Consider the following 41,081-nt stretch of genomic DNA (forward strand, 5'->3'; position numbering starts at 1 on the left):
ATTCGCCAAGATAATAACATAGAGAATCCTCTATTCACATAGGCTCTATCATTTCTTCATATTGATTTTATTTTATTATTTATAACAGGTTAATTTACTATTAAATTTTTTTATTAACAATAATTACCAATAAAATTACTTTAGTGTTACGCAAGGTACTGCTAAACTAATTGGCATTTTTTAATATATTTTTAAATAAATTATTTTCTAGGATAAATTTATGCGAACCAGTAAATATCTTCTTTCTACGTTAAAAGAGACCCCTGCTGATGCAGAAGTCATTAGCCATCAATTAATGTTACGTGCAGGTATGATCCGTAAAGTTGCCGCAGGGTTATATACTTGGCTTCCCACTGGTTACCGTGTACTTAAAAAAGTAGAAAATATTGTCCGTGAAGAGATGAATAAAGCTGGCGCAATAGAAGTATTAATGCCAGTTGTACAGCCTGCTGATATTTGGCAAGAAAGCGGTCGTTGGGAACAATATGGACCTGAGCTATTACGAATCAAAGATCGTGGCGACCGTGACTTTGTATTAGGTCCAACTCATGAAGAAGTGATTACTGATTTACTGCGTAATGAAGTTAGCTCATATAAACAATTACCTCTTAATGTGTATCAAATTCAAACTAAATTCCGTGACGAAGTGCGTCCTCGCTTTGGGGTGATGCGTTCGCGTGAATTTATTATGAAAGATGCTTATTCTTTCCATACTTCACAAGAATCATTACAAGAAACTTATGATGATATGTATAAAGCCTATAGCGCTATTTTTACACGCGCAGGCTTAAACTTTAGAGCAGTACGTGCTGACACTGGCTCAATTGGTGGTAATTGGTCTCATGAATTCCAAGTGCTAGCTGATAGTGGGGAAGATGATATTGTTTTCTCAACGGAATCAGATTATGCCGCTAATATTGAAATGGCGCAAGCTTTATCACCAACACAACAACGAGCAGAGCCAACTAAAGCGATGGAACTGGTTGATACTCCCAATGTAAAAACGATTGATGAATTAGTTCAGCAGTTTAATTTGCCAATTGAAAAAACGGTAAAAACCCTAATGGTAAAAGCAACTAAAGAAAGCGGTCATCAGTTAGTGGCATTATTAGTTCGAGGCGATCATACTTTAAACGAAATCAAAGCGGAAAAAATTGATATCGTTGCTTCACCCCTTGAATTTGCAACCGAAGAAGAAATTCGTGCTTTAGTTAACGCCGGTCCTGGTTCATTAGGTCCAATTAATTTAAACATGCCAATTATTATCGATCGTGATGTTGCTGTTATGAGCGATTTTGGCGCAGGAGCTAATATTGATCACAAACACTATTTTAACATTAATTGGGAGCGTGATGTTTCCCTACCACGTATTGAAGATATCCGTAATGTGGTTGAAGGCGATATGAGTCCTGATGGCAAAGGTACATTACAAATCAAACGTGGCATTGAAGTTGGGCATATATTCCAACTTGGCACAAAATATTCACAAGCCATGAAAGCGACAGTGCAAGGCGAAGATGGGCAAAACCATGTGATGATTATGGGATGCTATGGTATTGGGGTTAGTCGTATTGTAGCGGCAGCTATTGAACAATGCCATGATGATCGAGGTATTATTTGGCCAGAAGCTATTGCGCCATTTAGTGTTGTGATCATTCCAATGAATATGCACAAATCAGAAAAAGTGCAAGCGACAGCCGAAAAACTTTACGCAGATCTGCAAGCAGCTGGCATTGAAGTGCTTTTTGATGATCGTAAAGAACGTCCTGGTGTCATGTTTGCTGATGCTGAATTGATCGGTATACCTCATACCATTGTCATTGGTGAGCGTAATCTTGATAATGGCGAAGTAGAATATAAACACCGTGCTGGTGGCGATAAAGAAATGGTAAAAGTTGATAATATTATTGAATTTATCAAAACTCGTTGCAAGCTAGCTTAACATTAAGATAACTTGCTAACTAGTTATAAAACATAATAAAATTGGGGATCATTACCCTCAATACAACGGTAATTAGCTTATTACTGTTGTATTGTTATTATTTAGCTGCCATAAAGCCAATACTAATTAACGACTAGCGTAACGTGATTTTTTTGCAAAACTACTTTTAATTTTCAAAAATAAACATCCACAAATACTTAACAAAGAAAATGTTGAGTATAAATTCAAAGTGATATTGTTCTTTTTTTCGGCTAAAATAAATCAATAAAAATCTTACATCAATGGGTTGAAATAATGTTAAAAAAAGCCATCGCATTTGCACTATCTACCTCGTTATTATTACAAAGCTCGTCCATTGTTTATGCTGATAATATTAACCTACCCGATATAGGTACCGCTGCTGCTACAACATTAAGTATTGGCCAAGAAATGGAAATGGGCGATTATTATATACGAATGTTGCGAGCCGATGCTCCAATTATAAACGACCCTGTTTTAAGCCAATATATTAATGATTTAGGTAAAAAATTAGTTGCTAAATCAGAATCAGTAAAAACCCCTTTTCATTTCTATATTATGAAAAGTGATATACTTAATGCATTCGCTTTTTTTGGTGGAAATGTTGTCATTCATTCTAAGCTCATATTAGATACCGATAATGAAAGCCAATTGGCCTCTGTTATGGCTCACGAAATTGGTCATGTCACCCAACGGCATTTAGCCAGAGCGATGGAAAATCAAAGTCGAAATAGTCCTTATGTTTGGGGGGCAACGTTAGGCTCTTTATTGCTAACATTAGCGAATCCGGAAGCTGGCATGGCCGCGATGACAAGCACCATGGCAGGTTCAACTCAAAATATGATTAGTTTTACACAAAGCAATGAGCAAGAAGCTGATCGTGTCGGTTTAAGAACGCTTGCCAAAGCAGGGTTTGATCCCTATGCTTCATCGGAGTTTTTACAAAAGCTGGCTGATCAAAGCCGTTTTAGTAGTAAAGCGCCTGAAATATTACTTACTCACCCATTACCCAATAGTCGGTTAACGGATATTCGCAATCGCTCAATGCAATACAGTAAAAAAAGTGTATCGCCATCATTAAATTATTATTTAGCAAAAGCACGATTAGCAATCTTAATAACTAAAAATAAAAATGCTGCTAAACGATTACTTGAAGATTACAAAAAGATCAATAACGAACAAACTAAAACAGCTGTTATTTATGGTAACACATTAGCTGACAACTTGAGTGGTAATAACCAAAAAGCAAAACAGCAGTTACAACCCTTATTAGACCGCGATCCAAATAATATTTGGTATATTGATTTAATGACTGATATTGATTTGGCGCTCAACAATAACGATGCAGCCATTACTCGCTTACAAGCCGCATTAAAAAAAGCCCCAGACAGCTCAGCTTTGCAATTGAATCTTGCTAATGCATATATAAAAAATAGAAATTACCAACAAGCCGTCACGTTATTGCATCGTTACACTTTTGACCATAATGATGATACTAATGGTTGGGATTTACTTGTTACAGCTTATGGTGGATCACGTTCAAGGGCTCAAGAAATGAGTGCTAAAGCAGAGTTACTTGCATTAGAAGGTCAATTCCAACAATCAATACAATTACTACAAAATGCGAAAAATCAAACCAAAGGCAATCAAACAATGATTTCTAAAATCGATGCAAGAATTAATCAATTAAAACAGTTGCAAAAACGTTATGCTGTTTATAAACGATAATAAGCTTTAATGATCATATCTCGACTAATTTTTGTAATAATATTAGTCGAGAAAATGATAAATCAGGTTGTTTTTTAAGACAAATGATCTACATTATTGAAGAATTTTACCGTAAATGCTCCTTCAGCATGCTCATGGCTTTGTTTATAATTAACCAAGCTAATGCTAGTATTTAGCATTCGAGGAAAATAATTTTCATCACGATGTAAACGCCAATCGCCACCATTTAACACACAAAGTAAAATTCGTAATACTGTCCCATGTGACACAACCAAAATATTACCCGTATCTTGAGTCGCGTTTTGAACAATGGTGTTTAATCCTTGCTTCATACGCGTTAGTATATCAAGATAATTTTCACCTTGATTAACTGAAGCGTCGAAATTAGCTGGATCAGTTAAATAGGTCGTAAATTCAGGAAACGTCTTTTTCAACTGAGGGACATGTTTACCTTCCCAAATGCCAAAATCCATTTCACGCAGATCGGCAAGCTCAAAAGTGGGAATAGTAAGATTATTTTCTTTAACAATATAATCGCGTGTTTCCATCGCACGTTGTTGTGTGCTTGAGTACGCTTGCATAAAAGGAATATCTTTTAAATATTGTCCTGTTATTTTAGCACCCAAAATGCCTTGTTCGGTTAACGGTGAATTTTGAGATCCTTGCATCTGATCTTTAATGTTCCATTCCGTTTGGCCATGTCTAATTAAGTATAGATTAATATCTTTCATTCGCACTTACTACCTTGTTTATTTTAAGAATCGGTTCGCTTATATTTATCTTTTCTAAGATAGGCTAAACAAGCCTGTAAAGTATCATCCATCGGTGCATTTAATAGCATTTCTTGTAAGCTTTTAGGATGAATAAATTTAACACTTGCTGCATGTAAAAATAATCGATTAAGCTTTGTTCCTGCTAACAATGCATCAAATTGTCTATCGCCATAGCGGTCATCAAAAGCAATTGGATGGTTAGCATATTGTGTATGAATGCGGATTTGATGTGTTCGCCCAGTAACGGGGCTTGCTTTTATTAAAGTTGCAAAATCAAACCGCTCTTCAACTTTAAAACGTGTTTCTGATGGCTTACCGTCTTTATCGACTTTCACGACTCGCTCACCGCTTTTTAACACATTTTTGAGCAATGGCGCTTGTATGACTTTGCAGTCAGAAGACCAATTACCTTTAACCAAAGCTAAATAGTTTTTCTGCATTTGTTTAAGGCGTAATTGTTCGTGTAAGGATTTTAATGCGGAGCGTTTTTTAGCAATTAATAGCACCCCTGAAGTTTCGCGATCAATGCGATGCACTAGTTCTAAAAACTTTGCTTCAGGTCTTAAAGCTCGTAATGCTTCAATTAACCCAAAACTTAAACCACTGCCACCATGTACGGCAATACCGGATGGTTTGTTAATCGCCAATAAGACATCATCTTCATAGATAATCGCTTTTTCTAAATCGGCGACTTTATTTAGCTTGGTTGAAATTTCTGGCATGGCTTTTTCTGTCATTCGAACCGGTGGGATACGAATTTCATCGCCAATATTTAATTTATATTCAGGTTTGATCCGTTTTTTATTAACACGCACTTCACCTTTTCTTAAAATGCGATAAATCATACTTTTGGGCACACCTTTTAAATAGGTGATTAAAAAGTTATCAATTCGCTGCGTCGCATTTTCCTCTGAAATAGTAACAAATGAGACTTGTAATTTTGGTTGTGGAACAATTGAGTCCATAAGAAATGATTAACCCGCCATCTATAGATAAAGTCATTTACATTATTCAAAAATAAACTACACTATCGTAATTAAAAAATAAGATAGATTATATTCAGTATAATTAAAGAAGAAAGATTATAACGGAATATGGAGGAATAAAATAGTATGTTATCACTGCTTAATCAATACTCAAAAGGTAGATTTGCTTGGTTCTTATTGTTCTTTTCCACGCTTGCTTTTGAAATAACCGCACTTTATTTTCAACATAGCTTAGGGCTTGCACCTTGTACACTCTGTATTTACCAACGTTGTGCTATTTTGGGCATTATGCTAGCTAGCATTGTTGGGCTCATTGCTCCTCGTAACATTATTGTTCGATTAATCGGTATTTTAATTTGGATGGTTAGCGCCTATAAAGGCTTTTTGCTAGCAACATTTCATGCCCATTTACAATTTGAACCTAATTTAAGTGATACTTGTTCGATTAACGCTCAATTCCCTTCGTGGTTCCCCTTAGACTCGTTGCTTCCTAGCATGTTTAAAGCTTATGGCTCTTGTGCCGATAAAATTTGGACATTTTTAACTATTGAAATGTCACAATGGATGATTATTATTTTTGCTTGTTACCTGATTTTTGGTTTAGCTGTATTAATTTCACAGATATTTCCATCGCCAAAAGGTTCAATTTGGAATAAGTAACTTTATTTATAAAACTGGCACTTTTTGTTGAGTTTGTTAGAATGTGTGGCAATTTTATTTTACGAATTGTCACATATAAATGCTTTTAGAATATCACCCGCCTATCGAACCTTGGCTGTCCATTTTATATCAAGATGACCATATCGTGGTTGTCAATAAACAACCCGGTATTTTGTCAGTTTCAGGCAATAAACCACAATTTATTGATAGCATTATTCATCGTTTGCAACAAAAATATAGCTATGTCGAATCCGTTCACCGGCTTGATATGGCAACCAGTGGTATTATGGTTGCCGCACTGTCAAAATTAGCTGATCGCGAAATAAAAAAACAGTTTCGAGAACGTATCCCTAAAAAAATTTATATCGCGGTCGTACATGGGCATCTTGAGCAAGATATTGGCCGTGTTGAGTTACCATTAATTTGTGATTGGCCTAATCGCCCAAGGCAAATGGTTGATTTAGAAAATGGCAAACCTGCGCTAACTGAATATCAAGTGATATCCAGAAATCCAGACAACACAACTCGCATAAAATTATTCCCATTTACAGGCAGGTCGCACCAATTACGTGTTCACATGCAAGCCATCGGCCATCCCATTTTAGGTGATAAATTCTATGCTCATCCTGATGCTTTTGCGATGTCAAAAAGGCTGCTATTACACGCTCAATTGTTGACGATTAATCACCCTAAAACAGGTGAAAGTATGACATTTAGTTGCGAACCTGATTTTTAAAAATTCAACATAAAATTAGCAAGTGTGGGCTATAACCAGCTCAAGCCAATAATGAATAAACAAGTAATATAAAGGAAGTCAAAATGCAAAAAATTGTGTTAGCAACCAATAATCAAGGCAAGGTCAATGAATTGCAACGGTTACTCACTGATGCCGGTTTTGATATTGTTGCACAAAGCCAATTTAATGTACCTGATGCTAACGAAACAGGTTTAACATTTATTGAAAACGCTATTTTAAAAGCACGGCATACCGCTAAATTAACAGGACTGCCGTCCATTGCTGATGACTCTGGTTTATCGGTAGATGCTCTTGGCGGTCAACCAGGAATTTATTCTGCGCGTTATGCTGGTGAACACGGTAATGATCAAAGCAATAATCAAAAATTATTAGATGCATTAAACAATGTTCCCAAAGAAAAACGTACAGCCTACTTTTATTGTGCACTGGTGTTTATGCGCCACGAAAATGATCCAACACCAATTATCTGCTTAGGAAAATGGCATGGTTTAATCTTAACTGAAGCACTAGGCGACGGTGGATTTGGTTACGACCCGCTTTTTTATATGCCTGAATTGGGTTGTACAGCGGCGCAACTAACCAAAGAACAGAAAAGCCAAATATCGCACCGAGGTCAAGCACTAAAACAATTGATTAGTAAAATTAAAACTGAATATTAATTATTCACTATATTATGTATACTCGAAATTGCATATTAATAAGTAAACAGTATATACTTAATGCATCAATGGTATCGGAGTTAATATTGTGATTTTACTGATAGTAAGTGGTCGCTCTGGTTCTGGCAAATCCGTTGCCTTGCGAGCGCTAGAAGATATGGGATTTTATTGTGTTGATAATATCCCCGTTGTTTTATTACCTCAATTAGCCAATTCACTAAAAGACAATAATACCCCTGTTGCTATTAGCATTGATATCCGAAATTTACCTGAACAATTTGATTTTAATAGTGATATCTTTCAACGCTTACCCGCATCAGTTACACCCGAAATTATTTTTTTTGATTGTAGCCCAAATACCTTAATTCGACGCTATAGCGAAACTCGACGTACGCACCCATTAACTAATCAACAATATTCTCTTGAAGAAGCCATCGATTTAGAAGAAAAATATCTAGAGCCGTTAAAATCGCATGCAAGCCTAGTTATTAATACCGATAATCTTTCGGTTCATGAACTATCTGATATATTAAGATCGCGTATTTTAGGTAAAAAAGAACGAGAATTAACGATCATTTTTGAATCATTTGGCTTCAAACATGGTTTACCTGTTGATGCGGATTTTGTGTTTGATGTCAGGTTTTTACCTAACCCCCATTGGGAAGTTAGTTTGCGTCCACTAACAGGATTAGACAAACCTGTTAAAGACTATTTATTAAGGTCTGAAGAAGTCTCAAATTTCATCTATCAAACTGCTAATTACTTAAATCAATGGCTACCGCTGTTAGAAAAAAATAACCGCAGTTATCTAACCATTGCTATTGGCTGTACAGGAGGGCAACACCGTTCGGTCTTTATTGTTGAACAATTAGCTGAATTTTTTAAGGCACAAAATAAACAAGTACAAATTCGCCATCGAACGTTAGAAAAGAAACCGTGATTATTCATTCTCAGTAGCAAGGTTTGATAATTCTTCAAATCGTTCTTTGCATTTATCAACAATATCCTGGCATTTATCCGCAATATTCTTCAGTATTCTTTTGTATTTGGCGGAATAATGCGTTGCATTAGGCGATGATATAACTAATTTACCAACTTTAACTAATTCAATATCCGCAGGTAACTTAGCAAGTTTTGCTTTTAATACATTAATCGTTTGTGGATGTGGATGTCCAATAACAATAGCAACGCCTTTTTTACGCGCTAATTTGACGGCTAAATCAAATTGCCGGCTAATTGCTCGCTCAGTTTGCTCATCATCTAAAAATACATCACGCGCTAGCACTGGAACATCATAATAACTGGCAGCCTTTTTTATTTGTGTTCGGCCAATTGTTTTGCTATCTAAAAAAAACATTGAATGCGGGCTTAATGCCTTCATCACATTAGTCATTCCGTTAAGATCTGCTGTCATCAAACTGCCCATATGGTTATTAAAACCAATAGCATGTGGCACACGCTCAATTGCATTATTTACAATCCGACTTATTTGCGCTTCGTCCATTGATGGAAATAAAGTGTCTTTTTCTAGTCGCTGTTTGCTAAGTGGTGCCATAGGTAAATGAATTATTACATCATTACCATGTTGGTGAGCAATATTAGCCATACGCGCAGCATTTGGTGAGTTAGGTAACACAGCTACAGTGATATTAGGTGAAAGCCTAATAACTTGCTCTTCATTATGCTGACGGTAACCAAAATCATCAATAACAAGTGCAAGCTTAGCCGCCCAAACACAATGTGTATTTAGCGCAAATACAATTATAATTAAAATTGTTATAAAACAACGCACTATTTTAACCATCCACTTGGATCAAGCGCCTTACCATCACGGCGAATTTCAAAATATAACGCTGGGGTGCGTTGACCGCCACTGGATCCTACCAGCGCTATAGCTTGCCCATGGAGGATCCTATCGCCCACCTCAACTAACATGCGTTGATTATAACCATATAAACTCATATCACCTTTACCATGCTCAAGTGCTACAACAAAACCATAACCTTGTAGCCAACTGGCTAAAATAACTCGACCATCAGCAATGGCTTTAACTTGAGTACCATCTTTAGCATTAATCACCATTCCTTTCCAATACAATTCCCCTTGTAGTCGCTCACCAAACCTATGCGCAACACTACCGCTAACTGGCCAATTAAATTGGTGTTGAGGTTTTCCTATACCACTCACACGCGCCATTAAAGCTTGCTCGTCAGGATTCGGGATGTAACTTTTATTTTTTTGTTTTTCTTCAATATTTTTTGCTTGTTTTATTTCTTCTTCTGCTATGCGTTTGCTTTCTTGCTTCGCTTGGGCAATTTTAGCTTGTAACTTAGCTTCATTATTACGCAAATCCATTAATTTTTGTTGATTAACTTGCATTGCTGAATCAAGATCGGTTATCGTGCTTTGTCGATTTTCGCGATTTTTTTCAAGTTCTGCTTGTTGCTCTTTCTGCTTGCTTTGTAATGTTTTATGCGAAGATTGTTTTTTTTCTAATTGCGCACGCTTTTCAGTCAATTGAGCTTGCGTATCTTCAAGAGCTTGGATTTGCTGTTGCCTTGCTTCATTAATATAAGCATAGTAAGTCATTATACGATTATTACGCTCACTTTTCTCGCCGGAAAAAATCAGTTCTAACCCTGTCATATTACCCAGTTTAAAAGCACTCTCAAGTTGTTTGGCTAATACGCTCCGTTGCTGTTTTTGTTTTATCGTTAATTGCTCAATTTGCTTAACTAAACTATTAATCTCTTGATTGAGCTTTCTCAGTGATAAATCATTTTTTTCAACAGAAGTTAATAGTTTAGCTATTTCGGTTTCTTGCTCTTTAAGTGCATTAACAAGCTTTGACCGTTCTTTTTTTTGCTGGGCTAAACGCTTTTCTTGCTCCTCAATAGAGTGGCGTAAAGATTGCAGTTGCTTATTATCGTCCGCATACAAATAATGAATCTGTAACATTCCAACAATAACAATAATAACAAATTTTTGATAAATAGACATGAAATTGTCTTTATGATTTATAACCAAGCAATAAAAATGGTGTCACTATACCGATAAATAGGCAAAGATGCAAAACGAAAACAACCTATCAAATTATTATCTTTTTATATGAAGTGTTTATCGGTGATTAACCGTATCGCAACCTTAGTTATTTTAAAAATAAGCATACCCGCTTAAAAATAGTTCAGAAAAGCCATTGATTTTATTAAAGTTTTTATTTTGTTTTTTATGGTAATTAACTGATTTTACGTTATTTTTTAACTATTTTTTTTGCTTTTTTGGCATGTTTTTTTGCAATAGCTTTATTTTAAGGGTTTTACCGTTTGCAAATAAAATTAACGGTTGATGATAACGTTCGAGCAGGAGAGGGCGAAAACCAGCACGGTGCGTATGGTTGTAGAATATAGCTTATGGCTATCCGGCTCTGTTGCTGAGTTTTAAGACAACGGCACTGAATTGTTTCTGAAAAAACTGCATCTTGTTCAGTCGATAGCACATTCTAACGCCGAATAAGGCGCAGCGTTAGCCTTTGGGGTAAAAATATTGATTTTTATAAAAATAAAAACTTCAATAAAATCAATGCGTTTTCTGAAGTGTTTTTAAGATCTAAAATACCTTGTTTTGGGGGCGTTTGGTATTTTTAGCATTAAGCCCCCCTCTTTATTGTTTACGTATAAATTGCTCACGTGTAAAGAGGGAATGCTATTGTGTTTATTTGTTTTCTAAAATCCTGCTGACCTTGATCAGATAATTACGTGATTCTTGAGAAACATGAGAGGTGACTAATTTTTGATAAACTTGTTGTGGTGTCATTGAGTTTATAATACGGATAGCTTTGTTGCGATCTTTATCAAAAGTAGACAATACACTACCAGCCCCACCGTTATAGGATGTAATCATGGCATATCGCAATGATGTTGGGTTATTAATTCCTGCTAGATATTTGGTTTTTAGCAAGGATAAATAGGCCGTTCCCATGTCAACGTTATTACGAGGATCAAGTAAGAATTTTCGACTTGGCTCTCCTGATTTGCCACGTAATTTAAAAATATCACGACCAGCGGTATGTTGTTGTACTTGCATGAGTCCTAGTGCATCAGTGCGGCTAACAGCATATGGGTTAAATGCTGATTCAACTTCCATAATTGCTAGAATCAAACGTTCATCAATCAAATGGCGATTAGACGCTTCAGAGACAAGTGGTAAAAATTTTCGTGCTCGTTGATTGATATGGTTAGGAACCAGTTTAATTTCAACATAAGTAATTTGATGTGAGCCTGATTTGCGCTGTTTCAAATTATTCGCTAATACATAATCAGCAAAGCTGTTGGCTCTACCACTCCAACGGATAGGTTGGTGCTCTTGATCTAATACCTGATTGTATAAAAATGGATCTTGGGATAAATCTCGGCTAATTTTATCACGACGAATAATATCGACGGGCTCTGACATCAGTAATGTTGAAACTATCGCTTCTTTCAAATTACTTATTGGTGAATCAGACAGCGTTTCGATTGTGATCACCCCCGAAACAAAGTTAATATGAACACGTGTTTGCAGATTATCTTCATATTGAACATAGTCTTTAGGACCCGCAATAAGGACTTCTTTTGGCCCCCAGATTTGTTCAATGTTATTGGCATACTGGCTAATTAAAATATTGAAAGCATTAGTATCTTTAGCGTAATAATCGTTATTATTCGATTTTTTGCTCGGACAACCAGTTAAAAGGCTTGTGATAATAAATAACGCAATGATTTTTTTGTTTTTTTTCATTTTGCATCTCAATTTTGGGGTTTATATCCATCAATCAGAATCTCTCCGCCTTCAAATAGAAACTTGACCATTTCTGCTTCAATTTTTTTGCGGTGTTCAGAATTCATCATATTGAGTTTATGTTCGTTAATTAGCATAGTTTGTTTTTTAAGCCATTCTTGCCATGCTTGTTTGGATATTTCATTAAAAATACGTTTGCCAAGCTCTCCTGGGTATAGTTGAAAATCTAAACCTTCTGCTTCCTTTTTTAAATAATGGCAATAAATAACACGACTCATTTTTATCTCTTTTAAGTACAATTAGCAAACGATGGCTGATTATACCTGAAAATAATTGTAGATAAGAAGAAAATAATTGTAGAAGTTTTAAATTAAAATCGTCATTAAATGAATATTAATATAAAATAAATGAATAATTATTTACTTTACACCGCGATTAATTCACTTAAAATGACATAAACTACTTTAATAACAATAAATGAGGATTCAATCATGCAGCCAAAAATGACCCGTGAACTATTCGATAAAGTTATTTTACCTGTTTATGCACCAGCAAATTTTATCCCTGTAAAAGGTTTCGGTAGTCGCGTTTGGGATCAGCATGGTGAAGAATATATTGATTTTGCGGGGGGGATAGCTGTAAATGCGCTGGGGCATTGTCATCCAAGACTAGTCAAAGCGCTACAAGCGCAAAGTGAAAAACTATGGCATGTGAGTAATGTTTTTACTAATGAGCCCTCGTTAAAGTTGGCGCAAAAACTGATTGATAATACATTTGCTGATCGTGTTTTTTTTGCAAATTCAGGCGCAGAAGCTAATGAAGCAGCGTTTAAATTAGCGCGTTATTACGCAATACAAAAATACAATCCTTATAAAACTAAGATTATTGCCTTTTATCAATCATTTCATGGACGTACATTTTTTACTGTGTCGGTTGGCGGGCAAGCTAAATATTCTGATGGCTTTGGTCCAAAACCTGCTGATATTATTCATGTGCCTTTTAATGATTTGGATGCTGTTAAGGCTGTAATGGATGACCATACTTGTGCTGTTGTTTTAGAGCCCGTACAAGGTGAAGGAGGTTTAGCCTCAGCAACACCTGAATTTTTACAAGGGGTACGCAAGCTGTGTGATGAATATCAAGCGCTACTTGTATTTGATGAAGTCCAATGTGGTATGGGGAGAACAGGGCGTTTATATACTTACCAGCAATATGATGTAAAACCTGATATTTTAACCTCTGCTAAGGCATTAGGTGGTGGGTTTCCAATTAGTGCTATGTTAACAACGAATGAAATTGCTTCTGTTATGCATCCTGGCGTACATGGTACAACTTATGGCGGTAACCCTTTGGCCTGCGCTGTGGCCTGTGAAGCATTTGATATTATCAATTCTCCTGAAGTGCTTGAAGGCGTGCAAATTCGACGAGCTTTATTTATTAAAGAACTTGAGCAAATCAATGATAAATTCAAATTGTTCCGAGAATATCGAGGCAAAGGCTTATTATTAGGTGCTGAATTACAACCTGAATTTCATAATAAAGCCCGTGATTTGTTAAATGTTGCGGCCGAGTTTAAAGTGATGATTTTAAATGCAGGCTCAAATGTGTTACGTTTTACCCCATCGCTGATTATATCCGAAGATGAGATAAAAGAAGGGATGGCACGTTTGACAAAAGCAGTCGAAAAAGTTGTCAATGCTTGAGTTTTTCTATACAGTAACGGCATTTTAATCAATTAAGTGCCGTTATGCGCTTAAAGGTATTTTTTTATGACAACAATTCGACCATTAAATTACGCAAAAACTCATTTTATTTTAAGCGCGCCTGATATTTCTCATTTACCAAGTGATAGTGGTGTTGAGGTGGCATTTGCTGGCAGATCTAATGCGGGTAAATCCAGTGCACTTAACACATTAACCAATCAAAAAACGCTAGCCAGAACAAGTAAAACACCGGGAAGAACTCAGTTAATTAATCTTTTTGAGGTTGAAGAAAATTGCCGTTTAGTTGATTTGCCAGGTTATGGTTATGCACAAGTTCCCGAAGCCATAAAACGTAAATGGCAAAAATCTTTAGGGGAATATCTACAAAAACGTGAAAGCCTGAAAGGGTTAGTTGTTCTAATGGATATAAGGCATCCGTTAAAAGATTTAGACCAACAGATGATTCAATGGGCGGTTTCAGTTAATATTTCTGTCATGTTATTACTTACTAAGGCCGATAAACTTGCTTCTGGAGCACAAAAAAAACAAGTTAACATGGTTAAAGAAGCCATTTTGCCTTTTCAAGGGGATATTATCGTTGCGCCATTTTCCTCGCCTAAGCGCATGGGATTAGAGCCTTTAAAACAAAAATTAGATGAATGGTTTAGCCAACAGTAAAGGTAACAGTTTAATGGATAATACCCCTTTTTCATATAACTCGTTATCGCCTGATTTGATTGTTGATAGTTTGGGGTCCATCGGGATTCGTCTTGATTCAGGACTTACCGCCTTAAATAGTTATGAAAACCGAGTCTACCAATTTCATGATGAAGATCACACCCGTTATGTTGTTAAATTTTATCGTCCTCATCGCTGGAATCGAGCTCAGATTCTTGAAGAACATCAGTTTACCCAGCAGTTATTCGATGCGGAAATTCCTGTTATTACGCCATTAACATTTAATAATACGACGCTACATGAATACCACGGTTACCTGTTTTCCCTATTTCCAAGCATGGGCGGGCGGCAATATGAAATAGATAATATTGAACAGATGGAGTCTGTTGCTATGTTGCTCGGGCGTATTCATCAAATAGGTGCAAAACAATCTTTTTCATACCGCCCAACTATCGGGTTAGAGGAATATCTTTATCATCCACAAGAGGTTTTGTTATCTTGTCGCTTTATTCCCAATAAAGTTCAATCCGATCTTAAAATAATTTTAGCGCAATTAATTAAAGCTGTTGAACAATATTGGCACAATGATTGGCAACCTATTCGTTTACATGCTGATTGCCATGCTGGCAATATTTTATGGCGTGATAATGCGATGTTTGTTGATTTTGATGATTCACGCAATGGACCTGCAATCCAAGATCTATGGATGTTACTACATGGCGATCATAAACAGCAACGTCTGCAATTAGATATGCTAATTGAGATGTATCAAGAGTTTTATCATTTTGATAACCATCAGTTAAAACTTATTGAACCTTTGAGAGCAATGAGAATGATTCACCATTTAGCATGGGTTATAGCGCGTTGGCAAGATCCTGCTTTTCCAATCGCCTTTCCATGGTTCACTGATGATGATTTTTGGAACCAGCAATTAACTGAATTTAAACAGCAAATTACTGCTATCAAATCACCACCACTACAATTAGCGCCAATGATATAAGGCTAAAAATTAAATAAAAAGCTTGGTTGATATTATGAAAACTTAATTTATTACACTCTATTACGTTATAGTGAAAGGGATTGCAATAACTGTTCAAAATTAGGTTGCTGCAAAATTAACCACTCTTTTTTTTGTTTAGAAAGCTGTTTTATTCGATACTCAATTTTTAGCGCTGTGGATTTATCACCTACGCTAATTTGATAAACAATGCTAAGATCTTGATGCGCTTTTAAATATTTAGAACCTTTGCCATTTTTATGTTGCTCAAAACGCCTTGTAATATCTGTCGTAATGCCAGTATAAAGTGATTGTTTTGCTGTTCTAATAATGTATAAAAACCATTGGGAAGCGTTATTAGCCATAGATAGCCAGCAATATAAATAAACAATTTCACCATAATATCATTTTTTATTAAGTAACAAATATGTATTATTCTAAATCGTTGTTATTAATCTATGTTGCTGAATCCCCATTACTGTTCCATTTACTTTAACGCGGATAATGTTTAAGATAAGCTAAATTTTTTGATGTATTTTGGGATAATAAATTTGAATAACTTTGCAAAAATTATTGAGGTTCAACGCGGCAATTTAAAATTCGCTTACGTGCAAAATGATGAAATCAATTATTTAGAGCTTTTTGACCAATTTTTGGCAGAAGAAGGGCATCATGAGTTACTGGATCCAAGCGATAAAATTGAACGATATACTTATCTAATCAATCATAAGCAAGACAAATTTATTTTTAAAATTGACGGTGGCGTTGAGCATCGTTTAGAGCGTCGTTTGATAGCCAAAATTACAGGTGATTTTTATTTCAATTTAATTCGTAAACTCGCCAAAATATCGCTTGATAAATGTGATATTGCTTATGAACTTTATTTGGTTGCTTTTGACCAAAAAACCAACCGCCATTATATGATTTTTAACTTCATTGAAGGTCGCTCTTTAAAATGGGAAGAAATGAAAGAGTATGGCGATCAAGTAAAAGAGTGCATAGAAAAGCTGCACAGTTATAATCTAGTTTCTAATGATGTGCATGGTGGAAATTTTATTTTAACGCCTGAAGGAAAAATCAAAGCCATTGATTTAACTAATTCAGGATTTATTTGGTTAACTAAGGCCAATGATGCAATTGAATTAAAAGAACGGTTTAATATCATAATTAAGGTGCCTTTTTGGGCTATGACGATTAAAAAGTTTACTCATGGTTTTAAACGATTATCCCGTAAAATCCGTGGTAAAGAAGATTAATCATCTAATCATTGTGAGGAATGGATTACTCACAATGATAATTAATGCGGATATCAAACGTTAGTTATTAATACATAATCTTTCGATTAATCTATAGCAATCATTGTAGGAAAACACCCGATTATTATACTTCATGATTCAAATAACCCGCTAAAAACGTATAAGGCATTTTTACCTGCAATCGCTTTATGCGGTTTAACCCTAAAAGTAAATAAATCATTTTCTATCTTTTGAATCGCTAACTATTTGTTGGTGGGTAGATTTTATGGATTTTTGATTGATAAGATGGTTATCAAATGTTTTAATCAATAGATACTGCAAATTCTCAAATAACCACGAAACGGTATAGAATCCTGAATATTTTTTACAAAAATATAACCTAAAAAAGAAATATCACATCTTCATTAAAGTTCCTATCGTTTTCGACTTTCTCATTCCTTTGTTGTTGGATAGTTTTTGTGAATTTTTGATTGGCACGATAGTTATCATATGTTTTAATCAATAGATACCACCAATTCTCAAATAACCACGAAACGGTATAGAATCCTGAATATTTTTTACAAAAATATAACCTAAAACGTGAACATCTAGCTTGCCATCTTAATTTATCTTCAATGGATTTTTCAACTTCAGACGGTTATTTTATCTTTATGATATGAGCACCTATTTCTTATCTGGAATAAGGCGTTAGTTTTGTTTTATGTTTATTCATTACTGTAGTTTTTAAAATTACTGTAGACAAGGCAAATAGTGTCTGCATATTAATTAAATTTGTATTCACTATTTTCCAACACTAGCAAATCAATCAATAAACAGCTAGAATTAATTAGCTTATTCAAAAAAGGATGGGGTATGAAAAAGTTAATTGGTTATGTTGCCGTTTTAGCTATGCTAACTAGTTGCGCATCTCAAAAAATGATGTCCATTTATCAGACTAGTGGTGTTGAAATAGCTCAAAATTCGTCAGGTGTGGATATTTTAAATAAATATAACACGTCACGACCTATTACAGTCTTTCACTCATCATTATCACTATGCATCGCTCAAGAACTGGATAACAGCCCCGTTGTATTAACCAGTGAAAATTATTTTGGTTCGCCTTGGTGGTCTTATTATAATATACCTAATCAACAATCAATTACGGTTAGTGGTGGCGACACAATCAAGTTAGTTGAAGGTAATCATGTTGTCGCCGAAGCTGTAACTGACTATCTACATCGCACTAAATATTTTGTCAACTATACCTTAACAACTACTCGCCATCAAAATAACATCGATTATCTGTTCAGCAACATTAAGCAAGCTCAACAATATACCGGTTCAGTAGTAAATGATGGATTTGAGAATGTTAAAACGCTTGAAAGCGCTCATCCTAACCTCGTGATTGAAGCGCTCAATAAAGAGGTTGATAAAATTCAAGAATGCTTATTACGTCAATAGCGAGTTAGTTCAATAAATTTTTTAATTCTGTTATTTATTTTGATATGTAACAACTAATCGTGTTGTTTGACAATAATTTGAGAAACTACTGTAATTGTAATTCCCGCCTTAATTTAATTTTATTATGTCATTCAATATTTTCATTGTTCAATAAGGTATATGTGTTTCATTAATTGGAACAAAATCACTTAATCCTATTTTCCATCGTTGCTCAGCATATTCTAATAACTCATCGAAATTGGAAAAAACATATTGTTCAAATGAAGTTATTGATTGATTGAATGCACTATCATTATCCGTTAATGCGGGATCTGCATAATATGTACGGAGCTTATATAAAAAAAATACTTCTTCTTCATCTATTATTGGTCTTATAAGTTGATCTATATAAAGTGAATACAAGGAAAATTCCCATTCTTCATCTTCTTCCTCAGGTTTCTTATAGTCAATAGAATAAATCTCAATAAAACGAGTTTTATTTTCTTCGAATCTTTCAAAGAATTGCCCTCTCATTTCGTAGGGAAATGGATGGTAAGGATTATTGTATTTGCTCTTATTCATAATTAATAAAAGTTTTCCTGTCTAAATATTGTCCCTGATATCTGAAGTTTTACTCTATTGATTCGTGTTCAATTTCCTAAATATGCTTACCTCAAACCTGATAGTTTCATTCCCAGAGTATTTCGCCGTTCGCACCAGTAAGCTCTCCCAAACAGCCGTTCAGGTCGGTGCGGTAGTAGCAATGTGAATGGCAAAATTAAGAGGTAACCCGGTAATATTTCATTTTTTACTTTATAACTTTTCAACTAATAATTGTATTCTTGGTTTCCAGCTATTAATCCATTTACTTTCAATTTCAGAGGAATAATTTTTTATAGTGTAATAATCATCTTTATCATGATGAGAAATAAAACATTGGTCGACACATTGACAAATCCAAATTAAAAGGTTTTTTATATCAATATCATTTTTAACTAGTGATGTATATTCTTCTACATTTTTTATTATAATCTCAATTAGATTGGCATGAAAAAAAACTTCTTCAAATAATGAATAGCAAAAAGTATCTTTTATTAAATCATCTCTATTCTGCAAAATTTTATTTTTTAACTAATTTTTCATGTATAAGTTCATTTCAAAACCTCCGTCTCTCTTTTCGTTATCGCGGATTTCTTTTCATTAAATGTATCATCTGAATTAAATACGCCTTTAGATTTATTTCAAGATGAAAATGCTTGGTAATGATCTCTGTTCAGATTGTGTAGATAGAAATAATCGTTTTTCCTAAAAGTAACTCCATTAATTTTTAGTGTACTTGTAAATCTGAATATTTCTGCAACTTGGTATTTTCTGCCTATTGTTGTAATTGCATGTTTAACTGTATCGACAAAACTGCCATCGTCGGATCGCTCCAAGCCAACCCATTAGGCGCATACGGATACAGAGTCGACCCATCCAGCAGCCCAATCGGTTCAGGCTGGCTAACGCATTATAATATCAGAAAGGATTGTAATATAAACCAGTTTCTCGGTTTAAATTTTGTCCGTGATAACTGAAGTTTTGCTCTATTTAAATGCCTAGTTGAAAAACTCTCTGAAGATAAATTAAGATGACAAGCTAAATGGTATAACAAAACCAGTCTAGGCAAAATGCTATATGTCGACACCAAGCTATCACTTCTAAAATATAGGTAAACACCAAGATATTTACACTTCATGATATAAAATATGATAAAGACAAAATAGGCAACAATTAGCTAGATAAATCATTGTTACATAGTTATTTCATCTAATGACAAGCTAAAGCTTGGAATAAAAACATCTAAAAAGTAATTCATTTCAGGGCTACTGCGTTCAGATAAAGTCTTTTTTAAACGTTGTTCAGCCAATTTAAATTCATTATTACCCGCAGCGAGTTCTTCAATCGTTTTAAGGTAAGCACATAATGTATCGGCTTGTTTTACGATGTTTTTTTCTGCTTCATCATAAAAATCATCATCGATTAATGTTCTAAAATCATCTTGTAATTCTTTAGGAAGCATATTAATAAGTTTTTGTTGTGCTATTTTTTCAATCTTTTTATATTCAACTGTGATTTGTGGATTATAATACTTTGTAGGTGTTGGTAAATCACCAGTTATGACTTCTGAAACATCATGATACATTGCTAATAATGCGATGCGTTCAGAGTTTACATCGCCATTAAATTTCTTATTTTTAATTACAGCTAAAGCATGTGCAACAAAAGCAACTTGTAAGCTATGCTCTGATACATTTTCTGTTCTTACATTACGCATTAAAGGCCAACGATTAATTAGTTTCAATCGTGATAAATGAGCAAAAAAATGGCTATTTTTCATATTAGTATCTCTTTAAATATAAAATAAAAACGCTCCTATTAAAAATAGGAGCGTTCATAAAATATAACTATTTATGTTTTTACGCTAAAACAAGCTGTTGAGTGCCTAGCACAAGTGGCACCGTTTGCTCTTCTGTAAACGTTACATATTCCCAAGCGTCTTGTTTCGCCAATAATGCTTGTAATAATTGATTATTCAATGCATGACCTGATTTATAACAAACTACTTCACCAATCATATTATGACCACTCATATATAAATCGCCAATAGTATCAAGCATTTTGTGACGAACAAATTCATCATCAAAACGTAAACCATCGTCATTGAGTACTTTGTAATCATCTACCACAATTGCACAGTCTAAGCTACCACCTAAGCATAAACCTTTAGATTGTAATGCTTCAATATCACGCATAAACCCAAAAGTTCTAGCTCGGCTGATTTGGCGAATAAAAGACTCAGATGAAAAATCCAGCTGATAACGTTGTGAACTGTTATCAATAGCAGGATGATGAAAATCAATGGTAAAATCTAATCTAAACCCATTATAAGGTCTTATTTCGGCCCATTTATCACCATTTTCAACTCGAATAGTTTCCTTTACACACAAAAACTTTTTCAAGGCATTTTGTTCAGCAATACCTGCATCAAGCAATAAATAAACAAAAGGGCTTGCACTACCGTCCATAATTGGAATTTCGGGAGCATTAACTTCAATAATGAGATTATCAATACCCAGCCCAGCTAAAGCAGCATTGATATGCTCAACTGTTGAAATGCGAACATTATCTTCGTTTACTAAACAGGTACAAAGCATGGTATCTCGCACTGATTTTGCATCCACTGGAAAATCAACATATGGATTCAAATCAGTACGACGATAAATGATACCTGTATTTTCAGGCGCAGGACGTAATGTCAAAGTAACTTTCTTACCAGTATGTAAACCAACACCAGTTGCTTGAATAGTCTTTTTTAATGTTCTTTGTTTCACTTTGCACCTACTTTGTTATGTGTTCCTATCGATTTTGACAATAAAAAATCAAATAAGTTCATTTTAATTCGCTTGCTTACGGATAAAAGCAGGAATATCTAAAATCTCACGATTATCAAGTGGAGAAGCTGTTGGTTCATTAGCAACCTTAGCTAATTTCTCTTCTTGTTGTCCTAATGTATTGCTGTGGCCAAACAAATCGTTGTGTGACACGGGTGGTTTAACTATTTTAGCTTCTGGTCGTTTATCCATACCAATACCCGTTGCAACTACTGTTACTCGAATCTCATCAGACATATCTGGATCAAACGTTGTACCAACAACGACTGTTGCATTGTCAGAAGCGAACGCTTTAACTGTGCTACCTACTGTTTCAAACTCTTCTAAACCAATATCTAACCCTGCAGTTACATTTACTAATACACCACGAGCACCCGATAAATCAATATCTTCAAGTAATGGACTAGAAATTGCCATTTCTGCAGCCTCTTCGGCTCGGTTATCGCCACTTGCTCTACCAGAGCCCATCATGGCATATCCCATTTCAGACATCACTGTTCTTACATCAGCAAAGTCAACATTGATAAGACCCGGTTTAGTGATAAGTTCAGCAATACCTTGTACTGCACCTTTTAAAACGCCATTAGCTGCCGCAAAAGCATCAAGCAATTTAACTCCACGACCTAATACTTTTAATAATTTGTCATTTGGAATGGTGATCAGTGAATCGACATGTTTTGCTAATTCAGAAATACCCTGTTCAGCAAAAGCCATACGTTTTTTACCTTCAAAGCTAAAAGGTTTAGTAACAACTGCAACCGTTAAAATACCTAATTCTTTTGCTATCTCTGCAACGACTGGAGCAGCCCCTGTTCCTGTGCCTCCGCCCATTCCTGCTGCGATAAAAACCATGTCAGCACCTTCAATTGCACTGCGGATGACCTCGCGATCTTCCTCAGCAGAATTTCTACCAACTTCTGGGTTAGCGCCAGCACCAAGCCCTTTAGTAACATTAGTCCCAATCTGGATAGTTTGACCTACCTTAATTCTTTTTAATGCTTGCGCATCTGTATTTGCCGCAAAAAACTCAACACCTTCAATATGCTCTGCAATCATGTGCTCGACAGCATTACCACCGCCACCACCGACACCAATAACTTTAATGACTGCTGCTGGCTCAGCATCTGCAACCATAGGCTCAAACATAACTTATCTCCAAATTTACGATCTGCGGACATTGTACAGATAATCGTCTACAATGTCCACGAAGTTCTTGAAATATACTAGCTAAAATTCTTTTTTAAACCATCCGGTCAATCGTTTAGCTATCCCTTTTAATGATGATTTATTGCTATCTTTAGCATCATCATTTAATAAATCTTGTTTTCCATAATGTAATAACCCTATAGTTGTTGAACAATAAGGTTTTTGAACATAATCGGTTAATCCTGATATGTTTAATGGCTGACCAATACGTACTTGGTTTTTAAATACTTTTTCAGCGCATTCTACCATTCCTTTTATTTGAGATGCGCCACCAGTTAAAACAATACCTGCTGCTAATTGATATTTAATATTTTGTTTCTTAAGTTCTTCTTGTAATACAAGTAACTCTTTTTGTACCAATGCAAGAAGTTCTGAATAGCGTGGTTCAATTACATCGGTAAGCGTCTGTCGTTGCAATGAACGAGACGGCCTTCCTCCTACACTTGGCACATCAATAACCTCATCTTTACCCACTAACGAACCTACAGCACACCCATAACGAATCTTAATGTTTTCTGCATCCATAGGTGGTGCACCAAACGCATATGCAATATCGCTGGTAACAACATTGCCGGCATAAGGGATTACAACAGAATGACGTAATGCACCGTCAGTATAGACTGTCACATCCATTGTACCGCCACCGATGTCTATTACGCAAACACCTAATTCTTTTTCATCATCAGTTAAAACTGCATAGCTGGAAGCTAATCCAGAAAAAATAAGCTGATCTACTTTTAATCCGCAACGTTCAACTGCTTTCACAATATTTCTAGCCATATCATTATGACAAGTAATTAAGTGAACTTTGGCTTTCATCCTTACTCCAGATAAACCAACGGGATTTTTAATACCTTCTTGTAAATCAATAGAATATTCTTGTGCAATGACGTGTAAAATACGGTGTTCATCTAAAATTCTGACTGATTTTGCTGTATGAACAACATTATCTACGTCCTCTGCTGTGACTTCTTCGTCGGCTATTGGCACCATTCCTATTTCATTTTGGCACCGGATATGTTTACCAGAAAGGCTTAAATATACTGAGGATATTTGGCAATCTGCCATTAGTTCAGCTTGATCAACCGCTCGCTGGATTGATTTCACTACAGACTCAAGATCGTTTACACCACCTTTATCAACACCTTTTGATGGGCAGTGCCCCACGCCAATGATATTGACAATACCATCAGGAAGAACTTCACCAACAAGAGCAAGCACTTTGGATGTGCCAACCTCTAATCCAACGACCAATTTTTTTTCTGTTGCTTTCATACTTCAGCCTTAATTTATTCCTTACAGCATTATTTTTTCTCTTTGTACTGAAATACCATTTTCGTAACGTAAATCAGCTACCGTTATTCTTTCATTTTCAGGCACTCTTGATTGAATTTCTGGAAATAATTTAATAAATTGTTGATATCGCTGTTCAATCTTTTCGCTACCTAACAATAATTTTATTTCTTGATTTTCAAGGCAAAAACCAGATATACATTGTTTTATCATTAATTGCCATGCATTACGTTCATCAGTTATAGCGACTTTAATATGTAATGCTAACTCATTATTAGCCAATTTTTTAGAAATATCTTCTAATTTCGAATAAATTTCTAACGCCGCTTTTGCCTTACCCTCAGGACCGTATAGCCTAGGTAACTGTAATTCGGCAATACGGTCAAGAGGTACACTAAATACATTGCCATTTTTATCAAGTAAAAATAGATCATTCCAATAAAGCACAGGTTTATATTCTTCTACATAAATAATTAGCCTATCAGGCCATTGTTTTCGCACACTGGTTTGTTTAACCCATGGAAATCGCATGATTTCTTGTTGAATATCATTAACATCTTGTCCTATATAGGTATTAGGCAACCCTAATCCTAAAATCGCATTTCGAAGATCGTCCTCAGTTGTATAGGTGTGTTCCCCACTTAACGTTAATTGTGATAATACCATTTGCTCGGGATCATCCATCCAATTCTTAAAGCTTTGAATCACCCAAATGCTAATAAAAATAATCATAATAAAGAACAAAAAACCTAAAAATTGTTCTGTATTACGAAAGATAAGCAACCGCCTTTTATTTTTTTCTTCTCTTCTATGCGCTGCTTGCCGAACTTGTTTCATAAAATAAGGCCAATTAGAGAATTGCCAAATTTAAGATTTTGGCTACAAGTTCGTTAAATGACCAACCATGTTGTTTTGCCGCCATAGGTACCAAGCTGTGATCTGTCATTCCTGGTGCAGTGTTTACCTCAAGTAGGAATGGTTTTTGATTAGCGTCAAACATGATATCAACTCTTCCCCAGCCCCTGCACCCAACTGCTTTATAAGCATCTAATGCTAATTTTTGGATTTCTTGCTCTTTGTCATTAGGTAAACCGCTTGGACAAAAATACTGGGTAGTGTCAGATAGATATTTGGCATCATAATCATAAAACTTGGTAGTAGGTTTTATGTGAATTGACGGTAAAACCTCTTCACCTACAATGGATACTGTAAATTCTGGACCAGCTAAAAATGACTCAACCATTACTGCACTATCATATTTAAAAGCGGCATCAATGGCTGATTTCAATTCAGATTCTTCATTAACACGAGCCATACCGACACTAGAACCCTCATGAATTGGTTTAACAAATAGCGGTAAACCAAGTTGTTTAACAATAGAGTCCGTATCAATTGATTGTGATTTTTCTACCATGATGTAATCAGCAACAGGTAAATTGAGCGATTTCCAAATCAATTTAGTTTTTAGCTTATCCATGGTTAATGCTGATGACAAAACATCACTGCCTGTATAAGGAATATTTTGATAAGTCAAAATTGCTTGAGCAATACCATCTTCACCTCCACGTCCATGAAGGATAACAAAAGCCTTTGTGTAACCCTCCGCTTTTAAATTAGTGATAGAGTGATATTTAGTATCAATAAGATGCGCATCAACACCATTTGCCAATAATCCTGCACATACAGCTTTACCTGACTTAAGCGATACTTCACGCTCAGAAGAGGTACCACCATATAATACAGCAACTTTATCAACCATTTTTATAAAGCCTCTTTTGAAGATAATTGAGTTTTAGCTAATTGGCGAGCAATACGACCAACACTACCTGCGCCTTGTGTAATTAATAAATCTCCACCTTGTAATACTTCTTGCATAATTTCAGGTAATAAAACTAAATCAGAGATATAAATTGGATCAACTTTACCTCGATTACGAATTGTTCGGCATAAAGAGCGGCTATCAGCCCCGGCAATGGGTTGCTCTCCAGCAGGATAGACATCTAACATCACAAGAGCATCAACTTGAGAAAGTACTTGCGCAAAATCATCAAATAAATCGCGAGTGCGCGTATATCGGTGTGGTTGAAATAACAACACAAGCCTTCGTTCAGGCCAACCATTTCTTGCCGCTTGGATTGTTGCATTAACCTCACTTGGATGATGCCCATAATCATCAACCATCATAATATCCCCACCATTGGCATGAGGAAAAACACCTAATAAATCAAAACGCCTACTGGTACCTGCAAATTTAGCTAATGCATTTATAATCGATTCATCATCAATGCCATCTTCAGTGGCAGCAATAATTGCAGCTACTGAGTTTAAGGCATTATGTTTACCTGGTGCATTTAACTCGATTTGTAAATCTGGCCGCTCTGGACGGCAAACAGTATAATAGCTTATGCCTTTTTCTTGGCGATAATCTTTAATAACGACATCAGCTTCTTCACCAAATCCATAAGTAATGACTTTTCGTCCTACAATCGGTAATAACTCACGATTAATCGGATCGTCATAACACATAATAGCTAAACCATAAAACGGCAGGTTTCGTAAAAACGAAATAAATGTTTGTTTAAGATTTTCAATACTGCCTTGGTAAGTATCCATATGGTCAGGTTCGATATTAGTTACAATAGATACCATTGGTTGCAAATGAAGAAATGAAGCATCACTTTCATCTGCCTCTGCAATAAAATAACGGCTACTACCTAGCTTGGCATGTACTCCTGCTGCCTTAACTAAACCACCATTAACAAAGGTTGGATCCAGTTTAGCTTCAGCATAAATAGTGGTAACCATTGCTGTTGTCGTGGTTTTACCATGCGTGCCAGCAATAGCGATGCCATATCGAAAACGCATCAATTCAGCTAACATTTCAGCGCGTTGAATGACTGGTATACGAGCTTCACGGGCAGCAACTACTTCAATGTTATCCTGCGAAATAGCCGAAGATATAACGACAACACTGGCGTTAATAACATTTTCAGCGGCATGACCAATAACGATCTTTGCTCCTAATATTTCTAGGTGTTGAGTCACAGCATTTTCAGCAATATCTGAACCGCTAATGTTGTATCCTTCATTAGCTAGAACCTCAGCAATTCCCCCCATGCCCGCGCCACCAATACCCACAAAGTGAATATGTTTTACTCGTTTCATTTCAGGAATAATTGCTCTTAACTCTGCTAATTCCCTTGTATTCACTATTGAACTCCTAATTATTTTTTCATTGCATAGTGCACAGCGTCATATCATCATTGAACATTTTTATATCTGTTATTTTTAGTTCAAACAATTTATTGACTCAAACATACGCCTAACTTGAAACTTTTTAACAGAATTATTACATAAATTCATATTATAATTTTATTATTTTATCACTGAATTAAGGGTTTGCGCCACTTTTTCAGTGGAATTTACAATAGATAAACTTTTAGCTTTAATCGCCATTTCAATTAGTTTGTCGCGATTCAGATTTAGTAATAGTTTTGATAAGGATTCAGCGCTAAAATCTGGTTGTTCTATGATGTTAGCTGCGCCTATATCTGCTAATGATTTTGCATTCCAAAATTGTTGGCGATCTTTATGCATAAACGGAACAAAAATAGCACCGATACCAACAATTTCAATTTCACTAACGGTTAATGCGCCACTCCGACAAATTACAAGATCTGCCCAATTATATGCCTCAGCAACATCAGAGATAAATTCAGTCACTTTGTTATTTTTCATATTACAATCTTGATAAGATTCAGTGACTGAATTTAACATTCCTTCACCAGTTTGGTGCCATATTACATATTTATCTGATAATTTTGTTATCGCTTGAGGCACTATATCATTAATAACTTTTGCGCCTTGGCTTCCCCCCATGACCAATATTCTAATTGGTCCATGGCGATCTTTGAATCTTTCTTCAGGTCTTGCAATAGTTAAAAGTTCACTACGCACAGGATTGCCAACAACTTCAGCATTAGGGAAAGCTGTTGGGAATGCTTGCAAAACTTTAGTTGCAATTTTAGCCAGCCACTTGTTGGTTAAACCCGCTATACCATTTTGTTCATGTAAAACAATAGGGATGCCAAGTGTTTTTGCTGCTATTCCTCCAGGACCTGAAACATATCCTCCCATTCCAAGAACTACATCGGGGCGATAGTTTTTTAAAATTTTCCGCGCCTGTAAAACAGCTTTTAAAATTTTATAAGGTGCTTTTAACAATGCGATAATACCTTTTCCGCGTAGCCCTGATATTTCGATAAAATCAATATCAATACCATTTTCAGGAACTAGGTGTGCTTCCATTCTATCGGCGGTGCCTAACCATCTTACTTGCCAGCCTTGCTTCATTAAATAATGCGCAACAGCAATACCGGGAAAAACATGCCCACCAGTTCCCCCTGCCATAACTAATAATTTTTTCATTATTTTATTAACCTTATTCTTGCTTGCGCTTGTTGTTGTCTAAATTCAAAATCTATCCTAAGTAATATTGCAACTGCAATACTCATCACAATAAGGCTTGAACCACCATAACTAATAAATGGTAATGTTAATCCTTTAGTTGGTAACATACCTGATGTAACGCCAACATTAACAAATGTTTGGAATCCAAACCAGATACCTATTTCACAGGCTAAATAGCCTGAAAATAATGATCCATCATTAAGCGCACGATAACCAATTGCAAGTGCTTTAAATGTCAAAAAGAAAAGCAATGACAACAAAGCAACTACGCCTATATATCCATACTCTTCTGAAATGATTGAAAAAATAAAATCAGTATGGCATTCGGGTAAATAGCCTAATTTTAAGATAGAATTTCCCATACCTTGTCCAGTAATGCCGCCATTACCTATTGCCATTAATGAAGCAACTAATTGATAGCCTGAACCCGTTGCATCTTGCCAAGGGTCAAGAAAAGTTAATAACCGTGTTAAACGGTAAGACTCATATAAGATCAAACAAATCACTGTACCAACACCCGTTAGTAAAATAGCGATAAATTGCCACAATTGGGCTCCAGCAATAAATAAGATACCAATAGTCACCATAAATAAAACAATAACAGTACCTAGATCGGGTTGTTTAAGTAATAATACCGAGAGTATTGCCATAACAACCATGGGTTTAAAAAAGCCCCAAAAGCCACTTTGTACCTCGTCGGATTTACGTGATAAATAACCCGCTAAAAATAAAAATAGTGCTAATTTTGAAAGCTCGGCTGGTTGAAAATTGAATACACCTAAAGGTATCCAGCGAGACGCACCATTAATCGAAGAACCAATGCCTAGCACAACAATCAACATAATAATAGCAATAATTAGTAATATTGACCCAAACTGTTGCCAACGTTGCATTGGAATATATAATGTAATAAACATTAAAAATAACGATAATCCTAACTGAATAAGCTCTCGTTGTGTATAAAAGAACGGATTACTTTCATTAAATGACATTGAAGACGATGTCACCATGATCAAACCAAATATCATTAAACCAAGCACAGTCCAAAGTAATTGATTATCAAATGGTATATGTGGATTCACTTGTTTTTTTAGCCCAAAAAATGTCATTTTTCATTTCCTTGAGCATATTGTGCAGCAAGTTGTGCAAATCGCTTTCCGCGTTCAATATAATTTTTAAACTGATCTAAACTTGCACAAGCAGGGGAAAGTAAAACCACATCGTTGGGCTCCACTTTTTGAGCAATAATTTTTACAGATTCCGCCATGGTTTCGGTGATTGTTGTTATATTGGCAGCTAGTTTACCTAGTAAATAGCGATCTCGCCCAAAGCAGAAAACCTCCAGGTTTCTATTTTGTAAATAAGGAATAAGTGGCGAAAAATCAGCTGATTTTCCATCGCCACCTAGTAATAAAAATAATTTTCCTTTGCAAACAATACTGTTTAAAGCAGCTGCAGTGCTACCTACATTAGTTGCTTTAGAGTCATTAATCCATTTCACTCCATTTTTTTCCAGCACTAACTCAAAACGGTGAGGTAATCCATGGAATGATGCGATTGTTGCTATGCTTGATTTTCGTGGAATCTTTAATTTATCGGCTATTGCTAAAGCTGCCAGCGCATTAAGATAATTATGGCACCCAGTTAATTTCATGGTTTTTGTTGCTAATACGTCCTGCTCTTGTGCTATAAGATGCTCACAGTGTTGATCTAAATGATAATCGCCTTTAGTCACACCAAATGAAACACAATTACTTTGTTTATTTGTTGGAGTAGTTAGCTCATCATCATAATTAATCACACAATATTTAGCGTTATGGTAAATACGTTGCTTCGCCTCGACATATTGCATTAGACCAAAAGGATAGCGATCCATATGGTCTTGTGAAATATTTAAAATTGTTGCAACGGTAGCTTGTAAACTATAAGTTGTTTCTAGTTGAAAACTTGATAGTTCAAGAACATATACAGCGTAATCTTGGTTCAATAACGATAATGCAGGTTGTCCAATATTTCCCCCAACAGCAACTTTAGTGCCTGTTGATGCAATGATTTCACCAACTAATGTTGTTACAGTTGTTTTACCATTTGCACCAGTGATTGCCACGATCTGTTTATTATTTTGTTGATTTATTTCGCGACAAAATAGCTCTATATCCCCAATAATTTCAATTCCTTTTTTAGCTGCTAGTTGTAGTTCAGGTGTAGCTAAAGCAACGCCTGGGCTTGCAATTATTAAATCAGCATCTAGCAACCAATCAATATTTAATTCACCTAAATGATAAACAACGCGTTTGTCTAGTTGCTCTAAGCCTGATGGGGATAAACGAGTATCGATAACTTTAGGTATAACATTTTGAGCAAGAAAATAGTTAATACATGAAAGACCTGTGATACCTAAACCAACAATAACGACTTTTTTGCCTTGATAGCTAACCATAATTCAATCCTAGTATTTTTTATTAACGTAACTTCAAAGTTAATAAACCTATTACAACTAACATTAATGAAATTATCCAAAAACGTACAATAACACGCGGTTCTGGCCAACCTTTTAATTCATAGTGATGATGAATGGGTGCCATACGGAAAACTCTTTTACCACGTAATTTAAACGATCCAACTTGCAAAATAACGGAGAGCGTTTCGATAACAAAGATCCCTCCCATAATGAGTAATAAAAATTCTTGTCGTAATAAGACAGCAATAATACCAAACACCCCGCCTAAAGCTAGAGAGCCAACGTCGCCCATAAAAACCATTGCAGGATATGTGTTAAACCATAAAAAACCAAGTCCCGCGCCAATAATTGCCATGCAGACAATCATCAATTCACCACTAAATTTAATATAAGGGATATTTAAATAGGCGGCAAAATTGACATTGCCAGTAGCCCAAGCGACAAGGGTAAAACCAGCTGCAACAAAAACAGTTGGCATAATGGCGAGTCCATCAAGTCCATCTGTTAAATTAACGGCATTACCTGCACCGACAATAACAACATAAGTTAACAAGATAAACCATAAACCCAATTGAGGCATCACATCTTTAAAAAATGGCACAACAAGTACTGTTGCTGCGCTATCTTTTCCATAAACGTAAAGACCAAAAGCGACAATTAACGCAATGACTGATTGCCAAAAGTATTTCCATCTAGCAATAAGACCAGCACTATTTTTACGAATGACTTTTAAATAATCATCAGTAAAACCAATAATGCCATAACCCATTAACACAAATAAGGTAATCCATATATAAGGATTACGAAGATCTGCCCATAACAACACCGATAATAAAATGGAGGCTAAAATAAGCGTTCCCCCCATAGTTGGCGTTCCTTTTTTACTTAAATGGGATTCAGGTCCATCATTACGAATCACCTGTCCTATCTGTAGTTTTTGCAACCAATCAATAACTTTTTGTCCCATAAATAATGAAATAGCTAGCGAGGTTAATAGACCTAAAATGGCTCTTACTGTTAAATAAGAGATAACATTAAAAAAGGTAAAATGTTTAACTAAATATTCTGATATCCACACAAACATAATTTTAATCCTGATTCATTTTCAGCTTTTCAATTTGAATTTTTTCAATAATTTCTTCCATTTTGGCACTACGCGATCCCTTAACCAGCATAGTTAAAGTTGGATATTGACGTAATAACATTAATAGATAATTTACTGCATCTTGTTTATTATTAAAATGGTGACCTACACCACTATATTGGCTAATAAATTGACTTAATTTGCCAACACTTACGACACAATCAAGTTTTTCATCATGAGCAAGTTCACCTATTTGCCGATGATATTTTTCTGCTTCACATCCTAATTCCCCCATATCACCAACCACTAAAATTCGATACCCAGGCTGCTTTGCCAAAACTTTAACTGCCGCAGACATTGAACCAACATTGGCATTATAAGTATCATCCCAAATTAATTGGGTTTGATTTAGCTTGATTGGAAATAACCGACCTTTTACTGGTTTTAAAGTGGCTAAACCTTGCTGAATCTGGTTGAACGTTGCACCAACAGAGATCGCCAAAGCGGAGGCTGCAATCGCATTTGAAATATTATGTTGCCCAATTAGTGGTAACTTAATTTCACATTCGCCTTTAGGAGTATGTAACATAAAAGTAGTGTTTTGAGCATATGTAATATTGCTGGCATAAAAATCAGCTGATGGATTAGCTAATGAGAAAGTCCAAATTGTTTTATTTATCAGTTGAGTAAACCACTTATCTGAACAACTATCCAAATTAATAATAGCGATGCCATCTTTGGGCAAGCCTTGAAAGATTTCACCCTTAGCTTTTGCTACACCTTCAAGCGAGCCAAATCCCTCAATATGAGCTTCAGCAATATTATTAATTAAAGCACTTTGTGGCTTAACAATATTTGTAGTATAAGCAATTTCGCCAATATGGTTAGCACCTAATTCTATTACAGCAAAATTGTCTTGGGGAGTTAATCGAAATAAGGTAAGTGGAACACCAATATCATTATTAAAATTCCCTTGAGTATAAAGTGTTTGGCCACAATTGCCTAAAATTGCAGCTGTCATCTCTTTAACAGAAGTTTTGCCAGAAGATCCTGTTAATGCGACAATTTTTGCTTGACTTTGCTGGCGAATAAATGAAGCAATTTTACCTAATGCTTGGCGTGTATCATCAACGACAATTTGCGGTATTAGAAAATCGAGTTTACGATTGACAACCACAGCAATAGCACCATTTTGAATGGCTTGTTGGGCAAATTGATGCCCATCAAAACTATCACCTACTAAGGCGATAAACAATGATTTTTCAGTTAGTTTTCGTGAATCAGTGCAAATAGTATCAATCATAATACTTTCGTTTTGGATATGATAAAATTTACCATCCACAATTTTTTTTAATTGTTCGATTTTTAATGGGATCATGATTGACTTTCAACTCCTAAAAGTCTTTTGACTGTTTCTTGATCTGAGTAATGATATTTAGTTTTATCCACAATTTGATAATCTTCATGCCCTTTTCCAGCAATCAATATCACATCATTAATATTTGCTTGAGCAAGCGTTTGGGTTATCGCTTGTACTCTGTCAGTAACAACTTGTACATTTTTTTTACTTACTAAGCCTTGCTCAATGTCATGAATAATTTTCATCTCGTTTTCTGTTCGTGGATTGTCATTTGTCAGAACAATCTTATCGGCAAATTGTTCTGCTATTTTAGCCATTAAAGGCCTTTTACCCGTATCCCTATCTCCACCACAACCAAAAATCACCCATAAAGAACCTTTACAATGTATTCGACTTGCTTGTAAGGCTTTTTGTAATGCGTCTGGAGTATGCGCATAGTCAACAATAACCGTTGGACTATTTTTTACGTGTAACACCTCCATTCGCCCACAAATGGGGTTCAAAAAAGCGGCCATATTAACTACAGCAAAAAATGGAAAATTCAATGTTAAAAGTGTAGCTATCGCTAATAACAAATTAGAAACGTTAAACTCACCTAGTAGCCGACTATTAATAATGGCGTTTCCCCAACTTGACTCCATATAAATTTTGGCGCCTTTGTCGTGATAATCAATCATAGAAACACCAACATAAGGTATATTTAATGCTTTCAATTGCCGTAATGATTTAGGTTGGCATGAGACAGCCGTCACTTGCGTGAGCTTTTCAATCCATCTTTTTCCATATTTATCATCATAATTAATAATTGATTTGCCAGCGGTTAAAACTTGTTTTTCTTTTTCATCAGGACTAAATAGCGACCATTTTGCTTTGGCGTACTTCCCCATGGTTTTATGGTAATCGAGATGATCGCGACTTAGGTTAGTAAATACGGTGGCAGCACAATTTAGTCCTTTAACACGATCCATTGCAAGCCCATGAGAAGAAATCTCCATGGCTACAATTTTCACCTGTTTTTTTACAAAATTAGCTAATAATGTTTGTATATCTATTGCAGATGCCGTCGTATTGATAGATGGTTCAAGTTGATTATAAATGCCATTACCAATAGTCCCCATTATTGCTGTTTTCTCATTCAATAATGTTGTACATTGAGCAATAAGCTGGCTAACGGTTGTTTTTCCATTCGTCCCTGTCACACCAATAACGGATAATTTTTTTGAAGGGGTATGATAAAAATCATTAGCAATTAATGATAAACGTTGTGAAAGTTGAAAAACACTTATTTGTGGAATGACAGATTTATTGTTTTGCTTAAGATAATCGATTTTTAAGTCATTTGATTTTCTTTTTGTTTCGATCAATACAATAGCGGCACCAGCAGCAATAGCTTGTGGAATAAATGTTCGACCGTCAACGGCATGCCCTTTGATAGCAACAAATACATCATTTTTTTTCACTTTACGGCTATCAATACACAAATGATTAAGTGAAAAATTGTCTAATTTTAAATTTCGACTTCCACCTCCACCTAATAGCTCAAATAATGTATAAAAAGAACTTGTAGTCATTATTTTCCACCTATCAATAAATAATCATTTGGCCATCAATTTGGCGATCTGGTTTTACATTCATTGTTCTAAGAACACCTCCCATAATGCGACTAAAAACAGGGGCAGAGACTGAGCCACCATAATACTGACCAGCTTTAGGATTATCAATAACAACCACAAGAGAATATTTTGGCCCTGTTGCTGGGGCAATACCTGCTGTATAAGCCAGATATTGATTAACATACCGGCCACCAGATAATTTTTTTGCAGTTCCTGTTTTAACCGCAACACTGTAACCAGGGACGGATGCCTTCGTACCGCCACCAGTAACCGCTACAGCTTCCATTAATTGAACAACTGTTTTTGCATCTTTTTCAGAAACAACTCGTTTGCCTTTAACAGGTTCGGTCGCCTTTAAAATTGTTACTGGTCGATAAATACCATAACTACCGATAGTTGCATAAGCCCTAGCTAACTGTAATGGTGTAACTCTTAGCCCATACCCAAACGCAAATGTAGCTCGTTCAATATCAGCCCATTTTCTTGTTCTATCCGCTGCAATTGAACCACTGACTTCGCCACCTAAACCTAATTCCGTTGGCTGGCCTAACCCAAAACGACTATAGAATTCTACAAGATCACCTTGCTGCATTTGTAAAGCAAGTTTACTTACGCCAACATTACTGGATTTTTCTAATATACCAGCCAAATTTAGTGATTTTTGATATGACACATCTTTAATTTCATAGCGATTGACATAAAATGGTCTTGTGTCAATAATCGTATTTAAATTGGCAATTTTCTTTTCTAAAGCAGCCATTACTACTAAAGGTTTAACAGTCGAGCCTGGTTCAAACGCATCTGTAACAGCTCTATTTCTCAATAAATTATAATCAAGCGATGAACGATTATTCGGGTTATAAGATGGGCTGGTTGCCATTGCTAAAATCTCGCCAGTGTGCACATCAACTAATACTGCTGTTCCACTGTCTGCTTTGTTAAATTCAACAGCTTGGCTAAGCTCGGTATATACCAACGATTGTAAACGCTCGTCTATGCTGAGTGTTAAGTCTGCAGCTGTTTCACTTTCTGTTCGTTCTAATTCTTCAATAACACGACCGACTCGATCTCGCCTTACAATTCTTTGCCCTGATTCACCAATTAACCACTTATTAAAGCTTTTTTCAATGCCTTCAGAACCCTTTTCAGCACCATTTTCATCAATGTCTGTTAAACCAATTAGTTGAGCTATATTTTCTGCCGCAGGATAATAACGTTTGGATGTTTTGGCAAATGATATTCCTGGTAATTTTAGCTTCTTTAAATAATCAGATATAGTTGGTGTTACTTGTCTAGATAAATAAACAAATCGCATTGATGCATTACCTAGTTTTTGCTCTAGTGTCGACATTGGAATATTCAACGTTTTAGCTAAACCTTGCCACCTGATATCATCTGCTTTAACTCCGCCTTTTTGTACAACGATTTTAGGATCTGCCCATACATCAAACATTGGCACACTTACAGCTAATGCTCGGCCATGGCGGTCAGTTATCATAGCTCTTGGCGCATCCATTTCTTGATGACGTATCGAGCGTTTATTACCTTCAGCAATGAGTTTGTCTGGCTCAATAATTTGTAATAATGCCATTCGAACAATAAGGCTAATAATCGCAAAAATAATAAGAGTATATACAATATAAAAACGGCTTGGAGTAAAAAATTGCTTTTTACTATTCAACTTATTTGTTTTTGTTGCCTTTTTAGTTTTATCTTTTTTATGTTTAGTAACAGGCTTCATTATTTACTCTTTATCACAATAACTGTTTCATTTTGTGGTGTTACATAAGACATACCTAATTGAATCTTAGCTTTCTCTTCAATACGCTTGGGCTCTGCAAGTACATTTTCTTCAATAATTAGGTTCCGCCATTCACTTTCTAATACATCTTGTTCTAATAAAAGTTGCTCACGCTCAAATAGCTGTTTACGAACCTGTTGCGTTGTTATTAATACAGCGCCAGCGGAGATAATAATCATTACAAGTAATAATAATGATATTTTTTGATGGCCAAACAAATCGCCAATAATTAAGCCAAATAAGCTTTTACTTGGCTTTTTTTGAAAATCTTTATCAATATAGATGTTATCTCGAAAAGCATCATTGAGTTGGTGGCTATTCATGTTTCCTTTCTGCTACCCTTAATATTGCGCTTCGAGAGCGCGGGTTATTATTAATTTCAATTGTATTCGGTTTAATTTTACCGAGTGATTTTAATCTAGCACCGCCATATTGTTTAATTTGTTGTTCTGTTAATGGTAATCGAGCGGGTAAATCTGGGCCTTTACTCTGTTTGCTAATAAATTGCTTTACAATTCTATCTTCTAGAGAATGAAAGCTAATAACAGCAAGCCTTCCATGATTGGCAAGAACAGATAAACTACTGTTTAATACTTGCTCAACTTCTTCCAATTCGCTATTAACATAAATACGAATAGCCTGAAAACTACGTGTAGCTGGATGCTTATTTTTATCTTTTCTTGGCGTTGCTTTTTCAATTAAATTAGCCAACTCCAAAGTACGGGTGATCGGCGAAACTTTATTTTGCTCCACGATCGCTCGAGCAATACGCTTGGCAAATTTCTCTTCACCAAATGTCTTTAACACCCACGCGATATCGTCTTCATCACTGCTGAGTAACCATTCACTTGCTGTTAAACCTTTATGGTTATTCATACGCATATCAAGTGGTCCATCACGCATAAAAGAAAATCCCCTTTCGGGGTCATCAAGCTGTGGCGATGAAACACCAAGGTCTAACAAGATGCCATCAATCTTACCCATTAATTCAAGTTTATCAATATATTGGTACATATTTGAAAACTCACCACGAATAAAAGTAAATCGAGGATCTGTTATTTTTAAAGCAACTTGCTCAGCACGCTCATCACGATCAATAGCAATCAACCGACCTTGTGTACCAAGTTGTTCAAGTATTAAACGAGAATGACCGCCTCGCCCAAAAGTACCATCAACATAAATGCCATCCTTTTTTATATTTAATGCGTTTACAGCTTCGTTTAATAAAACCGTTGTATGTTGATAATCCATCAATTTTTTACTCTTATTAAATAGTTAAACTTTTCAAATTATCTGATAAGTTTTCAATATCGGTTGGTAATGCAGCAATATCATCGTTAATTTGTTGATACCAAATCGCCTCATCCCAAATTTCAAATTTATTAGATTGACCAACAAACATTGTATTTTTTTCTAATTTTGCATAAGTACGTAACGTAGGTGGCAATAAAATTCGACCTGAACTGTCCATCAAACACTCAGTTGCATAACCCAATAACAATCGCTTAATTCTACGTTCAGCTTCTACAATCGTTGATAATGTTGCAAGCTGTTGTTCGATACATTTCCATTCAGACAGAGAATAAAGCGTCAAACAAGAATGGTATAAACCAATTGTGCAAACCATACCTTCAGACAAAGATTCACGGTAACGAGTAGGAATTGCTAACCGTCCTTTATTATCTAAATTGACCGAAATTGCACCACTAAACATGAAAGTACCATTATTTATAAATTTCTTGTTAATTTTTATTTAATATAAATCATCAAGTTAATTAAATAATCTATTTTTACCACTAACCCCCACTTTTTACCACAAATTCTCACAAAATAATAGGTTGTTGGTTAATTATTTATAAAAGATTGGTTTTCTTCCTCAAAATGAACAAATATCACAAAAAATCATAGAGGGAAACATATTATAGTTAAAAAATTTAAAGGACAGTTTAAAACAATAATTGGTAAATTGTGCCTTAACCAATGCCTACCTTTTTATAGGCGAGTTAGCTAAACATTTTGGACTAGGCAAAGCAACATTAGATGAGTGAATTAGCTAGTTTTTACGACACAAAAAATTATCTATATCAAAAAAATATTAGGGGCTGTTGATCTTTACTGTACATAAATCACTCAACAATACATTGGCAGCCACATTAACATAAATGCCAGTGATACCATACTGGCATAATTCCTTTCTAACTTATCATATCTAGTTGATATTGAACGATATTGCTTGATTCTAGCAAAGGCATTCTCGACTAAATGACGATAGCGATAAAGGCACCTATCCATACTGCTTTTATCTATATCCTTACCATAATTACGTTTAGCAATCACCGTTCGTCCGCCTTTTTGACGAACAAAGCACCGAAAAGGCTCGCTGTCATAACCTTTATCGGCTATCACTGTATTCACTTCATCGAGCTTTTCAACTAGGTTTTCTGCATAAGTGATATCATGTCGTTGTCCTTCAGAAAGCTCAAAACAAATAGGCAAACCACCACTATCAACCGCAAGATGAATTTTAGTTGAATGACCACCACAGCTCTGACCTATTTGCTCGGAATGCTCTGTTGCAGCGCCTGTACTATGTTGATGAGCCCTGATAATCGAGCCATCTAGGAACACCCATTCAAAATCCGCTAGTTGTGATAAATGTTTGAAAATATCAACTAATATTCCTTTTTTAGACCACAAATTAAATCGTCTATAGACGGTGCTCCATTCACCAAACTCTTCTGGCAAATCTCGCCAAGGAATACCGGTTCTCATTCGGAAAAGGCTCCCTTCAAACGTCATCCGATGCTCGGATTTATTATAAACTCGGCCGGTATTTTTCATTATTTGTAGTAGCTTTTCCCACCGTTTATCTGTTAGCATTGTTCTTGGCATGATGAATGAGTTATGGTTGTTTTTTGCAGAATTATTATAACTCACATCATGCCATCTAAAAAATAATCACTAAAGATCAACACGCCCTAATTTATCATTAATATAATTATCATTTTAAATGATAGTGTCATTAAAGTTTCTCCATGGGTGGTTATTTCTCATCGCTTTTTGATAGTTACCTGGAGTTACCCCGAAATTTCGACGGAAAATAGCAATAAAACCACTAATATTATCATAACCTAAATTTAAAGAAATTTCTGTGATAGGTCTGCCCGCAACAAGCAACTCTAAAGCTTTTAACATACGTAGTTTCTGTCGCCATTCTGTGAAATTAAATCCAGTTTCATTTGTAAATCGACGAGTTAATGAGCGTCGAGAAATTCCAGCCCAAACGCTCCATTCATTAATGTTTCTATCATCACTAGGATTATTAGACAAAGCTAAAGCAATTTTTAACAAACGAATATCTTTTGGCATTGGGAGTGCTATCTCAACTTGAGGGATTATACTAATCTCGTCGACAATCACTGCCATCAATCGCTTATGCTCGGGTTGCAATTCTGAATTATTCCATGTCATGGTTCGGGTAATTGCTTCACGCAATAGACTAGATAATTCTAGCATGCAGGGTTTATTCGGCAGATTATTACATTCGCTTTTTTGTATATAGATACTCCATCCGTGGAATGGCCCATGTGATCCGAGAAGAGAATGCTGTGTATCTGGAGGTATCCATATACCATGAGTTGCGGGTATTACCCATTGACTACTTTCCACTTCAATTGAAATTAAACCTTGTAATGTACCAGCTAGTTGTCCTCTCGAGTGATGATGAAGTTCTGTTACTTTCACTGATGGGGATTTGAGTGATGCCGATATAATCATAGGTTCGTTATCAGAAGAAGCGACCTCTGGAGAAATGAGTGAAATATTCATTTATATGGCCTCTAAGTAATATTTTGTGGCTGGAATTAGTTAGTAATTTTTTGTTTTACTAACTATCCTAAATTAGCCCAACTTAATTCAAATAAAATAAATATAACTATATATATTAAAAATAAATTAGCAATAAATCATGAATGATTTAAAAAAAATATTATTTAATATAATTGATT

Annotated in this window: 38 protein-coding genes; 11 read left to right on the forward strand and 27 right to left on the reverse strand. The window is 35.4% G+C overall.

Translation table 11 applies throughout. The features are described 5' to 3' along the window. Positions 1-220: 220 nt before the first annotated feature. Together proS and A9G40_RS03235 are read left to right on the forward strand one after the other, a co-directional pair. Positions 221-1,942: a proline--tRNA ligase gene (proS, locus tag A9G40_RS03230; protein ID WP_065581874.1), complete on the forward strand. Its 1,722-nt coding sequence runs from the start codon at positions 221-223 to the stop codon at positions 1,940-1,942. Positions 1,943-2,236: 294 nt separating this feature from the next. Continuing rightward, positions 2,237-3,688: a beta-barrel assembly-enhancing protease gene (locus A9G40_RS03235; protein ID WP_065581875.1), complete on the forward strand. Its 1,452-nt coding sequence runs from the start codon at positions 2,237-2,239 to the stop codon at positions 3,686-3,688. A gap of 74 nt (positions 3,689-3,762) precedes the next feature. Here A9G40_RS03235 and A9G40_RS03240 read toward each other — a convergent pair whose 3' ends face one another. Both A9G40_RS03240 and rluC read right to left on the reverse strand, forming a co-directional pair. After that, positions 3,763-4,419 carry a histidine phosphatase family protein gene (locus A9G40_RS03240; protein WP_065581876.1) on the reverse strand — a complete coding sequence of 219 codons (657 nt, stop codon included), beginning with the start codon at positions 4,417-4,419 and terminating at the stop codon, positions 3,763-3,765. Between the two features lie 23 nt (positions 4,420-4,442). After that, on the reverse strand, positions 4,443-5,426 hold the full coding sequence (gene rluC / locus A9G40_RS03245) for a 23S rRNA pseudouridine(955/2504/2580) synthase RluC (RefSeq protein WP_065581877.1): 984 nt from the start codon (positions 5,424-5,426) through the stop codon (positions 4,443-4,445). A 147-nt stretch (positions 5,427-5,573) separates the two neighbouring features. Here rluC and dsbB point away from each other — a divergent pair, with 147 nt between their 5' ends. The 4 genes from dsbB (at position 5,574) to rapZ (ending at position 8,463) form a co-directional block, all read left to right on the forward strand. After that, positions 5,574-6,107: a disulfide bond formation protein DsbB gene (gene dsbB / locus A9G40_RS03250; RefSeq protein ID WP_065579768.1), complete on the forward strand. Its 534-nt coding sequence runs from the start codon at positions 5,574-5,576 to the stop codon at positions 6,105-6,107. A 79-nt stretch (positions 6,108-6,186) separates the two neighbouring features. Then, positions 6,187-6,843 carry a bifunctional tRNA pseudouridine(32) synthase/23S rRNA pseudouridine(746) synthase RluA gene (gene rluA / locus A9G40_RS03255; RefSeq protein WP_065581878.1) on the forward strand — a complete coding sequence of 219 codons (657 nt, stop codon included), beginning with the start codon at positions 6,187-6,189 and terminating at the stop codon, positions 6,841-6,843. 83 nt (positions 6,844-6,926) lie between these two features. Further along, positions 6,927-7,523, forward strand: coding sequence for an XTP/dITP diphosphatase (locus A9G40_RS03260; RefSeq protein WP_065581879.1), 597 nt, complete (start codon positions 6,927-6,929; stop codon positions 7,521-7,523). 88 nt (positions 7,524-7,611) lie between these two features. Next, positions 7,612-8,463, forward strand: a complete 852-nt coding sequence (rapZ, locus tag A9G40_RS03265) for an RNase adapter RapZ (protein ID WP_065581880.1) — start codon at positions 7,612-7,614, stop codon at positions 8,461-8,463. Here the strand turns inward: rapZ and A9G40_RS03270 are convergent, their stop codons facing one another. From A9G40_RS03270 to A9G40_RS03285, 4 genes are all read right to left on the reverse strand, one after another. Beyond that, positions 8,464-9,327, reverse strand: a complete 864-nt coding sequence (locus tag A9G40_RS03270; RefSeq protein WP_065581881.1) for a divergent polysaccharide deacetylase family protein — start codon at positions 9,325-9,327, stop codon at positions 8,464-8,466. It abuts the gene before it with no gap. Next, a complete protein-coding gene (envC, locus tag A9G40_RS03275; protein WP_065581882.1) occupies positions 9,315-10,523 on the reverse strand; it encodes a murein hydrolase activator EnvC in 1,209 nt (402 codons plus the stop codon). Before envC ends, A9G40_RS03270 begins: the two co-directional genes overlap by 13 nt. Before the next feature lie 711 nt (positions 10,524-11,234). Further along, a complete protein-coding gene (gene mltC, locus A9G40_RS03280) occupies positions 11,235-12,299 on the reverse strand; it encodes a membrane-bound lytic murein transglycosylase MltC (RefSeq protein WP_065581883.1) in 1,065 nt (354 codons plus the stop codon). A gap of 8 nt (positions 12,300-12,307) precedes the next feature. Then, the gene (locus A9G40_RS03285; RefSeq protein WP_065566538.1) at positions 12,308-12,577 is read right to left on the reverse strand and encodes an oxidative damage protection protein; all 270 of its coding nucleotides are present in this window, start codon (positions 12,575-12,577) and stop codon (positions 12,308-12,310) included. Between the two features lie 213 nt (positions 12,578-12,790). Between A9G40_RS03285 and A9G40_RS03290 the strand changes: the two genes are divergently transcribed. From A9G40_RS03290 to A9G40_RS03300, 3 genes are all read left to right on the forward strand, one after another. Continuing rightward, positions 12,791-14,002: an aspartate aminotransferase family protein gene (locus tag A9G40_RS03290; RefSeq protein WP_065581884.1), complete on the forward strand. Its 1,212-nt coding sequence runs from the start codon at positions 12,791-12,793 to the stop codon at positions 14,000-14,002. Positions 14,003-14,077: 75 nt separating this feature from the next. After that, the gene (yihA, locus tag A9G40_RS03295) at positions 14,078-14,680 is read left to right on the forward strand and encodes a ribosome biogenesis GTP-binding protein YihA/YsxC (protein WP_141671989.1); all 603 of its coding nucleotides are present in this window, start codon (positions 14,078-14,080) and stop codon (positions 14,678-14,680) included. A 13-nt stretch (positions 14,681-14,693) separates the two neighbouring features. Further along, positions 14,694-15,680 carry a serine/threonine protein kinase gene (locus A9G40_RS03300; protein ID WP_065581906.1) on the forward strand — a complete coding sequence of 329 codons (987 nt, stop codon included), beginning with the start codon at positions 14,694-14,696 and terminating at the stop codon, positions 15,678-15,680. Between the two features lie 65 nt (positions 15,681-15,745). Here A9G40_RS03300 and A9G40_RS03305 read toward each other — a convergent pair whose 3' ends face one another. Then, positions 15,746-16,042, reverse strand: coding sequence for a GIY-YIG nuclease family protein (locus tag A9G40_RS03305; RefSeq protein WP_065581886.1), 297 nt, complete (start codon positions 16,040-16,042; stop codon positions 15,746-15,748). Between the two features lie 186 nt (positions 16,043-16,228). On the opposite strand from A9G40_RS03305, the gene A9G40_RS03310 reads away from it, so the two are divergent. Next, on the forward strand, positions 16,229-16,933 hold the full coding sequence (locus A9G40_RS03310) for a lipopolysaccharide core heptose(II) kinase RfaY (protein WP_176700435.1): 705 nt from the start codon (positions 16,229-16,231) through the stop codon (positions 16,931-16,933). An 852-nt stretch (positions 16,934-17,785) separates the two neighbouring features. Beyond that, positions 17,786-18,373: a hypothetical protein gene (locus A9G40_RS03315; RefSeq protein ID WP_065581888.1), complete on the forward strand. Its 588-nt coding sequence runs from the start codon at positions 17,786-17,788 to the stop codon at positions 18,371-18,373. Between the two features lie 147 nt (positions 18,374-18,520). On the opposite strand, the gene A9G40_RS03320 is transcribed toward A9G40_RS03315, so the two are convergent. The 20 genes from A9G40_RS03320 to A9G40_RS03420 form a co-directional block, all read right to left on the reverse strand. Beyond that, on the reverse strand, positions 18,521-18,934 hold the full coding sequence (locus A9G40_RS03320) for a hypothetical protein (protein WP_065581889.1): 414 nt from the start codon (positions 18,932-18,934) through the stop codon (positions 18,521-18,523). 1,210 nt (positions 18,935-20,144) lie between these two features. After that, on the reverse strand, positions 20,145-20,732 hold the full coding sequence (gene yfbR / locus A9G40_RS03330; protein ID WP_065581891.1) for a 5'-deoxynucleotidase: 588 nt from the start codon (positions 20,730-20,732) through the stop codon (positions 20,145-20,147). 79 nt (positions 20,733-20,811) lie between these two features. Then, positions 20,812-21,726, reverse strand: a complete 915-nt coding sequence (gene lpxC / locus A9G40_RS03335; RefSeq protein ID WP_065581892.1) for a UDP-3-O-acyl-N-acetylglucosamine deacetylase — start codon at positions 21,724-21,726, stop codon at positions 20,812-20,814. A 63-nt stretch (positions 21,727-21,789) separates the two neighbouring features. Further along, positions 21,790-22,932 (reverse strand): cell division protein FtsZ, encoded by a 1,143-nt coding sequence (gene ftsZ, locus A9G40_RS03340; protein WP_065581893.1) that lies wholly within the window; start codon positions 22,930-22,932, stop codon positions 21,790-21,792. Positions 22,933-23,013: 81 nt separating this feature from the next. Beyond that, on the reverse strand, positions 23,014-24,267 hold the full coding sequence (gene ftsA, locus A9G40_RS03345; protein ID WP_065566547.1) for a cell division protein FtsA: 1,254 nt from the start codon (positions 24,265-24,267) through the stop codon (positions 23,014-23,016). A 21-nt stretch (positions 24,268-24,288) separates the two neighbouring features. Beyond that, complete coding sequence (locus A9G40_RS03350) at positions 24,289-25,122, reverse strand: FtsQ-type POTRA domain-containing protein (RefSeq protein WP_065581894.1); 834 nt, start codon at positions 25,120-25,122, stop codon at positions 24,289-24,291. A 13-nt stretch (positions 25,123-25,135) separates the two neighbouring features. Then, a complete protein-coding gene (locus A9G40_RS03355) occupies positions 25,136-26,044 on the reverse strand; it encodes a D-alanine--D-alanine ligase (RefSeq protein ID WP_065581895.1) in 909 nt (302 codons plus the stop codon). Positions 26,045-26,046: 2 nt separating this feature from the next. Further along, positions 26,047-27,495, reverse strand: coding sequence for a UDP-N-acetylmuramate--L-alanine ligase (gene murC, locus A9G40_RS03360; RefSeq protein ID WP_065581896.1), 1,449 nt, complete (start codon positions 27,493-27,495; stop codon positions 26,047-26,049). Positions 27,496-27,660: 165 nt separating this feature from the next. Next, a complete protein-coding gene (murG, locus tag A9G40_RS03365) occupies positions 27,661-28,713 on the reverse strand; it encodes an undecaprenyldiphospho-muramoylpentapeptide beta-N-acetylglucosaminyltransferase (protein ID WP_065581897.1) in 1,053 nt (350 codons plus the stop codon). Beyond that, a complete protein-coding gene (ftsW, locus tag A9G40_RS03370) occupies positions 28,713-29,864 on the reverse strand; it encodes a cell division protein FtsW (protein WP_065581898.1) in 1,152 nt (383 codons plus the stop codon). Before ftsW ends, murG begins: the two co-directional genes overlap by 1 nt. Then, entirely contained in the window at positions 29,861-31,195 is a 1,335-nt protein-coding gene (murD, locus tag A9G40_RS03375; protein ID WP_065581899.1) for a UDP-N-acetylmuramoyl-L-alanine--D-glutamate ligase, read from the reverse strand. Before murD ends, ftsW begins: the two co-directional genes overlap by 4 nt. Positions 31,196-31,217: 22 nt before the next feature. Then, entirely contained in the window at positions 31,218-32,300 is a 1,083-nt protein-coding gene (mraY, locus tag A9G40_RS03380) for a phospho-N-acetylmuramoyl-pentapeptide-transferase (protein WP_065581900.1), read from the reverse strand. A gap of 4 nt (positions 32,301-32,304) precedes the next feature. Next, a complete protein-coding gene (gene murF, locus A9G40_RS03385; protein WP_065581901.1) occupies positions 32,305-33,678 on the reverse strand; it encodes a UDP-N-acetylmuramoyl-tripeptide--D-alanyl-D-alanine ligase in 1,374 nt (457 codons plus the stop codon). After that, the gene (murE, locus tag A9G40_RS03390) at positions 33,675-35,231 is read right to left on the reverse strand and encodes a UDP-N-acetylmuramoyl-L-alanyl-D-glutamate--2,6-diaminopimelate ligase (protein WP_065581902.1); all 1,557 of its coding nucleotides are present in this window, start codon (positions 35,229-35,231) and stop codon (positions 33,675-33,677) included. The genes murF and murE overlap by 4 nt, the downstream gene beginning before the upstream one ends. A 13-nt stretch (positions 35,232-35,244) precedes the next feature. After that, positions 35,245-37,014 carry a peptidoglycan glycosyltransferase FtsI gene (gene ftsI / locus A9G40_RS03395; protein WP_065566557.1) on the reverse strand — a complete coding sequence of 590 codons (1,770 nt, stop codon included), beginning with the start codon at positions 37,012-37,014 and terminating at the stop codon, positions 35,245-35,247. Further along, positions 37,014-37,397: a cell division protein FtsL gene (gene ftsL, locus A9G40_RS03400; protein WP_081302132.1), complete on the reverse strand. Its 384-nt coding sequence runs from the start codon at positions 37,395-37,397 to the stop codon at positions 37,014-37,016. Before ftsL ends, ftsI begins: the two co-directional genes overlap by 1 nt. Further along, positions 37,390-38,325, reverse strand: coding sequence for a 16S rRNA (cytosine(1402)-N(4))-methyltransferase RsmH (rsmH, locus tag A9G40_RS03405; protein WP_065581903.1), 936 nt, complete (start codon positions 38,323-38,325; stop codon positions 37,390-37,392). The genes ftsL and rsmH overlap by 8 nt, the downstream gene beginning before the upstream one ends. A gap of 16 nt (positions 38,326-38,341) precedes the next feature. Beyond that, positions 38,342-38,788 (reverse strand): division/cell wall cluster transcriptional repressor MraZ, encoded by a 447-nt coding sequence (gene mraZ, locus A9G40_RS03410; protein WP_065581904.1) that lies wholly within the window; start codon positions 38,786-38,788, stop codon positions 38,342-38,344. A gap of 416 nt (positions 38,789-39,204) precedes the next feature. Then, positions 39,205-39,966, reverse strand: a complete 762-nt coding sequence (locus tag A9G40_RS03415; RefSeq protein ID WP_065581908.1) for an IS5 family transposase — start codon at positions 39,964-39,966, stop codon at positions 39,205-39,207. A 114-nt stretch (positions 39,967-40,080) separates the two neighbouring features. Next, the gene (locus tag A9G40_RS03420; RefSeq protein ID WP_218057928.1) at positions 40,081-40,851 is read right to left on the reverse strand and encodes an AraC family transcriptional regulator; all 771 of its coding nucleotides are present in this window, start codon (positions 40,849-40,851) and stop codon (positions 40,081-40,083) included. Positions 40,852-41,081: the final 230 nt, after the last annotated feature.

It is taken from the genome of Gilliamella sp. Nev3-1 (assembly GCF_001690435.1).
GTDB classification, from domain to species: domain Bacteria; phylum Pseudomonadota; class Gammaproteobacteria; order Enterobacterales; family Orbaceae; genus Gilliamella; species Gilliamella apicola_C.

Coding starts and splice junctions, on each gene's coding strand:
- proS (WP_065581874.1), top strand. CDS start 221: ATGCGAACCAGTAAATATCTTCTTTCTACGTTAAAAGAGACCCCTGCT.
- A9G40_RS03235 (WP_065581875.1), top strand. CDS start 2,237: ATGTTAAAAAAAGCCATCGCATTTGCACTATCTACCTCGTTATTATTA.
- A9G40_RS03240 (WP_065581876.1), bottom strand. CDS start 4,419: ATGAAAGATATTAATCTATACTTAATTAGACATGGCCAAACGGAATGG.
- rluC (WP_065581877.1), bottom strand. CDS start 5,426: ATGGACTCAATTGTTCCACAACCAAAATTACAAGTCTCATTTGTTACT.
- dsbB (WP_065579768.1), top strand. CDS start 5,574: ATGTTATCACTGCTTAATCAATACTCAAAAGGTAGATTTGCTTGGTTC.
- rluA (WP_065581878.1), top strand. CDS start 6,187: ATGCTTTTAGAATATCACCCGCCTATCGAACCTTGGCTGTCCATTTTA.
- A9G40_RS03260 (WP_065581879.1), top strand. CDS start 6,927: ATGCAAAAAATTGTGTTAGCAACCAATAATCAAGGCAAGGTCAATGAA.
- A9G40_RS03270 (WP_065581881.1), bottom strand. CDS start 9,327: ATGGTTAAAATAGTGCGTTGTTTTATAACAATTTTAATTATAATTGTA.
- envC (WP_065581882.1), bottom strand. CDS start 10,523: ATGTCTATTTATCAAAAATTTGTTATTATTGTTATTGTTGGAATGTTA.
- mltC (WP_065581883.1), bottom strand. CDS start 12,299: ATGAAAAAAAACAAAAAAATCATTGCGTTATTTATTATCACAAGCCTT.
- A9G40_RS03285 (WP_065566538.1), bottom strand. CDS start 12,577: ATGAGTCGTGTTATTTATTGCCATTATTTAAAAAAGGAAGCAGAAGGT.
- A9G40_RS03290 (WP_065581884.1), top strand. CDS start 12,791: ATGCAGCCAAAAATGACCCGTGAACTATTCGATAAAGTTATTTTACCT.
- A9G40_RS03300 (WP_065581906.1), top strand. CDS start 14,694: ATGGATAATACCCCTTTTTCATATAACTCGTTATCGCCTGATTTGATT.
- A9G40_RS03305 (WP_065581886.1), bottom strand. CDS start 16,042: ATGGCTAATAACGCTTCCCAATGGTTTTTATACATTATTAGAACAGCA.
- A9G40_RS03315 (WP_065581888.1), top strand. CDS start 17,786: ATGAAAAAGTTAATTGGTTATGTTGCCGTTTTAGCTATGCTAACTAGT.
- A9G40_RS03320 (WP_065581889.1), bottom strand. CDS start 18,934: ATGAATAAGAGCAAATACAATAATCCTTACCATCCATTTCCCTACGAA.
- yfbR (WP_065581891.1), bottom strand. CDS start 20,732: ATGAAAAATAGCCATTTTTTTGCTCATTTATCACGATTGAAACTAATT.
- ftsZ (WP_065581893.1), bottom strand. CDS start 22,932: ATGTTTGAGCCTATGGTTGCAGATGCTGAGCCAGCAGCAGTCATTAAA.
- ftsA (WP_065566547.1), bottom strand. CDS start 24,267: ATGAAAGCAACAGAAAAAAAATTGGTCGTTGGATTAGAGGTTGGCACA.
- A9G40_RS03350 (WP_065581894.1), bottom strand. CDS start 25,122: ATGAAACAAGTTCGGCAAGCAGCGCATAGAAGAGAAGAAAAAAATAAA.
- A9G40_RS03355 (WP_065581895.1), bottom strand. CDS start 26,044: ATGGTTGATAAAGTTGCTGTATTATATGGTGGTACCTCTTCTGAGCGT.
- murG (WP_065581897.1), bottom strand. CDS start 28,713: ATGAAAAAATTATTAGTTATGGCAGGGGGAACTGGTGGGCATGTTTTT.
- ftsW (WP_065581898.1), bottom strand. CDS start 29,864: ATGACATTTTTTGGGCTAAAAAAACAAGTGAATCCACATATACCATTT.
- murD (WP_065581899.1), bottom strand. CDS start 31,195: ATGGTTAGCTATCAAGGCAAAAAAGTCGTTATTGTTGGTTTAGGTATC.
- mraY (WP_065581900.1), bottom strand. CDS start 32,300: ATGTTTGTGTGGATATCAGAATATTTAGTTAAACATTTTACCTTTTTT.
- murF (WP_065581901.1), bottom strand. CDS start 33,678: ATGATCCCATTAAAAATCGAACAATTAAAAAAAATTGTGGATGGTAAA.
- murE (WP_065581902.1), bottom strand. CDS start 35,231: ATGACTACAAGTTCTTTTTATACATTATTTGAGCTATTAGGTGGAGGT.
- ftsI (WP_065566557.1), bottom strand. CDS start 37,014: ATGAAGCCTGTTACTAAACATAAAAAAGATAAAACTAAAAAGGCAACA.
- ftsL (WP_081302132.1), bottom strand. CDS start 37,397: ATGAATAGCCACCAACTCAATGATGCTTTTCGAGATAACATCTATATT.
- rsmH (WP_065581903.1), bottom strand. CDS start 38,325: ATGGATTATCAACATACAACGGTTTTATTAAACGAAGCTGTAAACGCA.
- mraZ (WP_065581904.1), bottom strand. CDS start 38,788: ATGTTTAGTGGTGCAATTTCGGTCAATTTAGATAATAAAGGACGGTTA.
- A9G40_RS03415 (WP_065581908.1), bottom strand. CDS start 39,966: ATGCCAAGAACAATGCTAACAGATAAACGGTGGGAAAAGCTACTACAA.
- A9G40_RS03420 (WP_218057928.1), bottom strand. CDS start 40,851: ATGATTATATCGGCATCACTCAAATCCCCATCAGTGAAAGTAACAGAA.